The 56739-nt window shown below is 73.2% G+C and carries 45 protein-coding genes and 1 pseudogene (1 of these 46 only partly in view); 27 read left to right on the forward strand and 19 right to left on the reverse strand.

The window, feature by feature from the left end; genetic code table 11:
• Positions 1 to 74: 74 nt before the first annotated feature.
• A pseudogene (locus tag BSZ37_RS17595) lies at positions 75 to 428 on the forward strand (OmpA family protein); the annotation flags it as partial.
• Positions 429 to 554: 126 nt separating this feature from the next.
• Positions 555 to 1313 carry a hypothetical protein gene (locus tag BSZ37_RS17600; protein WP_095511808.1) on the forward strand — a complete coding sequence of 253 codons (759 nt, stop codon included), beginning with the start codon at positions 555 to 557 and terminating at the stop codon, positions 1311 to 1313.
• Between the two features lie 143 nt (positions 1314 to 1456).
• Here BSZ37_RS17600 and BSZ37_RS17605 read toward each other — a convergent pair whose 3' ends face one another.
• The 5 genes from BSZ37_RS17605 to BSZ37_RS17625 form a co-directional block, all read right to left on the reverse strand.
• Entirely contained in the window at positions 1457 to 1645 is a 189-nt protein-coding gene (locus BSZ37_RS17605; RefSeq protein ID WP_095511809.1) for a hypothetical protein, read from the reverse strand.
• A gap of 86 nt (positions 1646 to 1731) precedes the next feature.
• Positions 1732 to 2997, reverse strand: coding sequence for a hypothetical protein (locus BSZ37_RS17610; RefSeq protein ID WP_095511810.1), 1266 nt, complete (start codon positions 2995 to 2997; stop codon positions 1732 to 1734).
• A gap of 3 nt (positions 2998 to 3000) precedes the next feature.
• Entirely contained in the window at positions 3001 to 3603 is a 603-nt protein-coding gene (locus BSZ37_RS17615; protein ID WP_095511811.1) for a M15 family metallopeptidase domain-containing protein, read from the reverse strand.
• Positions 3596 to 4429: a serine hydrolase gene (locus BSZ37_RS17620; protein WP_179299735.1), complete on the reverse strand. Its 834-nt coding sequence runs from the start codon at positions 4427 to 4429 to the stop codon at positions 3596 to 3598. The genes BSZ37_RS17615 and BSZ37_RS17620 overlap by 8 nt, the downstream gene beginning before the upstream one ends.
• 110 nt (positions 4430 to 4539) lie before the next feature.
• Complete coding sequence (locus tag BSZ37_RS17625; RefSeq protein WP_095511813.1) at positions 4540 to 6276, reverse strand: NAD+ synthase; 1737 nt, start codon at positions 6274 to 6276, stop codon at positions 4540 to 4542.
• A gap of 687 nt (positions 6277 to 6963) precedes the next feature.
• Here BSZ37_RS17625 and BSZ37_RS17630 point away from each other — a divergent pair.
• Entirely contained in the window at positions 6964 to 7401 is a 438-nt protein-coding gene (locus tag BSZ37_RS17630) for a hypothetical protein (protein ID WP_095511814.1), read from the forward strand.
• A gap of 55 nt (positions 7402 to 7456) precedes the next feature.
• Here BSZ37_RS17630 and BSZ37_RS17635 read toward each other — a convergent pair whose 3' ends face one another.
• The gene (locus tag BSZ37_RS17635; protein WP_095511815.1) at positions 7457 to 8752 is read right to left on the reverse strand and encodes an MgtC/SapB family protein; all 1296 of its coding nucleotides are present in this window, start codon (positions 8750 to 8752) and stop codon (positions 7457 to 7459) included.
• 287 nt (positions 8753 to 9039) lie between these two features.
• Here BSZ37_RS17635 and BSZ37_RS17640 point away from each other — a divergent pair, with 287 nt between their 5' ends.
• On the forward strand, positions 9040 to 10317 hold the full coding sequence (locus BSZ37_RS17640) for a hypothetical protein (RefSeq protein WP_095511816.1): 1278 nt from the start codon (positions 9040 to 9042) through the stop codon (positions 10315 to 10317).
• On the opposite strand, the gene BSZ37_RS17645 is transcribed toward BSZ37_RS17640, so the two are convergent.
• Complete coding sequence (locus BSZ37_RS17645) at positions 10314 to 12245, reverse strand: cation:proton antiporter (protein ID WP_095511817.1); 1932 nt, start codon at positions 12243 to 12245, stop codon at positions 10314 to 10316. The genes BSZ37_RS17640 and BSZ37_RS17645 overlap by 4 nt on opposite strands.
• 121 nt (positions 12246 to 12366) lie before the next feature.
• On the opposite strand from BSZ37_RS17645, the gene BSZ37_RS17650 reads away from it, so the two are divergent.
• From BSZ37_RS17650 to BSZ37_RS17660, 3 genes are all read left to right on the forward strand, one after another.
• Positions 12367 to 13284: a DUF5996 family protein gene (locus BSZ37_RS17650; RefSeq protein ID WP_095511818.1), complete on the forward strand. Its 918-nt coding sequence runs from the start codon at positions 12367 to 12369 to the stop codon at positions 13282 to 13284.
• 78 nt (positions 13285 to 13362) lie between these two features.
• Positions 13363 to 14280, forward strand: coding sequence for a M15 family metallopeptidase (locus tag BSZ37_RS22565; protein ID WP_095511819.1), 918 nt, complete (start codon positions 13363 to 13365; stop codon positions 14278 to 14280).
• 71 nt (positions 14281 to 14351) lie between these two features.
• Positions 14352 to 15398, forward strand: a complete 1047-nt coding sequence (locus BSZ37_RS17660; protein ID WP_095511820.1) for an isoaspartyl peptidase/L-asparaginase — start codon at positions 14352 to 14354, stop codon at positions 15396 to 15398.
• Positions 15399 to 15422: 24 nt separating this feature from the next.
• On the opposite strand, the gene BSZ37_RS17665 is transcribed toward BSZ37_RS17660, so the two are convergent.
• Positions 15423 to 15878 carry a hypothetical protein gene (locus BSZ37_RS17665; protein ID WP_095511821.1) on the reverse strand — a complete coding sequence of 152 codons (456 nt, stop codon included), beginning with the start codon at positions 15876 to 15878 and terminating at the stop codon, positions 15423 to 15425.
• Between the two features lie 52 nt (positions 15879 to 15930).
• Positions 15931 to 17385 carry a M28 family metallopeptidase gene (locus BSZ37_RS17670; protein ID WP_095511822.1) on the reverse strand — a complete coding sequence of 485 codons (1455 nt, stop codon included), beginning with the start codon at positions 17383 to 17385 and terminating at the stop codon, positions 15931 to 15933.
• A 100-nt stretch (positions 17386 to 17485) separates the two neighbouring features.
• On the opposite strand from BSZ37_RS17670, the gene BSZ37_RS17675 reads away from it, so the two are divergent.
• Positions 17486 to 18025 (forward strand): DUF1572 family protein, encoded by a 540-nt coding sequence (locus BSZ37_RS17675; protein WP_179299736.1) that lies wholly within the window; start codon positions 17486 to 17488, stop codon positions 18023 to 18025.
• Positions 18026 to 18246: 221 nt separating this feature from the next.
• Positions 18247 to 21183, forward strand: coding sequence for a hybrid sensor histidine kinase/response regulator (locus BSZ37_RS17680; protein ID WP_095511824.1), 2937 nt, complete (start codon positions 18247 to 18249; stop codon positions 21181 to 21183).
• A gap of 31 nt (positions 21184 to 21214) precedes the next feature.
• Here BSZ37_RS17680 and BSZ37_RS17685 read toward each other — a convergent pair whose 3' ends face one another.
• Positions 21215 to 21937 carry a hypothetical protein gene (locus tag BSZ37_RS17685; RefSeq protein ID WP_095511825.1) on the reverse strand — a complete coding sequence of 241 codons (723 nt, stop codon included), beginning with the start codon at positions 21935 to 21937 and terminating at the stop codon, positions 21215 to 21217.
• Between the two features lie 249 nt (positions 21938 to 22186).
• Between BSZ37_RS17685 and BSZ37_RS17690 the strand changes: the two genes are divergently transcribed.
• From BSZ37_RS17690 to BSZ37_RS17725, 9 genes are all read left to right on the forward strand, one after another.
• Positions 22187 to 22606, forward strand: a complete 420-nt coding sequence (locus BSZ37_RS17690; RefSeq protein WP_179299737.1) for a helix-turn-helix domain-containing protein — start codon at positions 22187 to 22189, stop codon at positions 22604 to 22606.
• 27 nt (positions 22607 to 22633) lie between these two features.
• Entirely contained in the window at positions 22634 to 23221 is a 588-nt protein-coding gene (locus BSZ37_RS17695) for an ATP-dependent Clp protease proteolytic subunit (RefSeq protein WP_095511827.1), read from the forward strand.
• Positions 23222 to 23312: 91 nt separating this feature from the next.
• Entirely contained in the window at positions 23313 to 23660 is a 348-nt protein-coding gene (locus BSZ37_RS22200; protein ID WP_179299738.1) for a hypothetical protein, read from the forward strand.
• Complete coding sequence (locus tag BSZ37_RS17700) at positions 23660 to 25966, forward strand: TonB-dependent receptor (RefSeq protein ID WP_179299739.1); 2307 nt, start codon at positions 23660 to 23662, stop codon at positions 25964 to 25966. Before BSZ37_RS22200 ends, BSZ37_RS17700 begins: the two co-directional genes overlap by 1 nt.
• Before the next feature lie 37 nt (positions 25967 to 26003).
• Complete coding sequence (locus BSZ37_RS17705) at positions 26004 to 26714, forward strand: HmuY family protein (RefSeq protein ID WP_095511829.1); 711 nt, start codon at positions 26004 to 26006, stop codon at positions 26712 to 26714.
• Positions 26715 to 26755: 41 nt separating this feature from the next.
• A complete protein-coding gene (locus BSZ37_RS17710; protein ID WP_143537715.1) occupies positions 26756 to 27730 on the forward strand; it encodes a sirohydrochlorin chelatase family protein in 975 nt (324 codons plus the stop codon).
• 73 nt (positions 27731 to 27803) lie between these two features.
• Positions 27804 to 28190, forward strand: a complete 387-nt coding sequence (locus BSZ37_RS17715; protein ID WP_095511831.1) for a hypothetical protein — start codon at positions 27804 to 27806, stop codon at positions 28188 to 28190.
• Positions 28191 to 28361: 171 nt separating this feature from the next.
• Complete coding sequence (locus tag BSZ37_RS17720) at positions 28362 to 30686, forward strand: TonB-dependent receptor (RefSeq protein WP_095511832.1); 2325 nt, start codon at positions 28362 to 28364, stop codon at positions 30684 to 30686.
• An 11-nt stretch (positions 30687 to 30697) separates the two neighbouring features.
• Positions 30698 to 31894 carry a sialidase family protein gene (locus BSZ37_RS17725; protein ID WP_143537716.1) on the forward strand — a complete coding sequence of 399 codons (1197 nt, stop codon included), beginning with the start codon at positions 30698 to 30700 and terminating at the stop codon, positions 31892 to 31894.
• Positions 31895 to 31949: 55 nt separating this feature from the next.
• Here BSZ37_RS17725 and BSZ37_RS17730 read toward each other — a convergent pair whose 3' ends face one another.
• Positions 31950 to 35018: a DNA polymerase I gene (locus tag BSZ37_RS17730; protein ID WP_179299740.1), complete on the reverse strand. Its 3069-nt coding sequence runs from the start codon at positions 35016 to 35018 to the stop codon at positions 31950 to 31952.
• Positions 35019 to 35219: 201 nt separating this feature from the next.
• Here BSZ37_RS17730 and BSZ37_RS17735 point away from each other — a divergent pair, with 201 nt between their 5' ends.
• A complete protein-coding gene (locus tag BSZ37_RS17735; RefSeq protein WP_095511835.1) occupies positions 35220 to 35900 on the forward strand; it encodes an HAD family hydrolase in 681 nt (226 codons plus the stop codon).
• A 43-nt stretch (positions 35901 to 35943) separates the two neighbouring features.
• On the opposite strand, the gene BSZ37_RS17740 is transcribed toward BSZ37_RS17735, so the two are convergent.
• From BSZ37_RS17740 to BSZ37_RS17750, 3 genes are all read right to left on the reverse strand, one after another.
• Positions 35944 to 36975 (reverse strand): endonuclease, encoded by a 1032-nt coding sequence (locus tag BSZ37_RS17740; RefSeq protein ID WP_095511836.1) that lies wholly within the window; start codon positions 36973 to 36975, stop codon positions 35944 to 35946.
• An 855-nt stretch (positions 36976 to 37830) separates the two neighbouring features.
• Positions 37831 to 38718, reverse strand: a complete 888-nt coding sequence (locus BSZ37_RS17745) for a fructosamine kinase family protein (protein WP_095511837.1) — start codon at positions 38716 to 38718, stop codon at positions 37831 to 37833.
• A gap of 74 nt (positions 38719 to 38792) precedes the next feature.
• Positions 38793 to 39296 carry a low molecular weight protein-tyrosine-phosphatase gene (locus BSZ37_RS17750; RefSeq protein WP_095511838.1) on the reverse strand — a complete coding sequence of 168 codons (504 nt, stop codon included), beginning with the start codon at positions 39294 to 39296 and terminating at the stop codon, positions 38793 to 38795.
• Between the two features lie 180 nt (positions 39297 to 39476).
• Between BSZ37_RS17750 and BSZ37_RS22570 the strand changes: the two genes are divergently transcribed.
• The gene (locus BSZ37_RS22570) at positions 39477 to 40280 is read left to right on the forward strand and encodes a PspC domain-containing protein (RefSeq protein WP_245838636.1); all 804 of its coding nucleotides are present in this window, start codon (positions 39477 to 39479) and stop codon (positions 40278 to 40280) included.
• Positions 40281 to 40357: 77 nt separating this feature from the next.
• Positions 40358 to 42016 carry a capsule assembly Wzi family protein gene (locus BSZ37_RS17760; RefSeq protein WP_095511839.1) on the forward strand — a complete coding sequence of 553 codons (1659 nt, stop codon included), beginning with the start codon at positions 40358 to 40360 and terminating at the stop codon, positions 42014 to 42016.
• A gap of 119 nt (positions 42017 to 42135) precedes the next feature.
• On the opposite strand, the gene BSZ37_RS17765 is transcribed toward BSZ37_RS17760, so the two are convergent.
• From BSZ37_RS17765 to ribH, 3 genes are all read right to left on the reverse strand, one after another.
• Positions 42136 to 42708 carry a hypothetical protein gene (locus tag BSZ37_RS17765; protein ID WP_095511840.1) on the reverse strand — a complete coding sequence of 191 codons (573 nt, stop codon included), beginning with the start codon at positions 42706 to 42708 and terminating at the stop codon, positions 42136 to 42138.
• A 133-nt stretch (positions 42709 to 42841) separates the two neighbouring features.
• Complete coding sequence (gene porZ, locus BSZ37_RS17770) at positions 42842 to 45157, reverse strand: type IX secretion system anionic LPS delivery protein PorZ (RefSeq protein WP_095511841.1); 2316 nt, start codon at positions 45155 to 45157, stop codon at positions 42842 to 42844.
• A gap of 49 nt (positions 45158 to 45206) precedes the next feature.
• Complete coding sequence (gene ribH / locus BSZ37_RS17775; protein ID WP_095511842.1) at positions 45207 to 45680, reverse strand: 6,7-dimethyl-8-ribityllumazine synthase; 474 nt, start codon at positions 45678 to 45680, stop codon at positions 45207 to 45209.
• 84 nt (positions 45681 to 45764) lie between these two features.
• Here ribH and BSZ37_RS17780 point away from each other — a divergent pair, with 84 nt between their 5' ends.
• Positions 45765 to 46466 carry a 1-acyl-sn-glycerol-3-phosphate acyltransferase gene (locus BSZ37_RS17780; RefSeq protein WP_095511843.1) on the forward strand — a complete coding sequence of 234 codons (702 nt, stop codon included), beginning with the start codon at positions 45765 to 45767 and terminating at the stop codon, positions 46464 to 46466.
• Positions 46467 to 46490: 24 nt separating this feature from the next.
• Here the strand turns inward: BSZ37_RS17780 and BSZ37_RS17785 are convergent, their stop codons facing one another.
• Together BSZ37_RS17785 and BSZ37_RS17790 are read right to left on the reverse strand one after the other, a co-directional pair.
• On the reverse strand, positions 46491 to 47549 hold the full coding sequence (locus BSZ37_RS17785; protein ID WP_179299741.1) for a mechanosensitive ion channel family protein: 1059 nt from the start codon (positions 47547 to 47549) through the stop codon (positions 46491 to 46493).
• A 77-nt stretch (positions 47550 to 47626) separates the two neighbouring features.
• The gene (locus BSZ37_RS17790; protein ID WP_179299742.1) at positions 47627 to 48946 is read right to left on the reverse strand and encodes a vitamin K epoxide reductase family protein; all 1320 of its coding nucleotides are present in this window, start codon (positions 48944 to 48946) and stop codon (positions 47627 to 47629) included.
• A 206-nt stretch (positions 48947 to 49152) separates the two neighbouring features.
• Between BSZ37_RS17790 and BSZ37_RS17795 the strand changes: the two genes are divergently transcribed.
• The 5 genes from BSZ37_RS17795 to BSZ37_RS17815 all read left to right on the forward strand — a co-directional run.
• Positions 49153 to 49533, forward strand: a complete 381-nt coding sequence (locus BSZ37_RS17795) for a BlaI/MecI/CopY family transcriptional regulator (protein WP_095511846.1) — start codon at positions 49153 to 49155, stop codon at positions 49531 to 49533.
• Positions 49530 to 51650, forward strand: a complete 2121-nt coding sequence (locus BSZ37_RS17800) for a M56 family metallopeptidase (RefSeq protein WP_095511847.1) — start codon at positions 49530 to 49532, stop codon at positions 51648 to 51650. Before BSZ37_RS17795 ends, BSZ37_RS17800 begins: the two co-directional genes overlap by 4 nt.
• Positions 51651 to 51683: 33 nt before the next feature.
• A complete protein-coding gene (locus tag BSZ37_RS17805; RefSeq protein ID WP_095511848.1) occupies positions 51684 to 52484 on the forward strand; it encodes a DUF4097 family beta strand repeat-containing protein in 801 nt (266 codons plus the stop codon).
• A gap of 204 nt (positions 52485 to 52688) precedes the next feature.
• Positions 52689 to 55415 carry a DUF5916 domain-containing protein gene (locus BSZ37_RS17810; protein WP_095511849.1) on the forward strand — a complete coding sequence of 909 codons (2727 nt, stop codon included), beginning with the start codon at positions 52689 to 52691 and terminating at the stop codon, positions 55413 to 55415.
• 387 nt (positions 55416 to 55802) lie between these two features.
• Positions 55803 to 56739 carry the 5' portion of a dipeptidase gene (locus tag BSZ37_RS17815; protein WP_095511850.1) on the forward strand. The gene runs 281 nt beyond the window's last position, so the window shows 937 of its 1218 coding nt (coding positions 1-937); the start codon lies at positions 55803 to 55805; its stop codon lies off the right edge, out of view.

Below are 56739 nucleotides of genomic sequence, written 5' to 3' on the forward strand. Positions count from 1 at the left end.
CGCCCCCGCCGGTCGCTCCCCCGGCCCCGCTCGTCTGCGACCTCGTCGAGCTCAACGCGGTCTACTTCGACTACGGCACGGGCACGCTCGACCGCCGCGCCCGCGCGCTCCTCGACGAGAACGTCGAACTCCTCCTCTCGAACCCGGCCTGCTGCGTGTTCATCGACGGCTTCACGGACACGCCCGAGGGCTCGCGCTTCGGGATGGGCCTCGCCGGCCAGCGTGCCCAGGCCGTCTACGACTACTACCTGAGCCAGGGCGTCGGCGCCAGCCGCCTCCAGATCCGCAACCGCGGCGTCGCCGCCCCGGACTGCGACAAGGAGGACCCGGGCCCGGGCTGCGAGCGGAACCGGCGCGTTGAGTCGCTCCCGGTCGACTGCGAGCGGTTCCGGTTCCTCCTCGAGAACCCGTCGTACGACCCGTACTAGACTGGCGGGCGTTCGGGACCGGCCGGTCCCCGCGACCGACCCGGTCTTCCGCCAGCGGCCCTGCCCCTCCGGGGGCGGGGCCGCCGTCGTTTCGCCCTATCCTTGGAGCCGCCTCCTCCCGCTCCCATGCGCTTCGTCTACGCCCTCGTCCTCGCCGTCGTCCTCAGCGGCTGCTTCCACATCGACTCGCTCCTGACGGTCCGGCCCGACGGCTCGGCCACGCTCCGCGACGAGGTCACGCTCTCCGGGATGGCGCTCATGGCGCTGATGGAGACGGAGGACGATGAGGGCTCTCCGTTCGACGAGGCCGCCATGGAGGCCCGCGCCGAGGCCCTGGGCGAGGGCGTCCGCGTGGCGTCGTTCGAGCCGCGCGAGGACGGCTACACCGTCGTCTTCGACGTCGACGACGTCCGCCAACTCCGCTACGCGACGCCAGAGGCGCTCGGTGAGAACGAGGGCGAAGGGCCCGACGGCGTCGACCTCTCCTTCGGGTTCGACGAGGGCGACCCGTCCACGCTCCGCGTCCTCGTCCCGAAGCCGGAACCCGACGATGACAAGGTCGAGGCCTCCGACGCCGCGCCCGAGGTGGACCCGCAGGAGCAGGCCCGGATGCTCGCCATGATGCGGTCGTTCTTCGCCGACGCGCGCATGACGGTGGCCGTCGAGGTCGAGGGCGCGATTGAGGAGACCAACGCGAGCTACGTCGACGGCTCACGGGTGACGCTCTTCGACCTCCCGTTCGTGGCCGTGTTCGACGTGATGGAGGCGAACCCCGAGCTGATGGGGAACGAGCCGCCGGAGCCGGAGGCGATGCTCGACGAGCTCCGTGCGATCGAGGGCGTCCGGATGGAGGGGCCGGGGACGGTCCGCGTGCGCTTCCGCTAGCCTCGTCCGCCTCGGCGCTGGCGTCGGAAGCCTCGGTCCGAACGGAGCCACGTTCCTCGAGGGGGCCGGCGGCGGGCGTCGCCAGAGCGCCCGCGGGGCCGACCGTCGCCGAACGCCTCCGTTCCGTTCACGGGGGCGCGCGCCTAATAGGCGTCCGTCGGCGGCGTCTCGCGGCGGCGCGTCTTGGTCACGGCCAGCAAGATGCCGAGGCCGAGCATGACGACACCACCCGCACCGATCCAAGCCGTCGGGACGCCGGCGAGGTGGGCGGCCATGGCGAGGCCGGCGGTGAGCACGAGGAAGCCGAGGAGATAGACGGAGAGCGACGACATGGCATCGGAGGAAGGGGGCGCTCTCACGCCCGGGGCTCCCCTCCGCTCCGCCGCCCCGTTCAGTCTCGCCCACCGTCACGCGGTCGCTACACCTGGCGCTCCCAGTGATCGAGGTGGCGGAGGAGCCGGTCGACGGGCACCGACTGGCGGCTTCCGTCGTCGGCGCGGAAGACGACCTCGCTCCAGCCGCGGAGGCCGACCGGCGTGTACACCCGCCCGCCGACGCGGAGCGCGCGCCCGGCGACGGCCCGCGCGAGCACGCGCTCGTAGCGCGACCGGGCGAGGAGATGCTCGGGGAACAGGTCGTCCCAGAAGCAGAGCCGGCCGACGTCGTCGTAGGCGTCGGGCCGGTCGTCCAGATCGAGCAGAATGGGCGAGTGGCCAGCGAACACGAGGCGGATCAGGCGGAGCGTGAACGGATCGGCGACGCGCCGCAACGACGGGAGGAACCGCTCGAACACCTCGGCGCCGATCCGACGCAGGGAGACGAGGTCGTCGGTCCGACCGGGACGCGGGCGGAGGCGCCAGATCGGCGCATCAGGCCCGGCCTCGAACGGATTCTCGGGGTAGGCGGACGCGTGTCCGAGCCACCCCTTCCGCGATGTGTGCGGGACCGGCGCGTAGCCCTCGACGACCGGGAAGCCGCGCCGCGCCAGCTCGTCCAGACCTAGCGACGGCCACCGCATGACGGCCCGGACGACCGCCGTGATGAACGTGGCCGCGGCGACCGTCAGCGTCGGGCTCGGCGTGAAGTCGGCCGTGACCTCGACGCGGCCTGGGCGCGGCCGGACGCCGATGCCGGTCGAGCGGCGGTTGGCGGCCAGGAGCATGACGGGCACCGGGAGGACGTACGCCAACAATTCCGCCAGCCGCTCGACGGTCTCGGCCGGCGCGCCCTCCGGCCGACGGAACGTCACGTTGTAATGGGCCGAGAACCCGACGAGCCGGGCGTCGCGGCCCGTCCTCGTCTCCCAGGCATCGAGCCCATCGCGGACGTGGTGGATGGCCTCCCACAGCGACCGGCCGGCACGGGCCGCGCACCCCCGCTCGACCTCCACAGCCGGCGTCGCGACCTCGATCACGCCCGTGTCGAAGTAGACCGCCCCGCCCGTCGCCAGCGCGTAGCTCTTGCCCGTCCGGTGCATGAGCGGCTCCGCCATGAACGCCCGCGGGTCCTCGAACACCTTCTCGGGCGTCGTCGGCGCGCCGTCCACGACGAGCGAGAACTCGGCCTCGAGGCCGACGGCTTCGAGCGCGAGGGGCGCCGGCTCGGCCCGCTCCGCCTTGCCCGCCTCGGAGACCGCGGCGGTCGGGTCCGCGCTGTCGTACGTCTTGTCGGTCGGGTCAGGCATGGGTCAAGCGCCGTGGGGTACGGAGACGGCGTAGCCAAAGTCCAGGTGGAGGTGATCGTCGGTCTCGCCGTCGCCGGGGCCGTAGGGGCGGACGAACGCGCCGGGGAGCACGTCGAGGACCACGTCGCGGTAGCGGGCGATCGAGGCCTCATCCTCCAGCCACGTGTCGCCGACCCGGTAGAGGTCGGCGGCCGTGCCCCAGTGGTGAGGGGAGAACGTGCCGTCGCGCGGGTCGACGGCGTGGGCGGGCGACCGGTAGCCGCCGTTCGCCGCGATCAGGACGCGTTCGCCGACGGACTGGCGAAGGACTTCGAGCGCGGAGGCGAGAAGGACCGCCGCACATGGGACGTACCGCGGCCACGCCCGCGCGGCGGCGGCCTCCCGCACGTCGATGCTGAGCAGCTCGTACAGACTCACGTGCGGCGCCAGCGGCGTGGCGATGGCGGCCTCCCACGACGGGACTTCGTAGAAGAACCGCGGCAGGTCGTGGTCGCGGCCGTCCTCCCCGCGGACTGTCTCGCCCGGCCGGTGGGTCCGGCGGAGGTCCTCGGACAGGTCGAGCCCATCCACGAGGCGGAGGTCGAGGCCGTGGTGGAGCCTATCCATGGGTGACGTGGTCGTAGACGGCACGCGAGAGAGAGGCGACCGTCTCGCGACGACCGTTCGTCGCATCGGCCTCCCACTCGGTGAGGATGGCGACGGCGTACGGCCGTCGATCGGGGAGGTAGACGAGCCCGGCGTCGTGCTGGACCGTCGAGATCGAGCCGGTCTTGTGGGCGAACCGGGACCCCTCGCGGACCTCGCCGGGGACGCCGGCCGGGATGCCGCTGGCGAACTCCTGCCCGAAGAGCACGTCGAGCCCGAACTGGCGGACCTCGTCGGGGAGACCGGCTCCCTCCTCCAATCCGACGAACAGCCCCACGAGCCCGTACGCCGTGGCCGTGTTGACGATGCCGGCCTCGTACGCCGCCTCGTCTTCGACCCCGCGGACGACCTCGACGCCCGCCCCGCCCCACCGCGCCGTCGCCTCGCGGATCGCCTCGACGCCGAGGAGGTCCACGAGGAGGTTTGTGGCGAGGTTCGACGACGTCTGGATCATGTGCTCGGCGAGCGTGCCGAGCGGCATCGTCCGCCCCCGCTTGGCAAAGACGGCCGCGTTGGCGTCCCGGTCCTGCGCCACGCGGAACGGCGACCCGTCGGCCGCGGAGCGGAACCGGTTGCGGACGTGGAGCCGGTCGTCGAGGTGGTGCCGCTCGTCGGCGACGGCCGCCAGCAGGGCCGCGAGGACGGCGACCTTCATGGTCGAGGCCGCGTGGAACGGGCGGTCGCCGTCGACGGTCGCGGCCTCGCCGGTCTCGAGGTCACGGACGGCGACGGCCACGGCGGAGGCGCCGGCGTCCTCGGCGATCTGGCGGACCTGGGCGTCGAGCATGGGGGGCATCGGGGGACGGCGGAAAGCGCACGTCGGGCCCGCCAGTTCCCGCTTCGCCGGCTCCTCGCGAAACGCCCGGTGCGCCCGCCTCGACGCCGAGGCCGGCGGACTCAGGCGTCGACGCCCGCGGCGGCGGGGGCGCCCTCGACGGTCTCCTCGTGTCCCGCGGCGTCGACGCGCGTCCGTTGCATGACGATGGGGAGGCGGCGGCCGGAGCCGAACGCCTTGCCCGTCACGCGGAGGCCGGGCGCCGCCTGACGCCGCTTGTACTCGTTCCGGTCGACCATCTTCGCGATCCGCTCGACGAGCGCCAACTCGTAGCCGGTCTCCCGGGCGATGGCCTCGGGCGAGAGGTGCTCCTCGACGTAGCCGACGAGGATCGCGTCGAGCACGTCGTACGGCGGCAGGGAGTCTTGGTCGACCTGGCCGGGCCGGAGCTCGGCCGAGGGCGGCTTCGTGATCGTGGCGCGTGGGATGACCTCCCGTCCGGCCCGCCGGTTGATGTCCTCGGCGACGCGGTAGACCTCCGTCTTGAGCACGTCCGACAGGACGGCCAGCCCGCCCGACATGTCGCCGTAGAGCGTCGCGTAGCCGACCGCCATCTCCGACTTGTTGCCGGTCGTCAGGAGAAGGTGGCCGAACTTGTTCGAGATCGCCATGAGCGTCACGCCCCGGCTCCGGGCCTGGACGTTCTCTTCCGCCACGCCCTCCTCGGTCCCCTCGAAGAGCGGCGCCAGCATGGCCTCGAAGGCATCGACGGCCGGGCGGATAGCGACCTCGTGGAACTCGATGCCGAGGTTCTCGGCGAGCGCCTGAGAATCCGAGACGGACCCCGACGACGAGTAGGCCGACGGCATCGTGATGCCGACGACGCGGTCCGGCCCGAGCGCCTCGGCCGCGATCGCGCACGTGACCGCCGAGTCGATCCCGCCGCTCAGCCCGATCAGCGCCTTCTCGAACACGCCGTCGCCCGTCTTCCGCACGTAGTCGCGGACGCCGAGCACGAGGGCGTCGTGGATCTGGGCCGTGACCTCCTCCACCTCGGTGCCGAGGCGGGCGGACTCGACCGGCTCGCCGGGCGCGTCCGTGTCCCACACGGAGAACGCCTCCTCGAAGAGCGGCGCGTGATAGAGCACCTCCCCCTCCGCGCTCTGGACCTGGCTGTCGCCGTCGAAGACCAGCTCTGTGTTGGCCCCGACCTGGTTGACGTAGACGAACGGGACGCCGTGCTCGCGGCAGCTCTCCTGGATGAGGAGGCGCCGCTCGATCGGTTTGCCGACCGCGTAGGGGCTGGCCGAAAGGTTGACGAACAGGTCGATCCCGAGCGCCGCCAGCTCGTCGATGGGGTTCGACGCGTAGAGGTGGTAGGGGGCCTGATCCTCGTTGTTCCACATGTCCTCGCACACGTGGACGCCGAGGCGGAGCCCCCTCCACTCCATCACCTTCCGCTCGGGGCACGGCTCGAAGTAGCGGTACTCGTCGAACACGTCGTACGTCGGGAGGAGCGTCTTCGAGGTCGCGTCGACGAGGTCGCCGTCGGCGAGGAGGAGCGCCGTGTTGAAGAGCCGCTTCCCGACGGGCGTCTCGTTCCGAACGGGGGCGCCCACGAGCACGCCGAGGCTGGCGGGGAGTTCGCGGGCGACGTGCTGGACCGCCGTGTCCACGTCGTCGAGGAAGGCCGGACGGTCGAGGAGGTCCTGCGGCGGGTAGCCCGTGACGCAGAGCTCGGGGAAGACGGCGAGGTCCGCGCCCGCCTCGGCGGCGCGGCGGGCGTCGGCGAGGATCCGCTCGACGTTGCCGGCGAGGTCGCCGACGGTGGGGTTGATCTGGCAGAGGGCGATCCGCATGAGCGTCGACGAGGGCGATACGAGGCCGGGGTTGGACGCCAGACCCCGGGCGCGGTGCCCGGGCCGCCGCCTCGCACATGCTCCGCCCCCATCGGAACGTACCGTGCGCCGCCCACCGCCGCGACGTATCGTCGCCGTGTCCCCCGAAGGTTCCAGAACGCCCCGCGGGCTCCCCCGACACGCGCCGGGCCATGCGCTCGGCCTCGATCCGGGCCAGGCCCAACGGGCGGGCACTCCCGTACCCCGGCTCGGCCGACGGTGAATCGGTCCGGGCCACATCCCGACCGCAGACCATGCGCCCCACCTCTCGCCCGCACACCCCGTGGGCCACCCCCCTCCGCGCCGTCGTCGTGCTGGGGCTCCTCGCCGTCGCGGCCGGCTGCGACTCGTCGGACGGCGTCCCCGAGATCGGCGGCACCTACCTCGGCTCCGCGTCCACCGGGGGCGTCGTGGTGGCCTACCGAATGGTGATTCCCCCCTCCACGGGGGGGCGTTCACCTGGAGCGGCTCGTTCCAGTTCGGCTCCGCGGGGCCGGAACCGGTCGGCGGCCCCGGCAGCTACGCCTACCCCGCGATCACGCTCACGGACGACGGGGAGAGCCTCACCGGGACCGTCAGCGCCGACGGGGACCGCCTCACGTTCGTCGACCCGGACAGCGACGTCCAACTCGTGATGACCCGATGACCATGCGCCCCCTCACCCTCTTCGCCCTCCTCGCCGTCGGCGCGACCGCGCAGCCGACGGCGCCCCCCGCGGCCCGGACCGGGGCGTGGGTCCGTGTCGAGACCGGGCCCGAGGTCCTTCTGGGGCGGCTCGTGACCCCAGACTCGGCGGGGTTCCTCGTCGTCCGCACGCCCGAGGCGAGCCGGGCCATCGCCCGGGAGTCCGCGTCCGGCCTCTGGGAACGTGTGCCCGCCCCGGGCCGCGGCGCGTGGCGCGGCGCGCTCCTCGGCGGCCTCGTGGGAGGCGTCGCGCTGACCGCCCTCAACTACGGGGGGTGCGAGTACGACTGCGACCGGGCGCTGAACGCCGTGGCAGGCGTGGGCGTGGGCGCGGTCGTGGGCGGACTCGCCGGGGCGACCTGGGGCGGCCTCCGCGGCCGGTGGGCCCTCCGGTCCCCCTGACGCCCCACGGAGCGCGCGGGCCGGCGCGGCGCTTGGGACGCCCGCCGGCCCGCCCCTACACCCACCACCCGACGACCAGCATCGCCGCGAGCACGATGGCGGTGCCGGGGAGGATCGCCTTCCGCATCGCCGCGGAGCCCGTCGCGACGACGATCCCGCCCTTGACGACCGTGTTCGAGGCCGCCGCCAGCGTGACCGCAGTCGCGGCCGTGTCGAGGTCGACCGACCCGCCCGGCCCGCTCAGCTCCGCCATCGAGAGCGTCACCGCGTCGACGTCGGCGAGGCCGGAGGCGACGGCCGAGGCGTAGAGGCCGGTCGTCCCGAGGTACATCTCGGCGGCCTTCGACACGACCAGGATCACGGCGTAGAGCGCCCCGAACGCGAGGGCCGATTTGAGCTCGAACGGGTTCGTGAAGGCGGCCTGCTCGTCGGGGTCGGCCTCGCCCTCCTTCTCGGCCTTCCGGTTGCGGGCCCACAGGAACGCGGCGTACGCGAGCCCGGCCACGCCGCCGGCCGTGATCGCCGGCCACACGGCACCGAGGAGCGGGCGGTTCACCACGCCCGCCTCGACGAGCACGCGGGCGAACATGACGGCCCACGCCGCGAACACGCCCATCGCGAGCGCGCCCGACAGCGCCTCCTTCGCCTTGCTCCGCTCGGCGAACGACAGCGTCGTCGCCGTCGACGAGGCCAGCCCGCCGACGAGGCCCGTCAGCCCGACCCCGCGCGTGGCGCCGACGACCTTCGTCAGGACGTAGCCGAGGAACGAGATGCCTGAGATGAACACGACCATCAGCCACACCTTGAACGGGCTGACGACGTCGAACGGCGGCGGGCCGTACGTCTCATCCGGCAGAACCGGCAGGATGAGCGCGCTGACGGCCGCGAACTTCAGCGCCGCCTCGAGCTCTTCCTCCTTCAGCGCCCTTACGAACCGCCGCGACTCGGGCTTGAGCTCCAGGAGGATCGCCACGGCCACACCCACCGCGGCGACGACGCCGAGCGCGCCGGTAAGGCAGAGCGCGCCGAGGAGCGTCGTCACGAGGGCGGCCACCTCGGTCGTGAGCCCGACGTCCCCGCGGGCCACGCCGGCCCGGTACGCCGCGACCGCGAACGCGCCGACGGCGAGGAGCACGGCGGCCACAATCCATGGGCTGTCCAACACGGCCGAGAGGTACGCGCCGAGGCCGCCCGCGAGGGCGAGGAGCGGGAACGTCCGGATGCCGGCGTAGGGCGACGACGCGCCGTTTTCCTCGCGCCGGTGCTGGAACTCGCGCTGGGTTCCGATGAGGAGGCCGAGCGCGAGGGCCGCGCCGAAGCGGCCGAGGAGGGCGACGGGGTCGGTGGGCACAGGGTCGAGCGAGCGGGTTACCGGAACGTTACGCGGCCTACCCGCAAGCCGCTGGTCGGTTCACTCCCCCCGCCTCGGTCGACGGGCCGGCCGAGGCGGAGTGCCCCACACGCCGCGGCGCCGTCGAGGGCTCCCCTCTCTCCATGCGCCTCGTCGCCACGCTCACGGCCCTCCTCACGCTGACGGCAGCGTTCGCCCCGGTCCTTGGGCGGGCCCCTTTTCAACCGCCCGGCAGCGGCGTAACCTCAGCGGCCCTAACGGCCCCCGACACGATTCGTCCTGCACGCATGTCCGCCCGGTTCGCTGCCCTTTTCGTCCTCGCCCTCACTCCCCTCGCCGCTGCGCAGACCTACGACGGCGCGCTCGGTCCCGGCGACGACCAGCTCCCGTCCGGCGAGTACGCCGACGTCTACACAGTCGACGTCGCGGCCGGCGGCGTGGTCGAGGCGACGCTGACCTCGTCGGCGTTCGACACCTACCTCGTCGTGGTCGCGCCGGACGGAACGCAGGAGGAGAACGACGACGACGGCAGCACCTCGCGATCCGCCCTCCGGGTGCCCTCCGCCGCGGGCGGGACGCACCAGGTGGTCGTGACGAGCTACGCCGCCGCCGAGGCCGGGACCTACCGCCTCGTCGTCACGACCGGCGGCGGGGCGACCCTCCCCGTCACGAAGGGCCGCCGGACGCCGGCAGCGCCACCGTCCGCCTCGGCGACTCCGCCGGCCCCGACGCCGAGGCCGGCGACGGCTCCCGCGGCCCGGCCCGCCGCGGCGCCGCGCACCAGATCGGCGTGCGTGACGCCGCCGCCCGCGACGCGGCGCCGGCTCCACGCCCAGGGCGTCGTGACCGACTGCGCCGGCCGCCCCCTCGCGGGCGTCGAGGTCCGGATCAGCGGCGTCACCGCGGCTGGCGAGCGCGTCGGGATGTCGGCCGTGACGGACGGGCAGGGCCGTTACGCCACCCGCGTCCCCGACGGGTTCTACCGCGTCGCAGCCGAGCACACGGTGCAGTGGCAGGGCCGTCCGGCCGGCTTCGCCCTCGCGCCCGCCGACGGCGACGACGAGCAGCAGGACGCGGCCGCCGGGATCGCCGAGAACCTCGTCTGGCGGCTCAGCGGCCTCCGGCCGGGCGAGACGGCCGGCGTCGAGGGCGCCTACGGCGAGGCCCAGAAGTACTACGGCGCCCAGATCCAGGTGACGAGCGAGGAGCACGGGTTCTCCGGCCTCTACTTCCCCGCCGGCTCGACACTGGCCGTGACGCTCACGCCGGCGGGCCCGCTCGTCGACGGCTCGGCCGGGGCGCCGCTCACCTTCACCAAGGCGTTCGACCGCGACGCGACCTCGTCCATTCACTGGTACCTCACCGACGTCCCCGTCGGCCCGTACGCGCTCGCGGCGACGCTCACCCTCCCCGACGGGACCCCCGAGGCGGTCGGCTCCAAGCCGAGCCTGGCGTTCTCCGCTCCGTTCGCGCCCGCGACGGACGTCCGGTTCGTCCCCGGGTCGTTCGGGGACATCGACATGCTCCAGGTCACGCTCCAGACGCGCGACCGCTCGGGCGACTAGCTGGCTTCGGGCCGGGCCGGCTCGCCAGGCAGGCCGTCGCCGGTGTCGGGCGGGAGCGGCTTGCCGAGCCCGTCGTCGGCGACCTCCTCCATCTCGGTCCAGACGTCGGCCGGGGCGCGGTCGGCGAGAACCACGAGGGCGTCGCCGGGCAGGGGGACGATGTCGGCGTCTTCGGCGTAGACGCGGACCTTCTCGCCGCGGACGAGGAACAGCGGCGTCACGAGTTGCTCGGCCGTGTCGGCCTCGTCGAGGAGCGCCGCCAGCGTCCGCTCTTCCGTGAGGCGGACGACGTGGACGCCGGCGCCGGCGTTGAGCCGCTCGTCGAGCGCCGTGAACGTCGCGTCCGTCGCGAACAGCGGCCGCCCGCGGAGGTGCCGTGGGATCTCGGTCGCCGGGCTCTTTGGCCCGTCGGCTCGCATCGGGAGTTGGTAGACCTCCTCCGACTCGAACACCTCGCCAAAGTGGAGCGCCGCGAGCGCGTTGACCTCGTCGTTCGGCGTGACCGCCAGGAGCCGGCCGACCCCGCTCAGCTCGAGGTCGTCGATCACGCCCTCGGCCAGGATGTTGGCGCGCTGCGCGTCGAGGCCAGCCCGCTTCGCGAGACGGACGTTCCGCGCGTTCGCGTCGATGAGGAGCACGCGGACACCGAGCTCCTGAAGCGCCTGGGCCACGCGCCGGACCCACCCCTGCGCCCCGACGAACAGGACCCCTTGGGGGTCCGGCTGGGCCAGCCCGAGCCACCGCGCAAGCGGCGAGATCGTCAGCCCGTAGACGGCGACCGTGCCCACGATGACGAGGAACACGACGGGCACGATCCGTTCGGCCTCGGCCGGGAAGAACTCGGCGAGGCGGAACGAGAACAGGCTTGCCACGGCCGCCGCCACGATCCCACGCGGCGCCAGCCATGACAAGAACGCCTGCTCGCGCCAGTCCAACCCCGTCCCCAACGACGACAGCACGACGGCGAGGGGCCGGACGAGCAGCATCAGCGCGGCCAAGAACCAGAGCGGGCCCGGGGCCAGCATGATCTCGAACGCGCTCGGCTCCAGCCGCGCCGAGAGCACGATGAACAGGAGGGAGATCAAGAGCACCCGCAGGTCCTCCTTGAACTCGACGATCCGGCGGACCGAGACGTAGGGCTGGTTCGCCATGATGATTCCGAGCAGCGTCGCTTCCAGGAGCCCGGCCTCCTCCTGGAGTGAGTTCGAGATCGCGAACGCGGCGATGACCACCATGAGGGCCACCGGGTTCTGGAGCCAGTCCGGCACGAGCCGACGGTGGAGGAGGAGGATCAGGAGCGCCGCCGACAGGACGGCCACGCCCACGCCGACGACGATCTCGAAGGCGATCCCCTCGGCCAGCGCCGCCCACGGCGACGAGTGCCCGGCCTCGGCCGGCTCGTGGAGCAGGATGACCGTCTCGAGCACGAGAACGGCCAGAATCGCGCCGATCGGGTCGATCGTGATCCCCTCCCACTTCGCGACGGTCCCCACCCGTCCTGCGGGCCGGACGTGGCGGAGGAGCGGGAGCACGACGGTCGGGCCGGTGACCGTGAGGAGCGCGCCGAGCACGATCGCGACCTCCCACGAGAACCCGGCGAGGTAGTGGGCCCCGACGGCCCCGAGCACGCCCGTCACGAGCACGCCGATCGTGATGAGGTTGACGACGGCCTTGCCGACCTCGCGGAACTCGTCGAACCGGAGCGTCAGCCCGCCCTCGAACAGGATGATCCCGACCGCCAGCGAGACGAACGGGAACAGCCACTCCCCCTGGAGCGCGTCCTGCGGGAGGAACCCCGTGACGGGGCCGGCGAGGAACCCGAAGCCCAACAGCAGCAGGATTGAGGGGAACTTCGTCCGCCACGCGAGCCACTGCGCCCCGATGCCGAGGACGACGACGGCGGCGATGGTGACGAGCGGAGTGGTCATACAGGGGGCGCTGGCGAGCCCCAAACTACGGCCGGGTGCCCGGCGGTCTCGTCGGAGGACGGCCGCCGTTCCGAACCCACGCCCCGGGCCAGAGTCTCACGCCGACACCGCCCCTGCGCCCATGCCCGAATGGCCTGCCCTCCCCCCGCTCGCCGATTGGCGACCGACCGCCGACGCCGTCCACCTCTGGACCCAAATCCTCGGGAAGGTCCGCCTCGACCGGATGCCGTGGACCAACCACGCGTGGCACTCGGCCCTGTACGTCTCGCCGCGGGGCCTGACGACCGGCCTGCTCCCCGCCGACGGGGTCGAGGTCGAGCTCGACGTGGTCGGCGACCGGCTCCGCGTCCGGTCCGCCTCGGGCGACGAGTGGGGGTTCGCGCTCGGCCCGATGTCGGTCGCCGACTTCTATCGCCACACGCTCGACGCGCTCGCCGAGGCGGGCGTGGAGCCCGACGTCTGGCCCGAGCCGGTCGAGCGTCCCGGCCCCGTGGCCTCGTTCCCCGACGACGACGCGGTCCGCCCGTACGACGCCGAGGCGGTCCGGGCGTTCTGGGGCGCGCTCCGGCAGGCGCACCGCGTGATGACGACGTTCCGCGCCCGGTTCGTGGGCAAGGCCAGCCCGGTCCACTTTTTCTGGGGCGCCTTCGACCTCGCGGCAACGCGCTTTTCGGGCCGCCCCGCGCCGCCGCATCCCGGCGGCGCCCCGAACCTCGCCGACTGGGTGATGCGGGAGGCCTACTCCCACGAGGTGTCGAGCGCCGGCTTCTGGCCCGGCGGCGACCTCGGCGAGGCCCATTTTTACGCGTACGCCTACCCCGAGCCCGACGGCTTCCGCGACCACCCGGTCGAGCCCGCCGCCGCGCGCTACGATGCCGACCTCGGCGAGTACCTCCTCCCGTACGAGGCGGTCCGCACCGCCGCCGACCCGGACGCCGCGCTTCTCGCGTTCCTCCAGACGACGTACGAGGCCGCCGCCGACTACGCGGGGTGGGACCGCGAAGCCCTCGAGTGCGAGCTGCCGCCGGCTCGCGGGTGAAGAGCACGCGGCGACGAACGAGCGGAGTCCGCCCTCCGTTCATGCGCGGCCTACCTTTGGTTGTCACCCCGCCTCCCGATGCCCACCGCGTCGCCCCTCTCGTCCGTGCTCCCCTGGCTGCTCGTGGCCGCGCTCGCCCTCGCGGCCCCCGCGTGCCAGTCGTCTGAGGCCACACCGGCGGCGCCCGCCGCCCCGGCCGACTCGGCCCGCCTCGACGTCGAGGTGGGACCGGTCGCCCTGACGCCCGCGCCCGACACGGCCCGCGCCCGCCCACCGCTGCCCGACGGGTTCGTGCGGCTGAGCGAGGCGGCGCCCCAGATCGCGCTGGAGATCCGCTACCACACGGCGTACAACTTCGTCGGGACGCCCATCGACGGGTACCTCGCGGCCGAGTGCGTCCTGACGGAGGAGGCCGCCGACGCGCTCGCCGAGGCCGCCGACGCGCTCGCCCGCGACGGCCTCGGCCTCAAGGTCTACGACTGCTACCGCCCGCAGCGGGCCGTCACGCACTTCGTCCACTGGGCGAACGACCGCGACGCGACCGCGATGAAGGAGGCGTTCTACCCCGAGGAGCCGAAGGGCTCGCTGTTCTCGCGCGGCTACATCGCCACGCGGAGCGGCCACAGCCGAGGCTCGACGGTCGACCTCACGCTGGTCCGCCTGCCCGTCGCCGCGTCGGTCCGGACGCGCTATCCGGACCCCGACGCCGGCCCGCTCCCCCGGTGCGACCGACCGCTCTCGACGCCGACCGGGCCCGATCTTCGGGGCGGCGGCCGGTTCCCGGAGGGCGACCTCGACATGGGCACCGCCTACGACTGCCTGAGCCCGGCCTCCGCGACCGACAGCCGGGCCGTCTCGGCCGAGGCCCGCCGCAACCGCGGGCGGCTCCGGACGGCCATGAGCGCATCCGGCTTCCGCAACTACGCCCAAGAGTGGTGGCACTACACGCTCCGCGACGAGCCCCACCGCACCTACTTCGACTTCCCAGTGGAGTAGGCGAGTGATGGGTGAAGGGGAATGAGAGGACCCGTCCGTACCCTCCTCGCTCCGCTCGTCTCTCTTCCCCGATGAACCGCCGCGACCTCCTCCGCTCCGGCGCCGCACTCGGTGCGCTGGCGGCCCTGCCCCGGACGGCGACCGCCGCCGTCCGCCCCGCCGCGCCCGTCGTCGTGGCGACGTGGGACAACCGAATCGCCGCCGCCGCGGCGTGGGACGTGCTCCGGTCGGGCGGCTGGGCCCTCGACGCCGCCGAGGCCGCCGCCCGCGTCCCCGAGGCCGACCCCGACGACCACTCCGTCGGCCTCGGGGGGCACCCCGACCGCGACGGCCGCGTCACGCTCGACGCCTGCGTCATGGACGAGCGCCACCGCTGCGGCGCCGTCGCCGCCGTCGAGGACGTCCTCCACCCGGTCTCGCTCGCGCGGATGGTCATGGAGCGGACGCCCCACGTGATGCTGGTCGGCGAGGGCGCGCGGGAGTTCGCGCTCAGCCAGGGCGTCGAGCCCGTCGACCTCCTCACGCCGGAGGCCGAGGCCGCGTGGCGCGAGTGGATGGAGACCGCCGAGTACGCCCCCGCCGTCAACAGCGAGCGCCGCGACCGGCCGAGCGGCCACGCCGACGACCACGACACGATCGGCGTCCTCGCCCTCGACGCCGACGGCCGCCTCTGCGGGACCTGCACCACGAGCGGCCTCGCCTACAAGATGCGCGGGCGCGTCGGCGACAGCCCGATCCTGGGCGCCGGCCTGTTCGTCGACGGCGGCACGGGCGGGGCCGTCGCGACGGGGCACGGCGAGGAGGTCATCCGCGTGGCCGGCGCGAGCGCCGCGGTCGAGGCCCTCCGGCACGGGCGCTCCGCACAGGACGCCGCGTGGTCCGTCGTCGAGCGGATCGCCCGCGTCACGCCCTCCGACCCCGAGGCCATCCAGATCGGCGTGCTCGTGCTGGGACCGGACGGCGAGGTCGGCGCGGCCGGGCTCCAGCCGGGGTTCAACTACGTCGTCACGCGGCCGGACGCGGACCCAGCGCCCGACGCGGTCGGCGAGGTCACGCACCGGGAGCCCGTCGAGGGCGGCCTGACGTTCCTGATCGAGGCGCCGTCCGTCCGCGGGTAGTCCCGCCTCGGCGCCGAGGCGGGCCTAGTCGATGGGCTCGGCGACGACGGCCAGCGCGACCGTCTCCGTATCGAGGCACTCCGGGTCGCCCTCGCACGAGTCGGCCAGCACGTCGCCCTCGACGTACTCGATCTGCACGCGCCGGTCGACGATCACGTTCGAGTCGCACACCGAGTAGTCGGCGTGGACGGTCTCGGTCGCGCCGCCGTCGGTGCGGACCGTGAGGTAGCACGAGACGTCGCCGCTCTCCATGTCCGTCACGACGCCGCGCGTGGGCACGGACGTACCGGCCAGCTCGACCCGCGGCGGGCCCGTCGTGTCGACCTCCGCGGCCGCGTCGAGCGCGGGGCCGGCCGCCTCGGTGGTCTCGTTGGACTGGACCTCGACCTCGCCGGGGATCGGGGCCGCGTCGGTCTCGCCAGAGTCGGAGGCGCACCCGGCCGCGACGAGGGCGAGGGCGAGGAGGGTGGAGCGGAGCATCGGACCAGAAAGAGGGGCGCGGGTGTACGGCGGGGCGAGCGGGGCGATCCCGCTACTCCGGGACGTAGTCGAACGCGCCGATGGGGCCGGGGAACACGACCGGGCTCTCGCTCCCGTCCACCGCCACGGCCGAGACGCCGAACAGGTAGTTGTCGATGACGACGTTCTCGAGCGTGTACCGCTGACGGGCCTCGCCCGAGTCCGGGACGTAGACCGACCACTGCCACTGGGGCTCGGTCGTCAGCCGCCAGTGGACCCGGAAGCCAGCGAGCTGGGGGTTCGCAGCTGCGTCCGGACGGTCCCACTCCAGTGTCGTGCTCGGCTGGACCGCGCCGTCGATGCCGACGTTCGAGGGCGGCGCCGGCGCGCCCGCCAGCCCGGCCAGCGTCACCGCGTTGAGCGCCGTCAGCTTGGCGGCGTACTGGAAGTCGACGTACTCGACCGTGTCGCCGAAGTGACGAGGGGTGCCATCGGGGTACGTCTCCGTGCGGAGGTCCTGGTGCTGGCGGTCGTAGTGCTCGTGCGTCTCCATGATCCGGACGCCCGGGTACCCGACGTTCGTAAACGGCGTGTGGTGGCCGCCCCGCCCGAACCGGTCGAGCCGGTAGACCATCATGATGTCGAGGTTGCGGATGTACTGGTCCGCCATCCGGTCGACGACGCGGGCGAGGTTCCGGCTCGGGCCGTCGACCTCGCCGCCCGTGAACCGGCGGAGCCGCGCCTCACGCTCAGTCTCGATGGGCCGCGTGGCTTCGGAGAACACGCGCGCGGATGTGTTGTCGCACACGCCGTCGATCCCGCAGCTATTTCCGATCATGTCGTTGTTGAGGACGGCCTCGATGAACCAGCCCTCCTCGCGCGCCGTCTCGGCCATGATCTGGCCGCCGAACAGGCCCTGCTCCTCCCCGCTGAGCCCGGCGTAGACGATGGTCCCAGGGAACTCGTACTGGCTGAGGACGCGGGCCGCCTCGATGGTGCCGGCCATCCCCGAGGCGTTGTCGTTGGCGCCCGGCGAGTCGCTCGTCGCGTCGAGCGCGTCGCTCACCCGGCTGTCGATGTCGCCCGACATCACGACGTAGCGGTTCGGGTCGCTCGTCCCGCGCTGGATGGCAAGGATGTTGACCACGTCGGTCGGCTCCGGAATGCGCGCCTCGCCCGAAATCGTCCGTCGCTGCTCGACGACCTCGAGGCACCCGCCGCAGGCCGCGGAGATCCGCTCGAACTCGGCCCGGATCCACCGCCGCGCCGCGCCGATCCCGCGCGTGTCGCTGGTGGTGTCGCTGAGCGTGTGACGCGTCCCGAACCCCGCGAGCGTCCGGATGTCGGCCTCGATCCGGTCCTGAGAAACAGCCGCCGCGATGTCGTAGAGCCGCTGGACCTCGGCCGGTGGGGCCGTGCCGCCGACGAGCGAGTCGGGCCAGGAGCGGTCGGCCGGGCGGCCCTGCTCGACGCCGGGCTGGGCGAGCGCGACGGGGGCGAGGAGACAGACGAGAAGGGCGAGGCGCATGGGGCGAAATCGATTCGTTCGACGGGTCCGGGCAACCTACGCCGCTCCGAGACCGGGCAGGGCGGGCGGACGTAGAAGGGCCCTCCTCTCCCCCATCCCGATGACGCTCGACCGCGCCTTCCTCGACCAGTCCTTGACCCTCCTCCGCGGCGAGTGGCTGCCCAAGATCGAGGCGGCCGCCGAGGCGCTCGGCGAGGACGACCTGTGGTGGCGGCCGAACGAGCGGACCAACAGCGCCGGGACGCTGTGCGTCCACCTCGCCGGCAACCTCCGCCAGTGGATCGTCGCCGGCCTCGGCGGGGCGCCGGACGTCCGCGACCGCCCGTCCGAGTTCGCCACGACCGGCGGACGCGACGCCGCCGACGTGCTCGCCGACCTCCGTGCGGCGGTCGAGGAGGCCTGCGCCGTGATCGACGGGCTCGACGAGACCGCCCTCCTCCGCACCTACGCCATCCAGGGGCGGGAGCCGACAGGCCTCCGCGCGGTGTATCACGCGGTCGAGCACTTCGCGATGCACGCCGGGCAGATCGTCTGGATCGCCAAGGCCCGCGACGGCGCGGTCCGCTTCTACGAGGACGACCCCGAGGGCCGCGCGCGCCTGCTGTGGACGGCCACGCCCCACGGGCCGATCGCACCGTAACGGGCCGGCCGCTGGGGGGACGAGCAGGCCCGGTGCGCCGAGAGGTCCGCCGAGGGGGCTTGAGGCCACCCGCCTCGGGGCCTCCGTGGGGAACTGCGCACGGACGGCACGCTCCTGGCCCGTGGGGGGAGACGTCAATTCGCGTCGCCCCCCAGCCCGCTCCCGCGGCCCGGACGGTACGCCCGGTAACGCCCGCGTTACGGTTCGCCCCCTCGAATCCGATGAAACTGTTCCCCAAACTGATCCTGGCGTTCAGCGTCGCGGCCCTCATCTGCTCGGCCTTCGGGGCCGCCATCGTCCACGCCATCGACGTGGCGGCCGAGGAGAGCGCGCAGGCGACGGCCCAGCGGGTCGAGGCGGCCACAGAGCCGACGCGCGCGGTCGTCCGTGACGCGCTCTCGGCCCTCCGAGCCGACACGTCCGACGCGGCGGCCGAGGCCCGGGCCATCCTCGCGACCACCCCCGCCCCCGCCGCGACCGACGACCTCGCGACGGCGCGGGCCGCGCTCGCCCCCGCGCGGCGCTATGGGCTCGCGCTCCTCGTCGTCCCCTTCCTGCTGGCGCTCGGGCTCGGCGTCCTGATCTCGAGGACGCTCGGGCGTCGGCTCCGGCAGATCGCCGAGGGCGCGCGGGCGATCGGCGCGGGCGACCTCACCGTCCGGCTCCACGACACGTCGGCCGACGAGGTCGGCGAGGTCGCGCGGACGCTCGACGAGACGGCGGCGGCGCTCGCCAAGAGCATGGTTTCGCAGGCCCACCTCGACGCCATCATCGAGTCGATCCCCGACCCGTTCGGCGTGATCGACGGAGAGGGGAACGTGGTCCGGGTGAACCAGGCGGCGGCGGCCGTCTTCGAGCGGGAGGCCGACGAGATCGCGGGGATGCCGGCCATGGACTTTTTCGCGTCGCAGCCGGAGGAGGTCATGGCCTTCGCGATGGCCCTCTCCGGCAACGACGCCATCACCGGGCTCGACTCCACGTTCCAGCGGCCGAGCGGCGAGCGCGTCCCGGTCCGCCTCTCGGCCGCCAAGCTCCCCGTCGACGGAGAGGGGCGCGGGGGGCTCGTCCTCGTGGCCCAGGACGTCACGGAGGTCCGCCAGACGCACGAGGCGCTCGTGTCGGCCAAGGAGGCCGCCGAGGAGGCGAACCAGGCCAAGAGCGAGTTCCTCGCCAACATGAGCCACGAGATCCGGACGCCGCTCAACGGCGTGATCGGGATGACCGGCCACCTCCTCGACACCGACCTCTCAGAAGAGCAGCGCGAGTTCGCCTCGGTCATCCGGTCGTCGGGGGAGGCCCTGCTCGGCGTGATCAACGACGTCCTGGACTTCTCGAAGATCGAGGCCGGGATGCTCGAGCTCGAGGCCCAGCCCTTCGACATCCGGACGTGCGCCGAGGACGCGCTCGACCTCGTGGCGTACCGGGCCTCCGAGAAGGGGCTCGACCTGGCCTACGAGATCGGTGACGACGTGCCGGCCCGCGTCGTCGGCGACGCGACGCGGCTGCGGCAGGTCCTCGTCAACCTCCTCGCCAACGCCGTCAAGTTCACCGAGGCGGGCGAGGTCGTGCTCGAGGTGGCCCCCTGCGACCCCGAGGCCGTCCCGGGCCACGTCTGGGACCTCGACGACTGCGAGGCCGGGCTCCACCTGAGCGTCCGCGACACCGGCATCGGGATCGCGCCCGACCGACTGGAGGCCCTGTTCGACCCGTTCACCCAGGCCGACGCGTCAACGACGCGCCGCTACGGCGGCACCGGACTCGGCCTCGCCATCTCGCGCAGCCTCGTCGACGCGATGGGCGGCCGGATCTGGGCCGAGAGCACGCCGGGTCGCGGGACCACCTTCCACGTCGCCGTCCCGGCCGAGGCCGTCCCGGGAGCCCAGCCGGCCGGGACCTGTGACGGGATCGCCGCGCTGTCCGGGAAGGGCGTCCTCATCGTGGACGACAACGAGACGAACCGCCGGATCCTCCAGGTCCAGGCCGAGAAGTGGGGCCTCGTGCCGACCGTGACGGCGTCGGCCGACGAGGCGCTGGCGTCCGTCGACGGCGGGGCCGCGGTCGCCGTCGCGATCCTCGACTACCAGATGCCGGACGTCGACGGGGCGGAGTTGGCGCGGGCGCTCCACGCGCGCCGGCCGGAGCTCCCGCTCATCGTCCTCTCGTCGATGCACCTGGCGCCGGACGTCCCGCCGGGCGTCCTCGCTGCCAGCCTGACCAAGCCCATCAAGACGGGCCAGCTCTGCCGCGCTATCGTCGACGCCGTCGGGCCGGTCGAGGCGCCCGCGGAGCCCGCCGCCCCACCCGCCACCGTCTCTCCCCTCCCGATGCCCGACGCCCCCCGCCCCTCGCCGCTCCGGATCCTCCTGGCCGAGGACAACGTCGTCAACCAGCGGGTCATCGGGCTCACGCTCGCCCGAACCGGCTACCGCCACGACATGGTGACCGACGGAGACGAGGTGCTCCCGGCCCTCCGCCAAGCCGCCGACGCCGGCCGCCCCTACGACGTCGTGTTCCTCGACCTCCGGATGCCCCGCGTCGACGGGATCGAGGCCGCCCGCCGCGTCCGCAGCGCCGACGTGCCCCAGCCGCGGATCGTGGCGATGACGGCCGACGTGACGGCGGCCAAGCGCGAGGCCTGCTTCGCGGCCGGCTTCGACGGGTTCCTCGGCAAGCCGCTCGACCGCGAGGCCCTCTCCCGCGTCCTCGACGACATCGAGCGGGCGGTTCACGGCACCGCGGCGGCGCCCGAGCCCCCGGCCTCCGATCGCACGGCGTTCCCTACGCTCTCCGAGATGGCCTGCGGCGACGAGGACCTCTTCCTGAGCCTCCTCGCCGACGCCCGCGTCGAGATCGAGGCCGGGCTCACGGCGACCAAGGCCGCCCTCCGCAACGAGGATCTCCGCGAGGCCGGCCGCCACGTTCACACGCTCAAGTCCGTCGCCGGCCTCCTCGACGCGAGCGAGCTCTACGCCCTCTGCGCCGCGACCCAGGACGCCGCCGACGCGGGCTCGCTCGTCGAGGCCGTCCAGGCGTTCCTCCCGCTCTACGCCCACGCGCAGGGGACGCTGGAGGCGCTCGACGCGGTCCTCCCGGCGTCCGGCGCGCCGCCCGTCCACGCCGCGCTCTCGGCCATCCCCGTGACCGAGTCGATGGCCTGACCCGCCCGCCTCTGCCCCGAGGCGGACCGAGCTAGACGGCCGCCAGGAGCACGGCGTAGCCGACGGCGCCGAGCGCGAACGGCCAGAACCGGCTCGCCCGCTCCTCGGGGAGCTCCTCCTTCAGCACGTTCAGGACGATCCCGCCGGCCAGGAACGAGACGAGGCCGGCGATCACCGCCGGGTGGATCCGCTGGACCAGCCCGACCGCCGCGCCGGCCACGACGGCCAGGGCCAGCACCCACCGCCCGACCCGGTCGTACCGCTCCTTGTGGTGCTGCCGGAGCCCGTAGTCGTTGACGAAGAAGTGGAGGGCCATGGCGACCCAGAAGAGGACGAGCCCGGTCGCAGTCGCGCCTTCGCCCTCGCCGAGGAGGTAGCCCACGAGGACGTTGTAGAGCCCGTAGCTGGCCATGTGGAGCCAGAACACGCCGGGCCCGGTCCGGTCCGCACCGGCCTCGTCGCCGTCCTCGCGGGAGGTCGTGGCGGCCCGCTCCAGCCCGTAGAACACGACGAGCCCGAGGAGCGACAGCAGCCACACGTGGCCCTCGCCGATGACGACCTCGGTGAGGCCCGTCTCCTGAAGCGTCTCCTGCCCGGCCGCGACCTGTGGCAACAGGTGGGCGAAGACGTACGCCACGGAGATCCCGCCCGCCAGCGACAGCCAGCGGCTCCGCGGCACGACGGCGAGAAACCGGAGCGTCCCGGCGACGACGTGGACGAGCGCGAGGCCAGCAGAGAGGAGGAGCGCGAGCACCCCTCGAACCTAGCCTCGGCGACTCCGTGGCGACGGGTGCGTCTCTCCTTCCACCGGGGGCGGACTGCGGCGAGGGGGACGTCGGCGACTCTCCCCACCTCGACGCCGAGGCGGGAGGAGACAGGGAGCGCCGTCAACCGTCGGGCGTAGGCCGGGTCCACAGCCACGCTCCCGATGCTGCGCCTCCTCCCCTCGCTCCGGCCCACGCATCGGCCGTCCCGGCTCCCGGTGCCGCATCGGGCGCGGTCCGTGCGGCGCCGCCGCGCCACGCGGTGGGCTGTCGCCGAATGGCGCGCAGATGTCTCGCCACCCATCCAGCGGGCGCGAGACTACGTCGCCGTCCGCGTCGGCGAGGTGCGGACGCTCGATGAGCTGGCGGAGGTGGCCGGGCTCAGCCGGTACCACTTCGCGCGACGGTTCCGCGACGAGGTCGGCGAGCCGCCGTGGGCCTACGTCCGGCGCGTCCGGGCCGAGCAGGCGCGACGGCTTCTGGAAAGCGGCGCCTCGCCGGCCGAGGTCGCCTACGCGACGGGCTACACCGACCAACCCCACCTCACGCGCGACCTCCGCGAGCGCTTCGGGCGGACGCCCGGCCAGATCCGACGACAGGCGGACTCCGGCGACGAGAACCGCAAGGACGTTCAAGATCCCGAGGCGGTCGCGGGCTGATCCTGGGGCACGCCCTCCCCGGATCCCATGCCTGACGACCGCGACGAGCCGCTCGTCCTCCCCACTCCCCTCTCCCGCCGCGTCGACGACGCCCTGTTCGACGCACGGACCGTCGTCATCAGCGGCGGGATCGACCAGGATCTCGCCGGGTCCGTCATCGCGCGGCTCACGGCGCTGTCGGCGGCCTCCGCCGACGACGTCACCATCGTCGTCAACTCGCCCGGCGGGCACGTCGAGTCGGGCGACACGATCCACGACTTCGTCCGGTTCGTGACGCCGCGCGTGCGGATGCTCGGCACGGGCTGGGTGGCGAGCGCGGGCGCCCTGATCTACGTGGCCGTCCCGCGCGAAGGCCGGTTCTGCCTGCCGAACACGCGGTTCCTACTGCACGAGCCGTCGGGCGGCGTCCGCGGCGTGGGGAGCGACATCGAGATCGAGGCCGACCAGATCCTCCGGATGCGCGAGCGGCTGACCCAGATTTTCGCGCGGCAGACCGGCCAGCCGGTCGAGCGGATCCGCGAGGACACGCGGCGCAACTTCTGGCTCGATGCCGAGGCCGCCGTCGAGTACGGCCTCGTCGGGCGGATCGTCGAATCGGCCTCCGAGATGGCGTAGGGGGAAATCGGAGAACGCGTGGAGGCGGGAGGTCAGGCCGGCAGCCTATCTGGACTAGATCTAAGTTTGGACCCAGTCCAGATAAGGCTCTATGCCCACACCGCCCCCCCTCTCCGACCTTCGCCTCGCCCAATCTGACCGGGGCGTCGTGGCGCGGTGCCCATGCTGTGGCGACCTCGACCTCCAGTTCGACGGCGTCGGCGTGACGCTCTCGTCGGCGCAGCTCCGTCAGATGCGGCGCGCGCTAGCCGCCGTCCACGCCGAAAAGGACGCACGTTGGGGGTGGGCCCTCCGTACGGAGACCACGCGGGAGTCGGCGGTCTTCCGCCTCGTCGGCGACGACGCCGAAGACCTGGCGGGCCTCCTCGACGCGGCCGTAGCCGTCCTAGACCTGGATGCCCTCCTCCTCAACGCGCTCGCCCCTCGCCCCACCGCGTGATGCGGATCGCCCTCCTCACAGCGCTCCTCGCCGTGTCGGTGCCCGCCGCTGCGGGGCAGGTCGTCCGCGGGCGCGTCACGGACACCGATACGGGCGCCCCCGTCGTCGGCGCAGCGATTCGGGCGTCCGAGCGCGGCTCGGCCGCCGGTGCAGACGGCGCCTTCCTCCTCACGCTCCCCGAGGCGGGGGAGGCCGCGCTCCGCATCACGGCCGTCGGGTACCAGCCGGTCGAACAGACCGTGGCAGTCGCCCCCGGCGACACGCTCCGCCTCGACGTCGCGCTCGCCCCCCGCGAGATCCGAACCGACCGCGTCGTCGTGACGGCCACGCGGACGGCGAAGGCGCTCGAAGACGTCGCCGTCCCGACGACGGTCGTCGACGCCGAGACGATCCGCCGGCAGGGCGCCGTCCGCCTCGGCGACGTGCTGGAGACGGTCCCCGGCCTCCAGCTCTTCGACGACCACGGCGGCGGCGTCCAAGTCCAGGGCTTCTCGTCCGACTACACCCTCGTCCTGCTCGACGGCGAGCCCGTCATCGGGCGGACGGCCGGGACGCTCGACGTGGACCGGCTGACGGTCGCGGGCGTCGAGCGGGTCGAGGTCGTCGCGGGGCCGTCGTCGTCGCTCTACGGGAGCGAGGCGCTCGCGGGCGTGGTCAACCTCGTGACGGCGCTGCCGGCGCCGGGGACCGAAGCGGGCGCGCTCCGCCTCCGCGCCGGCTCGTACGGGCAGACCGACGCGACGGCCGAGGCGGCTCTGGGGCGCGATGGCTGGGCCGCCCGCACGTTCGTCAACCGGTTCGGCTCCGCCGGGTACGACCTCACGCCCGACGCCTTTGGCCCGACCGTCCCGGCCTTCACCGACTGGACGGCCGACCTCCGCGCCCGCGCCAACCTCGGCGCCGCTCGGCTGAGCCTCGGTGCGCGCCTCGCCGCGCAGGACCAGTCCGGCGCGTTCGCAGGCCTCGAGGATGGCGCCGAGGTTCGCTACGACGACACGGCCAGCCGCCTCGACTGGAGCGTCCACCCCGAGCTCGCGCTCCCCCTCGGGGAGCGGTTCCGCCTCACGACGACGCTCTACGGGGCCCGCTACGCGACTGAGACCCGCTACCGCCGGCAGTCCGACGGCAGACTCTTTTACTCGGACGACTTCGACCAGCGCTATTCGAAGGCCGAGGCGCAGCTCGACGCGCTCTGGAGCGCGCGGCACCTGACCGTCGTCGGGGCCGGCGCCATCGACGAGCGACTCGCAGGCGACCGCTACGGCGAGGACGCGGCCGGGGCGGCGCCGAGCGCGCAGCAGGTCTACGCCTTCGCCCAGCACGAGTGGGCCCTGTCGCGGCTCCTCGAGGTGAATGCGAGCGCCCGGTTCGACGCGCACTCCGACTACGCGGCCCGGCTCACGCCGAAGCTGTCGGTGCTGGCCCGCCCGAGCGACGCCCTGCGCCTGCGGGCGAGCGTCGGGAGCGGGTTCAAGGCGCCGGCCTTCCGGCAGCTCTACCTCTCGTTCACGAACGCCGCCGCCGGCTACAGCGTGTTCGGGTCTACCCGCCTCGAAGAAGGACTCCGAGCCCTCGACGAACAGGGCCAGCTCGCGCAGGTCTTCCTCGACCCGGCCGCGCTCGGCGCCATCGAGGCCGAGAGCTCCGTCGCCTTCAACGTCGGCGCCGCGGTCGACCTCACGCCGGCCCTCAGGGTCGAGGCCGGCGCGTTCTGGAACGAGGTCTCGGACCTCATCGAGACCCAGCCCGTCGCGCAGAAGACGAACGGGCAGTCTGTCTTCGGCTACTTCAACCTCGACCGGGTCTACACGCGCGGGCTCGACGCCCAAGTCACGGCCCGGCCGCTGGGGGGCGTCGAGGTCGTGGGCAGCTACCAGTTCCTGCAGGCCCGCGACCGCGACCTCGTCGAGGCGCTGGAGACGGGGACCGTCTTCGGGCGCGACCTCGACGGGCGCGACACGCGCCTCACCGTCGGCGACTACGGGGGCCTGTTCGGCCGGTCGCCGCACGCCGCCATGCTCCGCGCGACGCTCACGAGGGGGTCCGCCTCGGCGTCGCTGCGGGGACGCTGGCGGAGCCGCTACGGCTACCGCGACCTCGACGGCAACGGCCTCGCCAACCGCGACGACGAGTTCGTCCCCGGCTACGCCGTCCTCGACCTCACGCTCACGAAATCGTGGGCGACGCCCGCCGGCCGCCTCCAGGCCCAGGCCGGCGCGGAGAACCTCCTCGACGTCACGCGCTCGACGCTCGTGCCGTCCCTGCCGGGCCGCACGCTCTTCGCGTCGCTCGGCCTCTCGCTGTAACCCCCACTTCCACCGCGTGCTCACCCCACGCCGCCTCATGACCCGCCTCCCCCTCTTCGCCCTCGCGGGCGCCCTCGCCCTCTCTGCCTGCGACGCGACCGAGGCCGACGAGGTCGTCGACCTCAAGGCCCAGGTCGCCGCCGACGTCGAGGCCGACCCGACCACGGGCCGCGACCCCGTGACGGGCGCCCCGATCGCCAACGACCTGTTCACGCTCTACGACCTCGACGCGGGCGAGGTCGTCCTGTCGTCGTCCGAGACCGACCCGGCCGTCCGCGCGGCCGACTCGACCTCGACGGCCTGGGACCTCGGCTTCCGCGGGACGACGATCATCGTCAACGGCGGCACGAGCGGCCCGGGCGAGGGCTCGGCCCAGCTCCTCACCGAGGCCTTCGCCGACGTGACCGAGGCGCCCGCCACCGGCTATTTCGCCGACGGCGAGAACCCCAACTGCCCGGCCGTCGAGACGCCCGGTGGGACGTTCCCCGGCGCGCCGTATGCCATCTGCACGGGCGGCGACAACGGCTGGTACAACTACAACCCCGCGAACAACCTGATCGCGCCGATCCCGGGCCGGACGATCGCCCTCACGACGGGCGACGGCGACTACGCCAAGGTCCGGATCCTGAGCTACTACCGGGGCAACCCGACCCCGCCGGACCCCTCGGCCCCGAGCCGCTACTACACGTTCGAGTACGTCGTCCAGCCCGACGGCTCGCGCGACTTCCTGACGACGGCCGCCGAGTAGCGCTCGCAGGCCCCCGACACCGCCCCTCCCCCGTTTTCATGATGTCCCGCCCTCTCCTCGTCGCCCTCCTCGCGCTCCTGATGCCGAGCGCGATGGCCCAGTCCGCCGACACGCCCGGCCTCCTCGTGATGGCCCACGGCGGTGACCCCGCCTGGAACGCCTCGGTCGAGGACGCGCTCGCCCCGCTCCGCGAGCTCTACCCCGTCGCCCTCGCCTTCGGAATGGCCGACCCGGCCTCGCTCGGTGCCGGCCTCGGGGAGCTCGCGGACCAAGGCGCCGAGCGCGTGGCCATCGTCCGACTGTTCCTCGACGGACGCTCGTTCCTCCACCAGACCGAGTACTTCCTCGGGCTCCGGGACGACCCGCCCGCCCAGTTCGTCCTCCACGGCGCGCACGGGGCGCCGGCCGGCCGCGGGGCCGGGAGCGGACACGGGGCCACCCGTGGGCACGCTCAGGCCGGGCATGGAAGCGGGCACGCCGCCGGGCACGGGGCCGCGTCGGCGACGCCGGAGCCCGTCGCCCACGGCCTCGACCTCGCCCTCTCGCTCGACGGGCTCATGAAGGCCGACGAGGTCGCTCTGATCCTGGCCGCACGGGCAGAGGCGATCAGCCAGTCGCCCTCAGAGGAGTCGGTCCTCGTCCTCGCCCACGGCACCGGCGACGACGTCGAGAACGCGCGGTGGATCGCGGCGATGGAGCGCCTCACGGGCGACCTCCGCGCCGACGGCTACCACGCGGTCCGCGTCGAGACGCTCCGGGAGGACTGGCCGGAGCCGCGCGCAGCGGCCGAGCGGGCGATCCGCGGGTACGTCGAGGCCGAGACCGAGGCGGGCCGGCGCGTGCTCGTCGTCCCGTTCCGGCTGTCGGGCTTCGGGCCGTACCGCGACGTGCTCGAGGGGCTCGACTACACGGCATCGGAGGCCGGCATCCTCCCGCACGCCGCCGTGACGGACTGGGTGGACCGGGAGTACCGCGCGCTCGTCGCCCGCGCGGGCTGGGCGTCCCCCACGCCCTGAAACCCGCGCGGTGCGGATCCGTCCGCGCCGTACGTTGACGTCCTCCCCGCCCGACGTCGGGCGGGGCCGCCCCATGGCTCGAACCTCGTCCATCGCCGCCCGCCTCGTGCTCGTGCTCGCGCTGCTCGTGAGCACGCAGGGCGCGCTGTTGGTGCGCGGCCTGTTCGAGGTGCGCCAGGAGTGGATCTCGGAGCACCTCTGCGAGAACCGGAACCACCCGGAGCGCGAGTGCAACGGGATGTGCGTGCTCAAGCGCCAGATGGAGGAGCATAGCCACCACGGGGACGAGGGAGGGACGGAGGCGATCCTCACGATGCCCACCGTGATCGCGCTCCTCGCGCCCGAGGCCACGGTCCCCCCGGACCGCTGGCGGAAGGCGACGACGCCCACGGTGGGCGACGAGCGGGTGCCCGACGGAGGCGCCCTGGAGGGCGTGTTCCGTCCGCCGAGGGTCGGGTAGAGACCGCCCGCCCGCTCCCTGACCGGACCTCCGCGCCGCGTCGCGCACGCCTGCCAAGCCGTGCCGACGCGGGGTGCGCGGACGCGATCCGCGTGGAGGGGAGTCCGGGTGGGCGACGTGGTTTGGCCGCCGACCGGTGGCCTCTCGTCCCCGTTCCCGACTCTCATTCTCATGTCTCGCACTCCCCATTGGGGCGCCGTGCTCGTCGCGCTGGCGCTCCTCCTCGGGCCGCCCGCCGCGGCCCAGGTGTCCTCCACCGCCGTCTCCGGCCGCGTCCTCGACGCGGAGACCGAGGCGGCCCTCCCCGGCGTCACCGTCCTCGTGGACGGCAGCACGCTCGGGACCTCGACCGACGAGACCGGCCGGTTCCGGTTCGTCCTCCCCCGCCCCGAGGCCACGCTCACGGTCTCGTTCATCGGCTACCGCACCGAGCGCGTCGCCGCCCACGCAGGGGGCGACCTGACGGTCCGCCTCGCGCCGTCGACTTCGGACCTCCAGCCCGTCGTGGTGACGGGCAGCCGGACGGCCCGGGCCCGGGCCGAGGCGCCCGTCGCCCTCTCCGCCATCACGGCCGCCGACCTCCAGGCGACGCGGCCCAACCTCCTCGCCGACGCGCTCAACCGCGCGCCCGGCGTCTACATGGCTGACCTCGGCAACGAGCAGCACGCCATGTCGATCCGCCAGCCGATCTCGTACAAGCCGTTCTACGTCTACCTCGAGGACGGCGTGCCGATCCGGCCGGCCGGGCTGTTCAACCACAACGCGCTCATCGAGGTCAACATGGCCGCGGCGGACCAGATCGAGATCGTCCGCGGGCCGGGCTCGTCGCTCTACGGGGCCGGCGCCATCGGCGGCGCCGTCAACGTCTCGACGCCGGCGCCCAGCGTGGCGCCGCTCGGCGAGGTCGCCCTCCGGGGCGGCGGCGCGGGCTACGGCCGGGCCGACCTCGAGGTGTCGGGGACGGCCGGCGGGACCGGCCTCTACGCCGGCGGCTACGTCGCCGGCCAGCGCGGCGGCTTCCGCGAGCACTCGGACTACGAGAAGGCCTCGCTGTCACTCCGTGCCGACCGCGCCCTCGGCGACTGGCAGCTCTCAGCGACGGCCTCGCTCCACTCGCTCACGACCGACACCGACGGCTCGCTCGACAGCACCAACTTTTTCGGGAACGGCGTGACGAGCCAGCAGACGTTCACCAACCGGGAGGTCCGCGCCGGCCGCGCCTCGCTCCGCGCCGACCGCGTCTGGAGCGCCAGACAGCGGACGACGGCGACGCTCTTCGGCCGCGCCAACCGCGTCGGCCAGACGCCGCACTACCGACTCCGCCTGAACGCGGCCGACCCGACCCGCGCCTCCGGCGAGGTCAACGACAACGCGTTCCAGAGCGTCGGCCTGCTCGCCCAGCACGAGGCGGTGTTCTCGCGCGCCCGGCTCCTCGTCGGCGGGATCGTGGACCTCACGCCGGCCGGCTACGTGGCGAACTACATCGACGTCCGGCGCGACCCGGCGACCGGCGTGTTCACGGGCTTCACCGCCACCGACTCGCTCCTCACCGACTACGACGTCACGCTCACGAACCTCGCGGCGTTCGCGCAGGGCGAGGTCGAGCCGGTCGAGCGCCTCAAGCTGGTCGCGGGCGTCCGCGTCGACCGCGTGGGGTACGACCTCGACAACCACCTCCCATCCGGCTCGTTCTCCGGCGCGGCCGACCGCTCGGACACGTTCTCGCGCGTCACGCCGCGCGTCGGCGCCGTCTACGCGGTCACGCCGCAGACGGGGCTCTACGCGAACGCCAGCCAGGGCTTCCTCCCGCCCGAGGCCGGCGAGCTGTACCGGGGCGTCCAGGTCCCGACGCTCCGCCCGGCGACGTTCGACTCGTACGAGATCGGCGGATTCGTTCAGGCCTTGGGCGGTCGACTCGCCGCGGACGCGTCGGTGTACCGGATGACGGGCCAGGACGAGATCGTCTCCGTCCGCCAACCCGACGGGTCGAGCCAGGACCAGAACGCGGGCGCGACGCGGCACGAGGGCGTCGAACTCGCGCTCGCCATCCAGCCGGCGTCGGCCGTCACCGTCCGGCTCTCAGGCACGGCTGCGCAGCATACGTACCTCGACTTCCTCGTCGACGAGCGCGAGGGCCGCGAGCTCCGCTACGACGGGAACCGGATGGAGCTCGCGCCCGAGCACGTCGTCAACGCCGAGGTGGCCGTGCGGCCGCCCGCCCTCCGCGGGCTCCGCCTCGCGGCCGAGGTCCAGCGCGTCGGGCCGTACTGGATGGACCCGCAGAACACCGCGCGCTACGACGGGCACACGGTCCTCAACCTCCGCGCGCAGTACGCGGGCGACCGCCTCGGCGGGCTCGAGCTGTGGGCGAACCTCCTCAACGCCACCGACGCGCTCTACGCGACGACGGCCGCGGTCTCGTTCGGGCGGAAGCAGTACACGCCCGGCCTCCCGCGCTCCGTCACGGTCGGTCTCGGCTACCACTTTGGACGATGACCCGCCTCCCGATGACCCGCTCCCTCCTCCTCGCGCTCGCGGTCACCCTCGGCGCGTGCGGCCCGCCCGATTCGTCCGCCTCCCCGTCCGACGCGCCCTCCGGCGTGATCGAGGGCGCGGCGGCGCCCGTGGTCACGGCCAACGCCGTCGCCTGGGTCGAGGGTGACGGCGACGCCCGCCGCCTCGTCGTTCTTCCGGACGGAGCCGAGGTCTCCGTCGAGGTGGCTCGCGGGCAGATCTCGGCGCACGGCCAGGCCGGTCCGCGCCTCGCCCCTGGCCCCGACGGCACGCTCTACGTCGCCTTCGTCGAAGAACGGGCCGTCGAGGGGCGCCGCTTCCCCGCGTCCGATCTCAAGCTGGCCCGGTCCGTCGACGGCGGCCGGACGTGGGCCGCGCCCGTGGCGGTCCACCCCGACCCCGGCTTCCCGACCGGCCACACGTTCCACGACCTCGCCGTGGGCCCCGACGGCGCGGTCTATGTGAGCTGGCTCGACGGGACGGCGAAGGACCGCTACCGGATCGAGCACGCCGCCGAGGCGGACGAAGCCCGCGGAGCGCACGGCCACCACGGCGCGCCGGACGAGCCGGGTACGGACCTCGCCGTGGCCCGATCCACCGACGGCGGGCGGACGTTCTCCGCTCCCGTCGTCGTCGCCAAGGGGACGTGCGAGTGCTGCCGGACGGCCCTCGCCGTCGCCGACGACGGCGTGCTCTACGCCGCGTGGCGCCACGTCTTCCCGGGGACGGAGCGCGACCTCGCCCTGGCCCGCTCGACCGACGGCGGCGCGACGTGGTCCGAGCCGACGCGCGTGCACGAGGACGGCTGGGCCATCGAGGCGTGCCCCCACGCCGGCGGCGCCCTGGCCGTTGCCGCCGACGGCGCCGTGACGGTCGCCTGGCCGACGGGCGCCGACGGGCGCTCCGGCACGTGGCGCGCGACCTCGACCGACGGCGGCGCGACGTTCGGCGCGCCCGAGCCGCTCCTGACGAACGCGCCGCTCGGCCAGGTCGCCGCCGCGCGCGACGGCCGGGGCCGGCTGTGGCTCGCCTGGGAGGATCCCCGCTCGACCGACGTGTTCGTCCACCGCCCCGGCGCCCCCGACACGGTCCGCGTGGCCGGCGCGGCGCCCGCCCTCACCGGCACCGCCGACGGCTGGCGGCTCGCCTGGGCGACCGAGGGCGGCGCCCGGGTCGCGTCCGGCTCCTGACCGCGCCCGCCCGCCTCGGTGCCCTCATGGAGCGACCGAGGCGGGCGGCGTCGGGTCAGTGCGCGTCGAGCCAGTTGTCGGCCACGCCGACCTCGACCACGATGGGCACGTCGCCGAGCGGGAGCGCGGCCTTCATCTGCTCCGACACGAACTGGGAGACCGCGTCGACGTCGCCCTCGGGCACCTCGAACACGAGCTCGTCATGGACCTGGAGGATCATCCGGGCGCCCTCAGACACGTCGGCCAGCCCCTGGTGGATGGCGATCATGGCGATTTTGATCATGTCGGCCTGCGTACCCTGGATCGGCATGTTCACCGCGATCCGCTCGGCGTAGGCCCGGTCGTTCGGGTTGCGGGACGTGATCTGCGGGACGTAGCGGCGCCGGCCCAGCAGCGTCTCGACGTAGCCGCGGTCGCGGGCCTCCTCCATCAGCCCGTCTAGGAACTGGATGACGCGCGGGTACGACTGGCGGTACTGGTCGATGAGCGCCTGCGCCTCCTTGTTGCCGATCCGGAGCCGGTTGGCAAGGCCGAAGGCCGAGATGCCGTACGGGATGCCGTAGTTGACCTGCTTGACGCGGTCGCGCTGGCCGCGCGTGACGTCGTCGTAGTCCACGTCGAACACGCGCGCGGCCGTCGCCGTGTGGATGTCCTTCTCCTCGGCGAACGCCTGTATCAGGTCCGGGTCGCCCGACATGTGGGCGATGATGCGGAGCTCGATCTGCGCGTAGTCGGCCGCCATCAGGACGTGGCCGGGCTCCGCCACGAACGCCTTGCGGATCTCCTTCCCCAGGTCCGTCCGGATCGGGATGTTCTGGAGGTTCGGGTTCGTCGACGACAGCCGGCCCGTCGCGGCGACCGTCTGGTTGTAGTCGGTGTGGACGCGGCCCGTGTCGGGGTGGATCAGCTCCGGGAGCTTGTCGACGTAGGTGCTCTTGAGTTTGGAGACCTGCCGCCAGTCGAGGATGAGGGCCGGGAGGACGTGCTCCTGGGCGAGCTCGCTCAGGACGCGCTCGTCGGTCTTCGGCTGGCCCGTCCGCGTCTTGCCGAGCGGCTGGAGGCCGAGCCCGAACGTCGGCGCTTCTTCCGACAGCTGCTTCTTGGTCTTCGGCTTCTCGCCCTCCGGCGTCTCGCCCGCCTCGTAGTCCCTCATGTCCTGGAGCCAGGTCTGGTAGGCCTGGTGGTCCTCGTCCGTCGGCGGGTCGTTGAACAGGACCTCGCCGATCTGCTTGGGCGATCCGATCGTGAACTCGCGCCCGGCCTGCTCATAGATCTGCGTCTCGAGGTCCGCCATCTGCGCCTCCAGCCCCTCGCGGATCTCGGCCAACACCTTTTCGTCGACCTTGACGCCGGCCATCTCCATGGCCGCGAGGACGGGGACGAGCGGGAACTCGATCTCCTCCGCGATCTGGAGCAGCCGGCCCTTCCCGCCGTCGACCTCCCGGAGCGCCTCGGTGAGCACAGGGACGAGGCGGAGCGTCACGTCGGCGTCCTCGCAGGCGTACGGGCCAACGTCCTCGACCGGTACCTGGTCCATCGTGATCGCGTTTTTGCCGGTCCCGATGAGGTCGGTGATCGGCTGCGGCCGGTAGTTGAGGTGGAAGCTGGCGACGTCGTCCATCTTGTGGCTCGCCTCCGGGTTGAGGAGGTAGTGGGCCACCATCGTGTCGAAGAGCGGGCCGCGGACCGTCACGCCGTGTCGGGCCAGGACTTCGAGGTCATACTTCACGTTGTGCCCGACCTTCGGGAGGTCGGGGTTCTCGAGCGCGGCGCGGATGGCGTCGAGGGCGTCCGCCTCGGGCGTCCCGTCGGGGAGCGGCGTCGGGAGGTAGACGGCGCGCCTCTCCTGCTTCGCCAGCGACACGCCGACGAGACGGGCGTGCATCGGGTCGGTCGAGGTCGTCTCCGTGTCGAACGACAGCCGCTCGGCGCCGTCGACCACCTCCACGGCGGCGTCGAGGTCGTCCTTCTCGTAGACCGTCGTGTACTCGACGGCGTCCTCGTCCATCGCCGTGACCGGCGTGTACGGGCCGAAGTCGAACGAGAGGGACGGGTCGTCCTCGGGGAGCGTCGTGAACGCGCGGCCGGGCTGGCCGTCGGCCCGCTTTCGCTGGCGGCCGGCGGCGTAGTCGCGGACGCGGTTGCGGAGCCGCGCTCCGAAGCCGACCTCGTTGAAGAGCGCCTCGACCTCGTCGAGGTCGGGGTCGGTCCGGCGGAGCGTGTGCCAGTCGAGGTCGAGCGGGACGTCGCAGCGGATCGTGACGAGCTTCTTCGAGAGGCGGGCGTCGTCGGCGTGGTCCGTCATGCCCTCGCGGGCGCGCTTGCCCTTGAGGTCGTCGGCGTGCTCGATGAGCGCCTCGACCGAGCCGTACTGGTCGAGGAGCTTGATGGCCGTCTTCTCGCCGATGCCCGGCACGCCCGGCACGTTGTCCGACGCGTCGCCCATGAGCGCGAGGATGTCGATGAACATCGGGGGCTCGAGCCCGCCGTACTTCTCGCGGAAGGTCTCCGGCGTCTCGCGGTCGAACGTCTCGCCCATGTAGGGCGGCCGGAGCATCGAAATGCGATCCGAAAGCAACTGGCGGAAGTCCTTGTCCGCCGAGAAGATGACGGCGTCGACGCCCTCGTCCTCGGCCCGCTTGGCGAGCGTCCCGATCACATCGTCGGCCTCGACGCCCTCGACCTCGAGGACGGGGATGTCGAACGCCTCCACGAGCCGCTTGATGAGCGGGATGTTCGACTTGATCTCCGGCGGCATGGGCGGCCGGTGGGCCTTGTAGTCGTCGTAGAGCTGGTCGCGGAAGGTGGGCTTGCCCCCGAGCTTGTCGAACACGACGGCGATGTGCTCGGGCTGGTGGTCCTCGAGGAGCTTGAGGAGCGCGCTGGTGAAGCCGTAGAGCGTCCGCGTGTCGGTACCGTCGGGCGAGTTGAGCGTCGCGTTCTTCATCGAGAAGAAGGCCCGGTAGGCGAGGGCCATCGCGTCGGCGAGGAAGAGCGTCTCGCGGGCGGAGTCGTCGCCGAGGTGGTCGAGCGCGTCGTCGTCGAGGTCGTCGGGAAGCGAGACGACGACCTCGGCCTCGGGGGCGGGGTCGGCGGCGTCGAAGAGGGAGGGCTGGTCGGCCATCGTCGGGGGCGTCGGGGTCGGTCGGAAGAGGCTAACGCCGGGGACGTGACGGGGGTTTGTCAGCGCGGCGGGTTCCGAAGGGTGCGACGGCACGACCGGGCCGGCGGGTTCTCTTTCCATGAAACCCCCGCTTCTCAGGAGCCTCCCCTGCCCCCCGCTGCCCCGCCTGCGTATTTCCGAGGACCTCTTCCCCTCGCCCCCATGCCCGTCCTCCTCTTCGACATCGACGGCACGCTGCTCCAATCGAACGGCGTCGGCCGGCAGTCCGTGAACGCGGCGCTCGCGGCCCTCGCCGGCGAGACGTTCGACTTTTCCGACATCACGTTCTCGGGCAAGACGGACCGCCAGATCTTCCGCGAGGTCCTGGAGGCCGGCCGCCGCTGCGGGCTCGACGTCTCGGCGGACCAGGCCGACCGGTTCGGCGAGCTGTACCAGCGGGAGATGGAGCAGAACCTCCCCGCTGCCACCGTCGAGGCGCTCCCGGGCGCCGTCGACCTCGTCCGCCAGTTGGCCGACGACGACGCCGAGGTGGGGATGCTCACGGGCAACCTCGAGCCGCTGGCCTACGCCAAGGTCGAGCGGATCGGGCTGGGCGAGGCCGAGCTCCCGTTCGGCGCCTTCGGCAGCGACCACCACGACCGGAACGCGCTCCCGGCCGTCGCCGCGCAGCGCGCGTCGGAGCGCTACGGCCGCGAGGTCCCAACGTCGGAGCTCGTCATCATCGGCGACACGCCGCGCGACATCGCGTGCGCCCGCGCCGCCGGCGCTCTCGTGGTCGCCGTGGCCACGGGCCGGTTCGACGCCCGCCAGCTCCGCGAGGCCGACGTCGTGCTCGACTCGCTGGAGGCGTTCTCGCTCGACGCGCTCCCGGCCGCGGCCTGAGGCGCCGGCCCCGCCCGCCTCGGCGCCGAGGCGGGCGGACTCGCTACCGGACCACCGTCACGCGCCGCGTCGCCGTCGCGCCGCCGGCCACGACGCGGACGACGTACACGCCGGCCGGCACGTCGCCGAGGTCGAGCGCCAACCGATCCGCGCCGGGCGCGGCGCGCACGACGCGGACGCGGCGCCCGAGCAGGTCGACGACCTCGGCCCGCAGCTCGCGCGCTCCGTCCGCCTCGATCGTCACGCGGCCGACGCTGGGGTTCGGGTAGAGCGCGACGGCGAGACCACCTTCCGGTCCGTCCTCGGCGGCGACCGTCTCGGGCGCGAAGGCCCGCCGCGCGAGCGTCCCGTCGAGGACGAACGGGTTCTCCGAGCGCTGACGCGTCTCGATCCAGGCGCTCCGCGCGCGCTCCTCGTCGTCGGCTGGGTCCATGTCGTTCCAGCTCAGGAGGTCCTGGAGCATCCCGTCGAAGAAGGCGTCGCCGGACGACGTGATGGCGTTCGGGTAGATCGTGTAGAAGTAGAACACGGCGCGAGCCGCGTTCCCCTTGTGGTCCTCTCGGGGCTCGAACAGGCCCGATCGGTCCTCACTCCACTCGTCGAGGTCGGCGGTGGGGATCGCCGACTGCGACGCCGCGCCGCGATACCACGTCGTCGTCTGGGCGTCGGGGATCTCGCCGAACGGCTTGTTGCCACGGGCGGAGTTCACGTCCTCCTTGGCCGGGAACAGGTTGTGGAGGTCCGAGCGAGCCGGCTCGTCGGCGGCGCCGAACGACTGGGGCCACGTGTGCTCGGCGTTGATCCCCTTGTCGAAGGCGTCCGTCGACGGGTCGGCGCCGGGCGTGAGCTCGACGCAGTAGCCGGTGTAGACGCCGCAGAGCTCGCCGTCGGCGTCCTGCTCGTACTGGTAGAGCTGGTCGCGGGCGAGATTGTAGCCGAGCGTCCGGAACGGCGTGTAGGTCGCGCGGAGCGAGTCGAGGAGTTGCTCGCCGGTGAAGTCCGGGAAGACCGAGGTCTGGGCGGGGGCGGCAGTGGCGAGGAGCCCCGCGAAGAGAGCGACGGTGAGGAGGCGCACGGGTGGTGGGGTCGGGTCCCCTTCAACATCGGACCGGGCCAGGCGGATCGTGTGGCCGCGTCGAGATCGCGCGGGATTTCCTCACCCAGCCCGCCTCGGCGTCGAGGCAGAGGCCCTACCGCAAACCGTTATGTGGTGTGGCCTGCGCTCAGTCCAGGGACACAATCCGGGGGGGAGAGGAGCGTGTCCGACAGCTCCCCGAGGCGGAGGGACTCGCGGGCTCGCAACGCCTGGAGTCGGCGGTCACCTTCACCGAAAGGCGCCCCTGGGGCTTCCAGGACGACTTGTTGGGGCGGGAGCGGCCGTCCTTCCGAGGCCGCCCCCCTGCTCCAACGCGCCCGAGATCGAGGGCTGGGGCGGCGCCAGCGTGGGTGAGCGCTCAGGCCATCGGCCAGGCCCTTTCGAGTGCCGTCGTTGCCGGGCCTGGGGTGTTTTCTATCATTGAGAGGCGTCCTTCCCCACCGGCTATGCCCACGTTTGACACGGATCGTGGTGCTCCCCTCCCATTCCGAGTACGCGCCTTCGCCGACGCGCTCAAGGTCGAGGGCCGCTCCCGAACCGCCGCCCGCGTCCGCGCGGCGGCCGACTCTTTCGAAGACCTCGTCGAGGCCGGTCAGCCCCGGAGGGCGCACCGCGAGCTCCGCCACACTCTGGCCGGTCTCGTCCCACTCCGGTGCCTCCCAACTCCGCCGCGCCTGGACCGCCCGCCGCACCCGAGACCCAGAGCGTAGATCGCGCCCGCCTCGAAGACTGCGCCAGCGCGGAGACCGGCTTCCGACGACCGCGCCCGCGACGGCCTCGGGCTCGTCGGCGAGCCCGAAGCCGCGCGGCGACTGGGCCCGACCACCTGTCGCGCTACGCGCCGAACCGGCGGAGCGTCCGCTCGACGGGCGCTCGGTAGCCGGCCCCGTGCGTGAGGTGGTTCGTGAGGTGGAACAGGTTGTAGACCTCGCACCGCACCCCGTACCCCGGCTCGAGGGGCCACGCCTCGCGGTAGGCCTCGTAGAACGAGCCGTCGAACCCGCCGAAGAGCTCGGTCATGGCGAGGTCCGCCTCGCGGTGACCGACGGACACGGCGGGGTCGATGAGGGCGAACCGGCCGTCGGCGGTGGGGACGGCGTTGCCGCCCCAGAGGTCGCCGTGGAGGAGCGACCGCGGGGGCCGCTCCGGGATCAACTCCGGGAGCCGACGGATGAGACCGTCGAGCAGACCGTCCCACGCCGCGTCCCACGCGCCGCGCTGGCGGACCGTCTCGGCCTGCGCCCGGAGCCGGTGCTCGCCGAAGAACGTCGGCCACGACGTCCGCCAGCCGTTCCGCTGCGGCTTGCTCCCGATCCAGTTGTCCGCGTCCCACCCGTAGCCGACACCCGGCGCATCGGAGCGGTGGAGCGCAGCGAGCGCCGCTCCGAACCGCCTCCAGGCGAGTACGGTCGGGTGCCCGCCCTCGATCCACGGGAGCACGAGGACGCCGGGGCCGTCACCGTCCGGGGCGCGTGTGGTGAGTGGCGTCGGCACCACGAGGTCGGGCCCGGCCGCCTCGGCGAGCGCCGCCAGCCCCTCAGCCTCGGCTGCGTACGTCTGCCCCGCCTCGCCCTCGGCCCACTTGACGAAGACGGCGCCGTCGCTCGTCTCGACGCGCGCGGCGTGCGAGACGTCGCCCCCACCCACCGGCTGAACCAGCCTCACGTCGCCGGCGGCGGATTCGACGGAGGTGCGGACGAGGTCGGGGAGTTCGAGAGCCATGAGCGCGCGGTGGGGTCACGTCCTCAACGCACACGGCCCGTCGGATGTCCGAGGCGGAGCGGGGCGGCCGGCGTTCAGCCCTCGTCGTCCCACCCGTAGACGCTGCGGAGCCTGTCGAGGATGGCGTCGGTCGTCCGGTCGACGATGTCGTAGACGCGGTCGAAGCCCTCGGGGCCGCCGTAGTAGGGGTCGGGCACCTGGAAGTCGCCGGGCTCGGGGTCGAACTCGCGGAAGAGGCGGACGCGCGTGCCGTGGTCTCCGTCGGGGTCGAGCGCGAGGGTGTCGTGGAGGTTCGACTTGTCCATGACGAACACGTGGTCGTACTCGTCGAGGTCGGCCCGTTCGAGCTGGCGGGCCTTCAGCGCCGAGAGGTCCGTCCCCCGTTCGGCGGCGGTCGCGCTCATCCGCCGGTCCGGCGGCGCGCCGACGTGCCACCCGCCGGTCCCGGCCGAGTCGACGATCAGGCGGTCGGCCAGGCCCGCCTCGGTCACCTTCTGCTGGAAGAGGCCCTCGGCGAGCGGGCTCCGGCAGATGTTGCCGAGGCAGACGAAGAGGACGCGGACGGGGCGGTCGGGCATGGATCGGGAGATCGGGAGATCGGGAGATCGGGAGATCGGGAAGGTGCCCCTCGCCGGCGCGGTCCGCCAGCCGAGACGGCGGAAGTCACGCGGAACTTTCTGAGCCCCTCCCCCCCCCGACCCCTCCCGCAACAGTCGACGGGGCGGCGACGTAGTTTGGCCCGTTCCCCTTAGGCCCCCATGTCCACCCGCTCCCGAAGCCGCGGCCGTACGTCCGAGACCGAGGCCTACGATGATGAGTTCGGCCTTGTCACCGACGACGACATCGTCGCGTTCATGGCCGAGCAGGAGATCGAGGAGGAGGAGCTCGAGGAGAAGGAGGCCGGGTTCTGGAACCTCCAGACGGCCTCGGGGATCGGCCTCATCGGCCTCGGCGCGCTCTACAGCCTCCAGCTCCTCGGCCTGTTCCCGCTCGGCAGCGCGGTCCTGTACAACCTCGTCCAGGTGCTCCCGATATTCGCGGCCATCCTCATCATGCTGACGGGCTTCGGGGTCCTCTCGTGGAGCCCGGCGGCGCGGCGGCGGAAGAAGGCCCGCAAGCGGGCGGCCCGGCGGCGCCAGCAGCAGCGGCGGGCCGCGCGGAAGACCGTCGGCCGGACACCCCGGAGCGAGACGTCGACGGGCGACGCGGCTGGCAAGGCGGCGTCGAAGGCGTTCCGCCAGGCGGAGAAGGCGCTCCGCACGGCCGGGCGAGCCGCCGGGCGCGTGACCGACGAGGCGTTCGAGCGCCGCGCCACGGCGCGCCGCGCGGGCCGGACCCGCCTCGCCAAGGACCGGAAGAACCGGAAAATTACCGGCGTCGCCGCCGGCATGGCCAACTACTTCGGCCTCGACCCAACCGTCGTCCGGATCGGGTGGGTCGTCGCGGCCATCTTCACCAACTTCGCCGCCGTCATCCCCTACCTCATCTTGACGGCGGTCTTGAAGAACGAGGAGGACTTGGAGGACGACGACGACCCGATCCTGCGGATCACGGACGACTAGCCGGCGGGGCCGGGGCACCGGGCCCCTCCAGCACCCGGCCGAGGCGGGGGTAGCTTCCGCGAGTCTCCCCCCGTCTCATGGCTCGCCGTCTTTTTCTCTTCGCCCTGCTGCTCTTGCCGGGCTCAGCCCTAGCCCAGCGCGAGGGGTTGCTCCAGATCGGGAGCCCGCTCTCGGACCTCATCCGCCGGCAGGCCACGCTCGGGACGGTCCCGCAGGCCACGGCCGACGCCCTCCCGATCCCGGCCGGCGAGGCCACCGCCCTCCTCGACTCGATCGCGGCCGACCCCGTTGCCCTCGCGGCCCTCTCCCCCGCCGACCGCCAGCTCGTGGAGCGGTACCGGTCGCGGGAGCCGGCCTCGGCGTTCGGTTGGACGCCCCCATACGGGTTTTACGGCGACGGCGTCTCGCCCGTCCACGTCGAGGGCGACGGCTACGCCCTCGAACTGGCGCCGATCATCGGCGCGTCGATCGGGCCGACGCAGCGGACCGATCGCGGCGAGCGAGACCCGACGGCGCCGGTCTACCAGAACACCCGCGGGTTCCGGACGGCGGGGCGCCTCGGGCGCCTCTACTTCGAGGCCCGGGCGACCGAGAACCAGCGGCGGCCCGCCGTCTATGCCTATTACGAGGCTGGCGACACGGCCCCCCGCTATGGGTTCGTCAAGGACATCGGCGACGACGCCTACGACTACTTCACGGCCGAGGGCGGCGTCGGCTACCGCGACCGGTTCGTCGACGTCCGGTTCGCGCGCGACCGGAACCAGTGGGGCCCGGGCGCCGGGACGCTCTTCCTCTCGAACTACGCCGCGCCCTACGACCACCTCCACCTCGGGGCCACGGCCGGTCCACTCCGCTACACGATGGCCGTCGCCCGGTTCACGACCCCCGAGCGCGACGGGCGCGGCGCCGACACCGTCCTCCCCTCCAAGTTCGCGGCCTTCCACCGGGTCTCGGTGGAGTTCGGCCGGTTCGAGGCCGAGGCCTTCGAGGCCGTCGTGTTCCACGACGACACGCTCCGCGGCAACCGGCGCGGCCCGGAGATCGGGTACCTCAACCCCGTCATCTTCTACCGCGCCGTCGAGAGCGAGCTCGGCTCCGGCGACAACGCCCTCATCGGCCTCGGCGGCGCCGTCCGCCCCGTCGACGGCGTCCGGCTCTACGGGCAGGTCCTGATCGACGAGTTCGTGGCCGACCGGTTCTTCGAGGACTCGTGGGTCAACAAGTGGGGCATCCTCGCCGGGGCCCACGTGGTCGACCTCGGGCTGCCGGGCCTCGAGGTCCGCGCCGAGTACGCCCGGCTCCGGCCGTATCTCTACGGCCACCGGAGCACGTTCAGCGCCTACGTCCACTACGACGACGTCCTCGGGCACCCCGTCGGGCCCAACGCCGACGACCTTTCGCTCTTCCTCCGCTACCGCCCGACCGTCCGGGCGACGGCCCAGGTGCTCGCCGCGCGATCCCGGCGTGGGCGCGACTCCGACAGCCTCTTCGTCGGCGCCGACCCGCGCGTGTCGTACTTCGAGCGGGCCAGCAACGCGTCGCCGACGTTCGACGGCGTCCGCCAGACGGAATGGCTGGTCGAGGGCTCCCTCGCCTACGAGGTCCTGCCCCGCCTCGTCGTCGAAGCCGCCGGACTCTACCAGGCCGTCGACGACGCCGAGCGCGGGCTCGACCGGGCCGCGGCCGTGACGTTCGGGCTCCGGTGGGAGCTCCCGTTCCAGAGCGTCCGCTACTAGCCGGTCCAGGGGCTGGCTCCGCTCGCCTCGGCGCCGAGGCGGACCGAAACGGGATGCCGAAACGGAAGCGGGGCCGCCGCTCGATCGCGACGGCCCCGCTCGTCCGGAAGGCTCCAGGCCTAGACGTCGGCCGTCGCGGCCCAGGCCTCCTGAGTGGCGCGGACGGCCTGCTGGCCGACCGAGGCGTCGAGCGACTTGTCCTCGTTCGCCAACTCGGCGGCGACGACCGTGCAGACGGCCTCGGAGAGCCGGCCGATGAGGCCCGTGAGGTCCTTGAGGTTGGTGATCGCGAGCTCGGCGAGGTCGTCGGCCTTGAGCGCGAGCGCCGACGTGTACAGCATGTGGTAGCTGACGGCGGCGAGGCTCGTGGCCGTGTACGTATCACGGACCATGCGCGAGACCTTGTCGGTCTGGCGAATCTGGTCGTAGAAGCCGGCAGCGACGCCGAGAGCGCCGGTCACGGCCTCCTTGACGGCCTCCTTGACACCGCCGTCCTCGGTCCGCTCGTTGTAGGCCTCCAGCGCCGACACGTGGCGCGACAGCGCAGACTTGAGCGAGGTGAGGACGCTGACGGCGTCGGGGTACCGGGCGGTGTCGTCCGAGGCGAGCTGGCGCTCGACGGCCTTGAGGATGTGGCCCTCGACGGCCGCCATGTCGGTGACGTAGTTGTTGAGGATGTCGTTGCGGTCCATAGCAGAGGGGGGAGCGGTGAGAAGGGACCGCTTGGACCGGCCCTGCTCCTGGCCGTTCCGCCCGATGGCGACGTGGGCGGCTAATTCTCTAGCCCGCCACGCGATCTCGGGGGCCGCCTGACCCGCCCGTCCGCTAGCGGATGAGCGCCACCTTCCCGTACATCGTCGAGCCGTCGGAGCCGGCCGCGGCCACGACGTACACGCCAGACGGGACCAGCGCGCCGCCTTCGTCCCGACCGTCCCACCGGAACGACCCGCCGCGGACCTCCGCGGCGTACACCACGTCGCCGGCGACGGTCATCACGCGGACCTGCGACACCGCCGTCGACAACCCGCTCACGACCACGCCCGACGCGTCGGACGACGGCCGGTACGGCGAGGGGACGGTCGTGAGGGTCTCAGATCCGGGACGTGCACGTGTGGCGTCGCCGGGCGCGCTGAAGAGGCCCTCGTCCGTGACGAAGTAGACGCGACCGGTCCCCGGATCGACGGAGACCGCGAGGACGCCGTCGCTCGGGAGCGGGCTGGTGTCCGAGTTGACCGTCCGGACGATCCCAGTCCCCTCGGCGTCGACGAGGTAGGCGCCGCTGGAGGTCGCGACCCAGATCTGCCCCGCCGGGTCCACCTCAAGGTCGTTGACGGCGACATCACGGAGGAGGTAGCTCGTGCCATCGGCCGTGAGGGGCCACTGGGGCGCGGCCAGGCTGGGGTCGGCGGCGAACGCGTCGAGCGGGCGGAACACGGAGGCGATGCCGCGGGCCGTGCCGAGCCAAACCCGCCCGTCCGGGGTCACGACGACGTCGCGGACGTCGGGGTCAGGGAGGCCGGTCCCCGTCGTCGAGCTCCCGGTGAACCGGGTGGCGCGGTCGTCGGCCGCCGAGAGCGGGTCGGCCCCGGTGTCCCACACGCCGAGGCCGTTGGAGCCGAGGGCGAGCCACTTCTGCCCGAGCCGGTCGATGGCGATCCGGAAGGCCTCGGCGGTCGGCGGGATCCCGGAGCCCGATGGGTAGGGGAAGCCCTGCCAGCTTTCGCCGTCGAACCGGTGGAGCGGGAACTCCGAGAAGTTGAGGACCCACGCCGCGTCATCGTCGTCGACCGCCACGTCGCGGACGACGACGTAGCTCGGGTCCCCGCCCGGGAAGGGGCGGAGCGACGAGTTCGTCTCGTCGTAGGTCGTGACGTCGTCGTCGCGGAAGACGGTGACGCCGTCGCCGTTCGAGCCCGCGTAGAAGGTGCCGTCCGGGCCGACCGACGCCGAAATCCACGACGTCCGGCCAATGTCGAGTGTGGCGTCCCCCGTCCGGTAGGTCGTCCACGTGCCGTCCTCCAGCCGGTTGACCGAGGCGAACGTCGCCGCCTCGAGCCGGTCGGTCACGGCCCACACCACGCCGTCGTCGCTGACGTCGAGGTCGAGGATGCCCGTGGAGAGCGGGCCCGGCGGGGCGACGGGCTCCGCGGTCACGGGGTTGTTCCCCGGCGCGGGCGACGGCGGCAGCGGCAACAGACCGCTCACCCGGTCCCCCACCCAGGGCCGCCCGTCCGGACCGATGACGACCCCCGAGAGCGCCGACGCCCCGGCGATCTCGTAGCGGGACGCCGACTGGCCCGGCCGCGTGGCGTAGGCGAACGGGCGAGCCGAGACGTAGAGGAACTCGCCACCCACTGCGAGCGACGTCATGGCATCGTCGGCGAAGATCTGGCGCTCGTAGGCCCCGCCCGCCGCCCGCCGGTACAGGTCGCGCGCGCCGGCCGGGCCGCCGCCCACGTAGACCGCGCCGTCGAAGAGGGCCAGGCTGTAGGCCGGCCCCTCGAAGGCCTCCTCGCGAGCCCACGCGCTCGGCGCCTGGAGGTTGCCCGCGTCGCGCGGGGCGCGGACGAGCCCCCCGTCGGTCGCGACCCACAGGCCCGGGCTCCCGTCGGGGAGGGGCGCCTCCAAGACGTCGTTGGCCCCGGTCCCGCCCTCGAGGTCGGCGAACCGCGGGTACGAGTTGCGGACGCGCTCGGCCGCCGCGTCGAACACGACGACGCCGAAGTCGGTCGCCACGTAGAGCACGTCGCCGCTCACGACGATCCGACGGACGCCGCGCGCGGGGTACTGGTTGGCCCGTGTGATCTCGTGGAAGGGGCGGGCCTCGCGCGCCTCGGGGTCGTACCGCTCGAGGACGCCGTCGGCGTACCCGATCCACAGGACGCCCCGGGCCTCGTCGAACGCAAGAGCGCCGACCGAGCCGCCCTCGATCGCGCCAGCGGCCGTCTCCGTGAGGAGTTCGCCCGTCTCGACGTCGTAGAAGAAGATGCCGGCGTCGCTGGCCGCCCACAGCCCGTCCGGGGCGGAGGCAACGGCCGTAACCTCGGTGTAGGCGGGGTAGGCCTGCCAGCCGACGGTCGACTGGGCCGAGGCGGAAACGGTGAGGAGGCAGCCGACGAGCAGCGCGAGCGGGGTCCGCATGAGGGCGGGAGGGGGGGTTCGCGTAGCGGTCGTCGGGAGCGGTGCGGGGCTAGCGGCCGATCTGGGCCGTGAGGTTGACCATCTCGACGGCGGCCGCGGCCGCCTCGGCGCCCTTGTTGCCGGCCTTGGTGCCGGCCCGCTCCCACGCCTGTTCGATCGTGTCGACCGTGAGCACGCCAAAGAGGACGGGGACGCCCGTCTGCATCGCCGCCTGCTGACAGCCGCTGGCCACGCCCGAGGCCACGTAGTCGAAGTGGGCCGTGGCCCCGCGGATGACGGCGCCGAGGCAGATCACGGCGTCGTAGGTGCCCGAGTTGGCGAGGCCGTGGGCGACGATCGGGATCTCGAACGCGCCCGGGCACCAGGCCACGTCGACGGTGTCGAGGTCGGCGCCGTGGCGGCCGAGCGCGTCGAGGGCGCCCTCGAGGAGGCGCCGGGTGATGGCCTCGTTGAACCGGCTCGCGACGACGGCGTAGCGCGCGCCGTCGGGCGAGACGAGGGATCCTTCGTAGGTCGTGGGCATGCGTCGGGAGAGGCGGCCCGCAAGGTAACGCCCCCTCACGGCGGCTTCGATCCATCCCGGAGGGCCCTACGTAGCTTTCGCACCATGCTCGCATCCGCCTCTCCGGACGCGCCAGCGGAGGCGCCCCGCCTCCTCTCCGCGGACGCCGTCCTCCCCGCCCTGCCGCCGTCGGCCCCGAGGCAGGGCCACCCGCGCTGGCTGCGGGCGCTCGGGCGTTGGACGCTGAGGGCGCTCGGATGGCGGTTCGTCGGCGGCTTCGCCGACCGGCCGCGGCAGGTCCTCATCGGCGCGCCGCACACGTCGAACTGGGACGGCATCGTGGGGCTGGCGGCAGCCGCCGCATGCGACGTCGGGATCCACGTGTTCGCGAAGCGTCAGCTCTTCTGGGGGCCCATCGGGTGGGGCCTGCGGGCGTTCGGCGGCGTGCCGGTCGAGCGGTCGGCGCCCGGCGGGCTCGTCGGCCGCGCCGTCGCCGCGCTCACCGCCGGAGGTCCCGAGTTCGTCGCGATCACGCCCGAGGGCACGCGGAGCGCCGTCGCGCACTGGAAGACCGGGTTCCACCGGATGGCCGTCGAGGCGGGCGTGCCGATCTGCGTGGTCGCCCTCGACTGGGGGCGCAAGGAGATCGGCGTGAAGGGGACGCTCGTTCCCTCCGGCGACTTCGACGCCGACCTCGCCGCCATCGGCGCGCTCCTCGCGGGCGTCGAGGGCCGCCACCCCGAGCGCGCGACGCTCCCGCCCGCGGGCACCGCGGCTTCGGCCGGCAGCGGCTCCGCGGTCCGGTAGGCCCGCCTCGGTCGGCCGCCGGGCCTATCCGGCCTCCTCGCTCTCCGGCTCGCGCTTCGGCCCGCCCGCCTCGGGCTTGCCCTCGACGTAGTTGTGGAAGACCCGGCTCGTGGGATACGCCAAGTCCACGTCGTCGCGCGCGGCGAACCGGTCGAGCACGGCCTCCCACACGTCCTGCTCGCTCCCGCGCACGCGGCGCGGCGCCACGAGGTACCGCATCGTGAGCTGGACGCCCTCGCCCACGACGCTCGTGTAGACCGTCGGCGTGAGCTTCGAGTAGAAGATGAAGTACTCCCGCGCGGCCCGGCGGAGCGTCCGCTCGGCGTCCTCCGACAGGTGGTCGGCGCACTCGTGCGCGACGTCGAGGAGGATCTGCTTGGCCGCCCGCCAGTCGCTCTCGAACGTGACCACGACGGGCACCTCGTGCCACACGTAGGCGAACGTGCCCGTGTGGTTCGTGACCGAGTCCGAGAAGACCCACCCGTTCGGGAGGTGGACGATCCGGCCCGTCGACTGGCCCGCACCGGTCACCGTGCCGACCTCAAGGAGCGTGAACTGGAACAGGCGCTGGTCGATCACGTCGCCCGTGTGGCCGTGGATCGTGATCCGATCGCCCGTGGCGAACGGACGGCGCCAGATGAGGAACGCCCAGCCGGCGAGGTCTACGAGCGGGTCCTTCAGCGCGATCGCCACGCCGGCCGTGAGGAGGCCGAGGAACGTGCTGATCGACCCGATCGCGTCGGTCCAGATCCAGATCAGCGCGAGGATGCCGACGACGGTCGCGGCGTAGGTCGTCCCCTTGCGCCACTGGTACAGCTTGCGCGCGTCGTCGGCCGTCCGCCGCCGCACGACGCTCAGCACGATCTGCCGAACCGCCCACAGCACGACGATCAGGATGGCCGTGTAGACCAAGTCCTGCGTGAGCGTCTCGCCGAGGCCGACCAACTCGGCGAGCGCGTCCGTGCCCCGCTCGCCGAGCGTCGCGGTCCCCTCGGCGGCCTCCTGCGCGCGGGCCTTCACCGACCGCACGACGGGGTCCAGCGTGTCGGCGCGGGACGAGTCGGGAGCGGCGGTCTGGAGCACGGGGGCGGAAGCGAAAAAGGGCGGGCCGAGGTAGAACCCACCGGCCCGCCCGTCGATCCGGAGCGAGAGAGGCGCCGCTACTCGACGGCCTCGACCGCCGCGCCGACCGGCTCCGCCTCGGCGATGAACTCGGACAGGCAGCGCTCGCTATAGGAGGCGTATGTCGGCGCGACGACGCGGCCGTTGATGGCCAGCTTCGGCACCGAGAGCCGGCCGTCGGTCGTCGAGAACGCCTCGCCGACGGCCTCGGCCTGGGCCTGGATCCGCGTGAGGTAGCCCTGGAGCTGCGACTCGTCCTCGAGCATGGCCTCGAACGCCGCCCCGTCCATCCCGACGGCGTCGACGGTCGCCACGAGCTCTGGCATCGTCATGCCCCAGGTGGTGTCCTGGCGCCGGAACATCTCCTCCATGAGCTCAAAGAACCGGCCCTGCTCCTGCGCCACGGCCAGCGCGATGGCCTGGCCCACCGACTGCTGGCGGAGCGGGTACGGCACGTAGAAGTACTGCGCGGCCTCCGGGTTGCCCTCGATGAACGGCGTCAGGACCTCCTCGAGCTCGCGACAGTGCGGGCAGTTCGGGTCGAAGACGGTGACCACCTTGACCTCCGCGTCGGAATCGCCGAGGTAGGGGCCGTCCATGAACGGCGTGAGGTCCGCGATGGGCTCGATGTCGGGGTCGTAGGTGCAGGCGCCCGTGACGTCCTGGATGCGGCGCGGCGGGAGCTGCGTCTCGGCGTCGGCGCTCGCGAGGGGGTTGCCGGGGAGGTCGGCGCCCCCGTCGGCGCGGGCGGCGAGGCCGAAGGTGGCGGCGAGGAGGACGACGAAGCCGCCCAGCACGGGGACGTACGGGCGGAGCGCGGCGAGGCCCGTGGCCTCTCCGGCGAGGTGGCGGCGCTTGGTCGGGGCGGGGGCCCCGGGGGACTCGCCGAGGCGGCGGTGCTCGATCACGTGGAGAACGGTGAGGGTGAGGACGAGGACGGCCGACGTCATGCAGAGCACGCAGAACGAGCCGATCACGACCGCCTGGAGGTACACGAGGTACAGCGTGTAGAGGAAGCCGACGCCCACGATGCCGAACGACGCGAGCCGAAGCCGGTCGTCGCGGAGGGCGGCGTAGGCCAGCCGGAGCCCGGCGACGATCACGTAGAAGATCAGGCCGAGCGTGATGTTCGGGATGCCGAGGAAGTCGGCGTACTCGCCCTCGGTCACGGTGGCGCAGCCGGAGGCCTCGCCGGTCGTGGCCGCGCCGGCCGAGAAGTCGACGTCGCCGAGGCCGGTGCAGCCGGCGGCGAACCCGTTCGCCTTCTGGAGCGCGAGGTGCGTCACGACGACGACGCCGAGGAGGGCGACCGCGACGATGACGCGGCGGAGGAGCGAGGTCTGTTCGGGGAGGGCCATAAATCGGGGGGAGGACGGCCGGGGTGCAACTGTGGGGCCGGACGGCCGAAAAGGTACGGACCGACGCGCCGACGCGACACCGACCGACCGCCCGCGCGCCAACGTCGGTGGACCCGGCGATGGTGTCATGTTAAAAAAATAGCACCTCCCCTTGACTCCTCCGACGGGGTGCCCTACGTTCTCGCTAAGATTTTAGCACCCACCCCATGCCCGTCCCCTCCCTGTCCCGTCGCGAGCGCCAGGTGCTCGACGTCCTCCACCGCCTCGGCCGCGCCTCGGCCGCCGACGTCCGCGAGGCGCTCCCCGACCCGCCCAGCGACTCTGCCGTGCGGACCCACCTCCGCATCCTCGAGGAGAAGGGCCACGTCCACCACGAGCAGGACGGCCCCCGGTACGTCTACCTCCCCGTCGTCGAGAGCGAGGAGGCGGGTCGGTCGGCCCTCCGCCACCTCGTCCGAACGTTCTTCGACGGGACGCCCGAGCGGGCCGTGGCGGCCCTCCTCGACGACGCCTCGTCGGAGCTGAGCGACGACGACCTCGACCGCCTCGACGACCTCATCCAGCGCGCCCGCGCCCAAGGACGATGATCCCCCTGCTCCTCTCCATCGCGCTCAAGGGCGCGCTCGTCCTCCTGCTGGCGGCCCTGACCGTCCGTCTCCTCCGCAGCGCCCCGGCCTCGGCCCGGCACGGCGTGTGGGCCGCCGCGTTCGCCGCCCTCCTGCTCCTTCCCGTTCTGGAGTGGGCCGGGCCGAACTGGGCCGTCGGCGTCCTCCCGCCGTCCGCGACCCAGACCGCAGTGATGGCCCCACTGGCGCCGATTCCGCCGATCGCACCGCTCGCCCCTGCACCACCGGCCCCGCCTGCGCCTCCGGCCCCGCCTGCGCCGCCCGCCCCGCCGCCGTTCGCCTCCGGCGCCGAGTTGGCCCCCTTCGAGGCCGAGATGGGAGACTTCGAGGCGACGATGGCCGACTTCGACGCGAACATGGCGGAGTTCGAGGCTGAGATGGCCGCGTTCGAGACCGAGCTCGAGTCGGGCATCGAGGCGCAAATGGAGGCCCACGCGGCAGAGATGGAGGCCCACGCCCTCGCTATGGAGGCGCAGGCCTACGAGGTGGCCGCCCGCAGCGCCGGCATCGAACCGCCCGGCCCGAGCCTCGGCTGGCTGTCGAGCGTGGGCCACGGCCTCGGGCCGGTGGGCCAGTGGATCCTCGGACTGTGGGCACTCGGCGCGGCCGTGGTCGCCCTCGGGTGGCTGGTGGCGCTGTATGCGGCCCACCGCCTCGTGGCGACGGCTCGGCCCGAGACCGACGACGAGTGGGCCGTCCTCGCCGAGCGGGCGCGCCGCCTCGCCGGCCTCGACGAGCCCGTCCGCCTCCTGCGCACCGACGCCCTCGACGTCCCGATCGCGTGGGGCTACGGCGATCCGGCCGTCGTCCTGCCCGCCTCGGCCGACGAGTGGGACGACACGCGGCGCGAGGCCGTCCTCCTCCACGAGATGGCCCACCTCCGCCGCCGCGACGCCTGGACGCAAGCCGTGGCCCAGGTCGCCCTCGCCGTCCACTGGGCCAACCCCATCGCGTGGTGGGCCTACCGCCGGTTCCTCGACGCCCGCGAACAGGCCTGCGACGACGCCGTGATCCAGGGCGGCGCCCGGCCCACCGACTACGCCGCGCACCTGGTCGGCGTGGCCCGCTCGCTCCGACGCCGCGAGCCAGTCGCCCTCGCCGCCGTCGCCCCGATGGCCCGGCAGGCCCCGCTCGAAGACCGGATCGTCTCGATCCTGGACGACTCGCGCCGGCGCGGTCCGTTCGGCCGGCTCGGCCAGTCGACGACCGCGACGCTGGCGGCGTGCGTCCTCCTCCCCCTGGCCGCGCTGCAGCCCGTCGCCCGGGCCGAGGCCGCGCCCAAGGCGCCCGCCGTCGCCGAGGCCACGATCACGATGGACCCGTTCGTCGTCACGTCCCTCGCGCCCGACGACGTCGAGCCCGAGCCGGTCGTCTCCGACACCGACTCGGTCCACGTCCGCCTCCACGGGGACCAGTTCGACCGGGCCCGCGAGGAGATGGCGCGCGGCCGCGAGGAGATCCGCCGCGCCCTCGCCGAGGTGGAACTAGACGAGGGCGAGATCGCTCGGATCCGCGAGGACGCCCTCCGCGCTGCCGACGCCGCCCTCGCCGAGATCGACTGGGACGAGATGCGGATGGAGGTCCAGATCGCCCAACTCGACGCCCAGCGAGAGGCCGAAGCGGCCCTGGCGGACATCGACTGGGAGGAGATGCGGCGTGAGCAGGCCGAGGCGCTCCGCGAGGCTCAGGAGGCGGTGGACGAGATCGACTGGGACGAGATGCACGAGGCCCAAGAGGAGGCGCTCCGCGACGCGCAGGAAGCCCTCCGCGAGATCGACTGGGGCAAGGTCCGCGAGGACCAGCGCGAGGCCCTCCGTGAGGCGCAGCGCGCCATCGAGGACGCCCGCCGCGAGTCGCGGGAGGCCCGCCGCCCGTCGCGTGGCACGACCTCGGGCTGGAACCGGACGCCGACCCCTCGCCCCGCTCCGCGCACGGCGCCCACGCCGCGACGCGCTCCCCGTCCGACCGCCTCGGGCCCCTCCGCCCCGCCGGCCGTCCGCGAGCAGGTGATGTTCGACTGGTCCCATGTGGACCGCGCCCGCAAGGCCGCCGAGGCCCGTGCCAGCGGCGACTGCTAAGCCCGACGGCGCCTCCCCTCTCCGACCCCTCCCATGCGCCTTCTGCTCCTCTTCCCGCTCGTCGCCGCTGCCGCCTGCGCGCAGCCCGCCCGCGTCCTCCCCACCGACGACTGGTGCGACCGGGCCGGCACGTGGCAAGGCGTCCGTGCCTGCGAGGTCCGCGAGACGATGACGCGCGCCGACGCCCTCGACCTTCAGGTGCTCAACGGGAGCCTCGAAGTCAAGGAGTGGGACCGTTCCGACGTCCTCGTCCGCGCCCGCATCACGGCCGGCGCCAAGACGCAGGCCGACGCCGACCGCGCCGTCCGCGAGACCGTCATCGAGGTCGACGGCGGGAGCGTCCGCGCCGAGCCCGGCTGGGCCGGCGACTCGCAGGCCTCGGTGAGCTACGAGATCTTCGCCCCGCGCGACACCGACCTCGACCTCGTCGCCACGAACGGCCCCATCAGTGTCCACGGCATGAACGGGCGGATCCGGGTCACGGCCACGAACGGCCCCGTCTTCGCCCACGACCTGAGCGGCGACGTCGAGGTGAACGCCACGAACGGGCCGGTCGAGGTCGACCTCGGCGGCTCAGTCTGGCGCGGCACCGGCCTCAACGTGATGGCACACAACGGGCCGATCACGCTGTCCGTCCCCCGCGACTACTCGGCCCGACTCGCCGCGAAGACGAACCACGCGTCGATCTCGGCCGACGGGGTCCGCTACGCCGAGACGAACCGCCGGCGCGGCCGGTACACCGGTGACCAGCTCGAAGCCACGCTCGGCCGGGGCGGCCCCCTCCTGTCGCTCGAGGCCTACAACGGCCCTGTCCGCCTCCGTGCCGGAGGCTGAGCCGGCGGGCTGAGGCCCGCCCCCCCTCGTCCCGCCTCGTCGCCGAGGCGGAGCATGCCGGCCGGCGCCCCGCACGTCACGGGGCCGCCTCCCCCACCGAAGGACGGGAGGGGACCGCCCGGGCCAACCTGCGATTTTTTTAGCACCCGAGTAACCTTCGGCCTGCTCGTCCGTCTCGGGAGTGCACATCCCCCTTCGACTCCGATGCGCCTCTCTACCGTCGCCGCTCTCGCCGCCGTCCTCGCGGCGCCCGCGCTCGCCCAGACCTCCGCCCAGCCGGCGCCGCCCGTCCGCCTCGACGACCCGGAGGCCGAGGCCGGTCCTCGCTCGCTCGCCGCCCACGCCCTCTCGACCGCGGACCTCGACGTCGACGGCCGGCTCGACGAGGCGGCCTGGGCCGGGGCCGAGGTCGCGACCGGGTTCGTCCAGTTCCGCCCCTCGCCGGGCGACGCAGCGTCGGAACGGACCGAGGCCCGCGTGCTCTACGACGACGGGGCCATCTACGTCGGGATGCGGATGCACGACTCGCAGCCGGGGGCCATCCAGGCCCCGCTTGGCCGCCGCGACGCCAACGTCACGGGCGACTGGGCCCTCGTCGCGCTCGGCTCCTACCACGACCAGCGGACGGCCTTCGTGTTCGCCCTCAACCCGGCCGGCGTCCAGCGCGACATGCTCCTCTATGACGACGTCAACGAGGACGACTCGTGGGACGCCGTCTGGGCCGGCGCGGCCACCCACGACGAGACGGGATGGACGGCCGAATTCCGGATCCCGCTCAGCCAGCTCCGCTACCCCGGCGGCCAGGCCACCCAGGACTGGGACCTCCAGTTCTCCCGGACGCACGTCCGCACCGGCGAGGAGTCGTTCTGGAGCCCGATGAGCCCGGACGCCGACGGCGTCGTGTCGCAGTTCGGCCACCTCCGCGACCTCCGCGACCTCCGCCCGCCGCGCCAACTCGAAGTGATGCCCTACGTGGCCTCCAGCCTCACGCGCGCCCCCGGCGACGACTTCGACCCGTACTACGCCCAGAACGACCTCGACCCGCGCGTCGGGCTCGACCTCAAGTACGGGCTGAGCTCGAACCTCACGCTCACGGCCACGGTCAACCCCGACTTCGGGCAGGTCGAGGCCGACCCGGCGCAGGTCAACCTCGGTGGGTTCGAGCTGTTCTTCGAGGAGCGCCGCCCGTTCTTCGTCGAGGGCACCGACGCCTTCTCGATGTCGCCCCGTCGCTTTTTCGGGATGAACCGGCCGACGCTCCTCTACACGCGCCGGATCGGGCGGACGCCGCAGCGGACGAACTTCGTCCCGGGCGCCGTCCACGACGCCGCGGGCGACAACGGGACGGTCTACACCGACGCCCCGCAGCAGTCGACGATCCTCGGCGCGGCGAAGCTGTCCGGCCGTGTCGGGCGGTTCTCGCTCGGCGTGCTCAACGCCGTGACCGGCCCCGAGTACGGCTACTTCCAGGCCTTCGACGGCGACGGAAACCGGCTCGCCGACGACCGCGCGCTCGTCGAGCCGACGACGAACTACGCCGCCGCTCGCGCCCGCGGCACGTTCGGCAACACGATCGTGGGCCTGCTGGGCACGTCGGTGCTCCGGAGCACCCAGAACGACGCCATCGCGGGCCTCCTCCCCAACCAGGCGACGGTCCTCGGCTTCGACGTCGAGCACCCGCTCGGCAGCGGCTGGATCGTGAACGGCCAGCTCGCGGGCAGCCACGTGACCGGCAGCGCCGCGTCGATCGAGCGGCTCCAGACCGCCTTCCCGCGCCTCTACCAACGCCCCGACGCCGACCACCTCGAGCTCGACCCCACGCGAACGTCGCTCTCGGGCTGGACGGGTGAGGCGAACGTCCTCAAGACGAGCGGGAAGTGGCTCGGGAGCGTCCACCTCACGGCCAACTCGCCGGGCTTCGACTCGAACGAGCTCGGCTACCAGAGCCGGGCGGACGAGTGGGGCCTCGGCGGCGTGCTGGTCTACCAGGAGAGCCAGGGCGGCGGCCCGTTCCAGCGCTACAGCGGGAACGTGTTCTCGGGCGCCCGCTGGGACTTCGCCGGCAACAACTCAGCCGTGTTCCTCGGCGGCAACGCGAACGGGACGTTCAAGAACTTCTGGGGCTTCGGTGTCAACGGCGAGGTCTACACCGCGGCCACGAGCAACCGGCTCACGCGTGGCGGTCCGCTCGCGGGCACGCCGGGCGGCTGGAACCTCAACCTCAACGCCTGGAGCGACGACCGGAAGGCCGTCAGCGGCTACGCCTGGACGGGCATCGGCGGCAACGCGCTCGGCGACCAGTTCAACGGGTTCGAGACCGGGGTCGAGATCCGGCCGAGCTCGTCGGTCACGCTCAGCGTCGGGCCCGAGCTCTACCTCGAGCACGACGAGCGCCAGTACGTCGGCGCGTTCGACGCGCCAGGGCTCGACGCCACCTTCGGCCAGCGCTACGTGTTCGGCCAGATCGACCAGACGACGTTCGCCCTCGGCACGCGCCTGAACTGGACGTTCACGCCGACGCTCTCGCTCCAGACCTACCTCCGCCCGTTCGTCTCCCGAGGCCGGTACACCGCCTTCCGCCAGATGACGGCGCCCGGCGAGACCGACTTCCCGATCTACGGCCAGGGCTTCGGCTCCATCGACCCGGTCCTGGAGGACGGCTCCGACGTCCCGACGGGCTACGTCGCGACGGGCGCGGACGGCGGCACGGTCGAGTTCGACAACCCCAACTTCACCGTCCGCGCCCTCCAGGGGAATGCCGTGATGCGGTGGGAGTACCGGCCCGGCTCGGCCCTCTTCCTCGTGTGGCAGCAGCAGCGGAACGGGTTCGCGCGCGACGGCGCCTTCGAGTTCGACCGCGACGTGTCGGGCCTCTTCCGCGATCAGGCCACGAACGTCTTCCTCCTCAAGCTGAGCTACTGGCTCGGCTAGGGACTCCGGGGGAAGCCGTCCCCGGACTGTCGGCCCCGGCTGGGTTGTGTGTCCCCGGCCGGGGCCGACGTGCGTCTGCCGCTCCCCCCGCCTCGGCGCCGAGGCGGGGGCGGCCGACTCAGGGGGCGACCGTCGCGTCGCGGTCGACGAAGTCCTCGATCGTGATCCGGTAGTGGCCGCGTTCGTAGACGGCACCGGGGGTTGGGGATGGAGCCCGCCGCACCTCGGCGAGCAGCACGGCGCCGGGCCGGGGCGTCAGGCCTCGGGGGGCGCACCTCCGCTCAGCGCCCCGCCCCCTCCTCATACGCGACCAGGGCCCGAACCGAACACGTACGCCCATCGAGGACGCAGCCTCGGCGTAGACTTCGGCCTCATCGCCCCCCTCCCATGCGCCTCGCCCTCTCGCTCGCCGTCGCCGCACTGGCCCTGACCGCCTCGGGCTGCTCGTCGACGGTCTGCTGCGCGCCCGACTCTGTGGACCTCGCCTCTCGCGCCCTCGCCCTCACCCAGGACGCCCTCGTCGTCGACACGCACATCGACGTCCCGTACCGCCTCCGCGAATCGCCCGACGACATCTCGGGTCCGACCGACTCCGGCGACTTCGACCACCCCCGCGCCGTCGCCGGTGGGCTCGACGTCGCGTTCATGTCGATCTACATCCCCGCCTCCTACCAGGAGACCGGCGGCGCCCGCGCCCTCGCCGACTCGCTCATCGACGGGGTCGAGGCGATCGCCGAGGCGGCCCCGGACCAGTTCGCCGTCGTCCGCTCCGTCGACGACGTCGCGCGGCTCCGCGACGAGGGCCGCGTGCTCCTCGCGCTCGGCATGGAGAACGGCGCGCCCGTTGAGGGCGACCTCCGGAACCTCCGGCACTTCCGCGACCGCGGCATCCGCTACGTCACGCTCACGCACAGCCGCGACAACGAGATCTCAGACTCGAGCTACGACGACGCCGGCACCCACGGCGGTCTCAGCGACTTCGGCCGCGACGTCGTCCGCGAGATGAACCGGCTCGGCATCATGGTCGACGTGTCGCACATCTCGGACGCCGCGTTCGACGACGTCATGGAGGTCACCGCGGCGCCCGTCATCGCCAGCCACTCGTCGGCCCGCCACTTCACGCCCGGCTTCGAGCGGAACCTCGACGACGCCCGGATCCGGCGGCTCGCCGAGAACGGCGGCGTGCTCCAGATCAACTTCGGCTCGACGTTTCTCCTGAAGCGCGTCCAGGACGACCGCGACGCGCTCCGCGCTCGGCTCGCCGACGCGCTCGAGGCGGAGGGCCTCGACCCCGACTCGGACGAGGGCCGCGCCTTCGCCGCCG

Origin of the sequence: Rubrivirga marina (assembly GCF_002283365.1) — a bacterium.
Classification (GTDB): domain Bacteria; phylum Bacteroidota; class Rhodothermia; order Rhodothermales; family Rubricoccaceae; genus Rubrivirga; species Rubrivirga marina.

What these genes read in the sequence shown, in the direction of transcription:
- BSZ37_RS17760 (WP_095511839.1), top strand. Translation starts at nt 40,358, where the DNA reads ATGGCTCGCCGTCTTTTTCTCTTCGCCCTGCTGCTCTTGCCGGGCTCA.
- BSZ37_RS17795 (WP_095511846.1), top strand. Translation starts at nt 49,153, where the DNA reads ATGCCCGTCCCCTCCCTGTCCCGTCGCGAGCGCCAGGTGCTCGACGTC.
- BSZ37_RS17720 (WP_095511832.1), top strand. Translation starts at nt 28,362, where the DNA reads ATGTCTCGCACTCCCCATTGGGGCGCCGTGCTCGTCGCGCTGGCGCTC.
- BSZ37_RS17705 (WP_095511829.1), top strand. Translation starts at nt 26,004, where the DNA reads ATGACCCGCCTCCCCCTCTTCGCCCTCGCGGGCGCCCTCGCCCTCTCT.
- BSZ37_RS17615 (WP_095511811.1), bottom strand. Translation starts at nt 3,603, where the DNA reads ATGGATAGGCTCCACCACGGCCTCGACCTCCGCCTCGTGGATGGGCTC.
- BSZ37_RS17725 (WP_143537716.1), top strand. Translation starts at nt 30,698, where the DNA reads ATGACCCGCTCCCTCCTCCTCGCGCTCGCGGTCACCCTCGGCGCGTGC.
- BSZ37_RS17640 (WP_095511816.1), top strand. Translation starts at nt 9,040, where the DNA reads ATGTCCGCCCGGTTCGCTGCCCTTTTCGTCCTCGCCCTCACTCCCCTC.
- BSZ37_RS17765 (WP_095511840.1), bottom strand. Translation starts at nt 42,708, where the DNA reads ATGGACCGCAACGACATCCTCAACAACTACGTCACCGACATGGCGGCC.
- BSZ37_RS17630 (WP_095511814.1), top strand. Translation starts at nt 6,964, where the DNA reads ATGCGCCCCCTCACCCTCTTCGCCCTCCTCGCCGTCGGCGCGACCGCG.
- ribH (WP_095511842.1), bottom strand. Translation starts at nt 45,680, where the DNA reads ATGCCCACGACCTACGAAGGATCCCTCGTCTCGCCCGACGGCGCGCGC.
- BSZ37_RS17660 (WP_095511820.1), top strand. Translation starts at nt 14,352, where the DNA reads ATGAACCGCCGCGACCTCCTCCGCTCCGGCGCCGCACTCGGTGCGCTG.
- BSZ37_RS17680 (WP_095511824.1), top strand. Translation starts at nt 18,247, where the DNA reads ATGAAACTGTTCCCCAAACTGATCCTGGCGTTCAGCGTCGCGGCCCTC.
- BSZ37_RS17735 (WP_095511835.1), top strand. Translation starts at nt 35,220, where the DNA reads ATGCCCGTCCTCCTCTTCGACATCGACGGCACGCTGCTCCAATCGAAC.
- BSZ37_RS17620 (WP_179299735.1), bottom strand. Translation starts at nt 4,429, where the DNA reads ATGCTCGACGCCCAGGTCCGCCAGATCGCCGAGGACGCCGGCGCCTCC.
- BSZ37_RS17695 (WP_095511827.1), top strand. Translation starts at nt 22,634, where the DNA reads ATGCCTGACGACCGCGACGAGCCGCTCGTCCTCCCCACTCCCCTCTCC.
- BSZ37_RS22565 (WP_095511819.1), top strand. Translation starts at nt 13,363, where the DNA reads ATGCCCACCGCGTCGCCCCTCTCGTCCGTGCTCCCCTGGCTGCTCGTG.
- BSZ37_RS17780 (WP_095511843.1), top strand. Translation starts at nt 45,765, where the DNA reads ATGCTCGCATCCGCCTCTCCGGACGCGCCAGCGGAGGCGCCCCGCCTC.
- BSZ37_RS17665 (WP_095511821.1), bottom strand. Translation starts at nt 15,878, where the DNA reads ATGCTCCGCTCCACCCTCCTCGCCCTCGCCCTCGTCGCGGCCGGGTGC.
- BSZ37_RS17810 (WP_095511849.1), top strand. Translation starts at nt 52,689, where the DNA reads ATGCGCCTCTCTACCGTCGCCGCTCTCGCCGCCGTCCTCGCGGCGCCC.
- BSZ37_RS17730 (WP_179299740.1), bottom strand. Translation starts at nt 35,018, where the DNA reads ATGGCCGACCAGCCCTCCCTCTTCGACGCCGCCGACCCCGCCCCCGAG.
- BSZ37_RS17790 (WP_179299742.1), bottom strand. Translation starts at nt 48,946, where the DNA reads ATGGCCCTCCCCGAACAGACCTCGCTCCTCCGCCGCGTCATCGTCGCG.
- BSZ37_RS17715 (WP_095511831.1), top strand. Translation starts at nt 27,804, where the DNA reads ATGGCTCGAACCTCGTCCATCGCCGCCCGCCTCGTGCTCGTGCTCGCG.
- BSZ37_RS17610 (WP_095511810.1), bottom strand. Translation starts at nt 2,997, where the DNA reads ATGCCTGACCCGACCGACAAGACGTACGACAGCGCGGACCCGACCGCC.
- BSZ37_RS17750 (WP_095511838.1), bottom strand. Translation starts at nt 39,296, where the DNA reads ATGCCCGACCGCCCCGTCCGCGTCCTCTTCGTCTGCCTCGGCAACATC.
- BSZ37_RS22200 (WP_179299738.1), top strand. Translation starts at nt 23,313, where the DNA reads ATGCCCACACCGCCCCCCCTCTCCGACCTTCGCCTCGCCCAATCTGAC.
- BSZ37_RS17645 (WP_095511817.1), bottom strand. Translation starts at nt 12,245, where the DNA reads ATGACCACTCCGCTCGTCACCATCGCCGCCGTCGTCGTCCTCGGCATC.
- BSZ37_RS17600 (WP_095511808.1), top strand. Translation starts at nt 555, where the DNA reads ATGCGCTTCGTCTACGCCCTCGTCCTCGCCGTCGTCCTCAGCGGCTGC.
- BSZ37_RS22570 (WP_245838636.1), top strand. Translation starts at nt 39,477, where the DNA reads ATGTCCACCCGCTCCCGAAGCCGCGGCCGTACGTCCGAGACCGAGGCC.
- BSZ37_RS17675 (WP_179299736.1), top strand. Translation starts at nt 17,486, where the DNA reads ATGACGCTCGACCGCGCCTTCCTCGACCAGTCCTTGACCCTCCTCCGC.
- BSZ37_RS17605 (WP_095511809.1), bottom strand. Translation starts at nt 1,645, where the DNA reads ATGTCGTCGCTCTCCGTCTATCTCCTCGGCTTCCTCGTGCTCACCGCC.
- BSZ37_RS17670 (WP_095511822.1), bottom strand. Translation starts at nt 17,385, where the DNA reads ATGCGCCTCGCCCTTCTCGTCTGTCTCCTCGCCCCCGTCGCGCTCGCC.
- BSZ37_RS17745 (WP_095511837.1), bottom strand. Translation starts at nt 38,718, where the DNA reads ATGGCTCTCGAACTCCCCGACCTCGTCCGCACCTCCGTCGAATCCGCC.
- BSZ37_RS17625 (WP_095511813.1), bottom strand. Translation starts at nt 6,276, where the DNA reads ATGCGGATCGCCCTCTGCCAGATCAACCCCACCGTCGGCGACCTCGCC.
- porZ (WP_095511841.1), bottom strand. Translation starts at nt 45,157, where the DNA reads ATGCGGACCCCGCTCGCGCTGCTCGTCGGCTGCCTCCTCACCGTTTCC.
- BSZ37_RS17710 (WP_143537715.1), top strand. Translation starts at nt 26,756, where the DNA reads ATGTCCCGCCCTCTCCTCGTCGCCCTCCTCGCGCTCCTGATGCCGAGC.
- BSZ37_RS17650 (WP_095511818.1), top strand. Translation starts at nt 12,367, where the DNA reads ATGCCCGAATGGCCTGCCCTCCCCCCGCTCGCCGATTGGCGACCGACC.
- BSZ37_RS17805 (WP_095511848.1), top strand. Translation starts at nt 51,684, where the DNA reads ATGCGCCTTCTGCTCCTCTTCCCGCTCGTCGCCGCTGCCGCCTGCGCG.
- BSZ37_RS17800 (WP_095511847.1), top strand. Translation starts at nt 49,530, where the DNA reads ATGATCCCCCTGCTCCTCTCCATCGCGCTCAAGGGCGCGCTCGTCCTC.
- BSZ37_RS17700 (WP_179299739.1), top strand. Translation starts at nt 23,660, where the DNA reads ATGCGGATCGCCCTCCTCACAGCGCTCCTCGCCGTGTCGGTGCCCGCC.